This is a genomic window from Microcystis sp. LE19-8.1F, assembly GCF_027531715.1.
In the GTDB taxonomy this organism is placed as follows: domain Bacteria; phylum Cyanobacteriota; class Cyanobacteriia; order Cyanobacteriales; family Microcystaceae; genus Microcystis; species Microcystis wesenbergii_A.
In genome coordinates this window covers 1-46,852 of the sequence record NZ_JAPZSO010000164.1, presented here as the reverse complement: position 1 = coordinate 46,852, position 46,852 = coordinate 1, and the positions used below count along the sequence as shown (strand labels likewise).

Annotated in this window: 43 protein-coding genes and 1 tRNA gene; 23 read left to right on the top strand and 21 right to left on the bottom strand. The window is 44.3% G+C overall.

Annotation, left to right across the window (positions count from 1 at the left end; all coding sequences use genetic code 11):
* Positions 1–204 precede the first annotated feature (204 nt).
* Both O9334_RS16250 and asnS read right to left on the bottom strand, forming a co-directional pair.
* Entirely contained in the window at positions 205–789 is a 585-nt protein-coding gene (locus O9334_RS16250; protein ID WP_288001204.1) for a hypothetical protein, read from the bottom strand.
* 341 nt (positions 790–1,130) lie between these two features.
* On the bottom strand, positions 1,131–2,495 hold the full coding sequence (gene asnS / locus O9334_RS16245) for an asparagine--tRNA ligase (protein WP_288001201.1): 1,365 nt from the start codon (positions 2,493–2,495) through the stop codon (positions 1,131–1,133).
* Between the two features lie 142 nt (positions 2,496–2,637).
* Between asnS and O9334_RS16240 the strand changes: the two genes are divergently transcribed.
* From O9334_RS16240 to O9334_RS16230, 3 genes are all read left to right on the top strand, one after another.
* A complete protein-coding gene (locus O9334_RS16240) occupies positions 2,638–3,897 on the top strand; it encodes an RNA-guided endonuclease InsQ/TnpB family protein (RefSeq protein WP_288001198.1) in 1,260 nt (419 codons plus the stop codon).
* Between the two features lie 76 nt (positions 3,898–3,973).
* Positions 3,974–4,372: an NINE protein gene (locus O9334_RS16235; RefSeq protein ID WP_045360152.1), complete on the top strand. Its 399-nt coding sequence runs from the start codon at positions 3,974–3,976 to the stop codon at positions 4,370–4,372.
* Complete coding sequence (locus O9334_RS16230) at positions 4,369–4,899, top strand: ComEA family DNA-binding protein (protein WP_045360154.1); 531 nt, start codon at positions 4,369–4,371, stop codon at positions 4,897–4,899. Before O9334_RS16235 ends, O9334_RS16230 begins: the two co-directional genes overlap by 4 nt.
* 166 nt (positions 4,900–5,065) lie before the next feature.
* On the opposite strand, the gene gyrA is transcribed toward O9334_RS16230, so the two are convergent.
* On the bottom strand, positions 5,066–7,618 hold the full coding sequence (gene gyrA, locus O9334_RS16225; protein WP_288001194.1) for a DNA gyrase subunit A: 2,553 nt from the start codon (positions 7,616–7,618) through the stop codon (positions 5,066–5,068).
* A 366-nt stretch (positions 7,619–7,984) separates the two neighbouring features.
* Here gyrA and O9334_RS16220 point away from each other — a divergent pair, with 366 nt between their 5' ends.
* Together O9334_RS16220 and O9334_RS16215 are read left to right on the top strand one after the other, a co-directional pair.
* Positions 7,985–8,509 carry a hypothetical protein gene (locus tag O9334_RS16220; RefSeq protein ID WP_190380706.1) on the top strand — a complete coding sequence of 175 codons (525 nt, stop codon included), beginning with the start codon at positions 7,985–7,987 and terminating at the stop codon, positions 8,507–8,509.
* Positions 8,509–9,321, top strand: coding sequence for an urease accessory protein UreD (locus tag O9334_RS16215; protein ID WP_288001193.1), 813 nt, complete (start codon positions 8,509–8,511; stop codon positions 9,319–9,321). Before O9334_RS16220 ends, O9334_RS16215 begins: the two co-directional genes overlap by 1 nt.
* Positions 9,322–9,525: 204 nt before the next feature.
* On the opposite strand, the gene ispE is transcribed toward O9334_RS16215, so the two are convergent.
* On the bottom strand, positions 9,526–10,467 hold the full coding sequence (ispE, locus tag O9334_RS16210) for a 4-(cytidine 5'-diphospho)-2-C-methyl-D-erythritol kinase (RefSeq protein ID WP_190380708.1): 942 nt from the start codon (positions 10,465–10,467) through the stop codon (positions 9,526–9,528).
* A gap of 17 nt (positions 10,468–10,484) precedes the next feature.
* Entirely contained in the window at positions 10,485–11,291 is an 807-nt protein-coding gene (gene rsmA / locus O9334_RS16205) for a 16S rRNA (adenine(1518)-N(6)/adenine(1519)-N(6))-dimethyltransferase RsmA (protein WP_190380709.1), read from the bottom strand.
* Between the two features lie 124 nt (positions 11,292–11,415).
* Here rsmA and crcB (O9334_RS16200) point away from each other — a divergent pair, with 124 nt between their 5' ends.
* From crcB (O9334_RS16200) to O9334_RS16190, 3 genes are all read left to right on the top strand, one after another.
* The gene (gene crcB / locus O9334_RS16200) at positions 11,416–11,805 is read left to right on the top strand and encodes a fluoride efflux transporter CrcB (protein ID WP_045360165.1); all 390 of its coding nucleotides are present in this window, start codon (positions 11,416–11,418) and stop codon (positions 11,803–11,805) included.
* 158 nt (positions 11,806–11,963) lie between these two features.
* Entirely contained in the window at positions 11,964–12,368 is a 405-nt protein-coding gene (gene crcB / locus O9334_RS16195) for a fluoride efflux transporter CrcB (RefSeq protein ID WP_288001190.1), read from the top strand.
* A 506-nt stretch (positions 12,369–12,874) separates the two neighbouring features.
* Complete coding sequence (locus O9334_RS16190) at positions 12,875–15,409, top strand: glycogen/starch/alpha-glucan phosphorylase (RefSeq protein WP_288001189.1); 2,535 nt, start codon at positions 12,875–12,877, stop codon at positions 15,407–15,409.
* 85 nt (positions 15,410–15,494) lie between these two features.
* Here the strand turns inward: O9334_RS16190 and O9334_RS16185 are convergent.
* Positions 15,495–15,568 (bottom strand) — tRNA-Asp (locus tag O9334_RS16185).
* 218 nt (positions 15,569–15,786) lie between these two features.
* Here O9334_RS16185 and O9334_RS16180 point away from each other — a divergent pair.
* Positions 15,787–16,002, top strand: a complete 216-nt coding sequence (locus O9334_RS16180; RefSeq protein WP_002797803.1) for a hypothetical protein — start codon at positions 15,787–15,789, stop codon at positions 16,000–16,002.
* Between the two features lie 23 nt (positions 16,003–16,025).
* A complete protein-coding gene (locus O9334_RS16175) occupies positions 16,026–16,538 on the top strand; it encodes a TolB family protein (protein ID WP_002761577.1) in 513 nt (170 codons plus the stop codon).
* A gap of 7 nt (positions 16,539–16,545) precedes the next feature.
* On the opposite strand, the gene O9334_RS16170 is transcribed toward O9334_RS16175, so the two are convergent.
* Positions 16,546–17,889, bottom strand: a complete 1,344-nt coding sequence (locus O9334_RS16170) for a DUF3370 domain-containing protein (protein WP_288001185.1) — start codon at positions 17,887–17,889, stop codon at positions 16,546–16,548.
* A gap of 435 nt (positions 17,890–18,324) precedes the next feature.
* Between O9334_RS16170 and moaA the strand changes: the two genes are divergently transcribed.
* The gene (gene moaA, locus O9334_RS16165; RefSeq protein ID WP_045360174.1) at positions 18,325–19,314 is read left to right on the top strand and encodes a GTP 3',8-cyclase MoaA; all 990 of its coding nucleotides are present in this window, start codon (positions 18,325–18,327) and stop codon (positions 19,312–19,314) included.
* 4 nt (positions 19,315–19,318) lie between these two features.
* Here moaA and O9334_RS16160 read toward each other — a convergent pair whose 3' ends face one another.
* Both O9334_RS16160 and O9334_RS16155 read right to left on the bottom strand, forming a co-directional pair.
* On the bottom strand, positions 19,319–19,504 hold the full coding sequence (locus O9334_RS16160) for a PCP reductase family protein (RefSeq protein WP_046663139.1): 186 nt from the start codon (positions 19,502–19,504) through the stop codon (positions 19,319–19,321).
* Between the two features lie 241 nt (positions 19,505–19,745).
* Positions 19,746–20,333, bottom strand: coding sequence for a Uma2 family endonuclease (locus O9334_RS16155; protein WP_190381323.1), 588 nt, complete (start codon positions 20,331–20,333; stop codon positions 19,746–19,748).
* Between the two features lie 225 nt (positions 20,334–20,558).
* On the opposite strand from O9334_RS16155, the gene ftsY reads away from it, so the two are divergent.
* The 4 genes from ftsY to O9334_RS16135 all read left to right on the top strand — a co-directional run bounded on the left by ftsY (position 20,559) and on the right by O9334_RS16135 (position 24,750).
* Positions 20,559–21,914, top strand: a complete 1,356-nt coding sequence (gene ftsY / locus O9334_RS16150; protein WP_288001181.1) for a signal recognition particle-docking protein FtsY — start codon at positions 20,559–20,561, stop codon at positions 21,912–21,914.
* A gap of 94 nt (positions 21,915–22,008) precedes the next feature.
* Positions 22,009–22,809 (top strand): metal ABC transporter ATP-binding protein, encoded by an 801-nt coding sequence (locus tag O9334_RS16145; RefSeq protein ID WP_045360179.1) that lies wholly within the window; start codon positions 22,009–22,011, stop codon positions 22,807–22,809.
* Positions 22,810–22,848: 39 nt separating this feature from the next.
* Complete coding sequence (locus O9334_RS16140) at positions 22,849–23,265, top strand: DUF3119 family protein (protein ID WP_002751775.1); 417 nt, start codon at positions 22,849–22,851, stop codon at positions 23,263–23,265.
* 201 nt (positions 23,266–23,466) lie between these two features.
* Positions 23,467–24,750 carry a DUF3086 domain-containing protein gene (locus tag O9334_RS16135; protein ID WP_288001178.1) on the top strand — a complete coding sequence of 428 codons (1,284 nt, stop codon included), beginning with the start codon at positions 23,467–23,469 and terminating at the stop codon, positions 24,748–24,750.
* A gap of 4 nt (positions 24,751–24,754) precedes the next feature.
* Here the strand turns inward: O9334_RS16135 and O9334_RS16130 are convergent, their stop codons facing one another.
* Complete coding sequence (locus O9334_RS16130) at positions 24,755–25,840, bottom strand: class I SAM-dependent methyltransferase (protein ID WP_190380955.1); 1,086 nt, start codon at positions 25,838–25,840, stop codon at positions 24,755–24,757.
* A gap of 269 nt (positions 25,841–26,109) precedes the next feature.
* On the opposite strand from O9334_RS16130, the gene aqpZ reads away from it, so the two are divergent.
* Positions 26,110–26,871, top strand: a complete 762-nt coding sequence (gene aqpZ / locus O9334_RS16125) for an aquaporin Z (protein ID WP_242017325.1) — start codon at positions 26,110–26,112, stop codon at positions 26,869–26,871.
* 37 nt (positions 26,872–26,908) lie between these two features.
* Here aqpZ and tsaE read toward each other — a convergent pair whose 3' ends face one another.
* Positions 26,909–27,379: a tRNA (adenosine(37)-N6)-threonylcarbamoyltransferase complex ATPase subunit type 1 TsaE gene (tsaE, locus tag O9334_RS16120; RefSeq protein WP_045360183.1), complete on the bottom strand. Its 471-nt coding sequence runs from the start codon at positions 27,377–27,379 to the stop codon at positions 26,909–26,911.
* A 477-nt stretch (positions 27,380–27,856) separates the two neighbouring features.
* On the opposite strand from tsaE, the gene O9334_RS16115 reads away from it, so the two are divergent.
* Positions 27,857–29,056 carry a lipid-A-disaccharide synthase-related protein gene (locus O9334_RS16115; RefSeq protein ID WP_288001172.1) on the top strand — a complete coding sequence of 400 codons (1,200 nt, stop codon included), beginning with the start codon at positions 27,857–27,859 and terminating at the stop codon, positions 29,054–29,056.
* On the opposite strand, the gene O9334_RS16110 is transcribed toward O9334_RS16115, so the two are convergent.
* From O9334_RS16110 to O9334_RS16090, 5 genes are all read right to left on the bottom strand, one after another.
* On the bottom strand, positions 29,053–30,633 hold the full coding sequence (locus O9334_RS16110) for a glycoside hydrolase family 3 N-terminal domain-containing protein (RefSeq protein WP_190380951.1): 1,581 nt from the start codon (positions 30,631–30,633) through the stop codon (positions 29,053–29,055). The two genes, O9334_RS16115 and O9334_RS16110, sit on opposite strands and share 4 nt — an antisense overlap.
* Before the next feature lie 232 nt (positions 30,634–30,865).
* On the bottom strand, positions 30,866–31,258 hold the full coding sequence (rbfA, locus tag O9334_RS16105) for a 30S ribosome-binding factor RbfA (RefSeq protein ID WP_002751761.1): 393 nt from the start codon (positions 31,256–31,258) through the stop codon (positions 30,866–30,868).
* Between the two features lie 41 nt (positions 31,259–31,299).
* Entirely contained in the window at positions 31,300–31,497 is a 198-nt protein-coding gene (locus tag O9334_RS16100) for a DUF751 family protein (RefSeq protein ID WP_002737592.1), read from the bottom strand.
* Positions 31,498–31,639: 142 nt separating this feature from the next.
* Complete coding sequence (locus O9334_RS16095; RefSeq protein ID WP_045360186.1) at positions 31,640–32,845, bottom strand: FtsW/RodA/SpoVE family cell cycle protein; 1,206 nt, start codon at positions 32,843–32,845, stop codon at positions 31,640–31,642.
* Positions 32,846–32,916: 71 nt separating this feature from the next.
* A complete protein-coding gene (locus O9334_RS16090) occupies positions 32,917–33,861 on the bottom strand; it encodes an isoaspartyl peptidase/L-asparaginase (RefSeq protein ID WP_002783758.1) in 945 nt (314 codons plus the stop codon).
* 1,203 nt (positions 33,862–35,064) lie between these two features.
* Between O9334_RS16090 and O9334_RS16085 the strand changes: the two genes are divergently transcribed.
* Positions 35,065–35,445 (top strand): DUF1830 domain-containing protein, encoded by a 381-nt coding sequence (locus tag O9334_RS16085; protein ID WP_045360191.1) that lies wholly within the window; start codon positions 35,065–35,067, stop codon positions 35,443–35,445.
* Between the two features lie 8 nt (positions 35,446–35,453).
* Here O9334_RS16085 and O9334_RS16080 read toward each other — a convergent pair whose 3' ends face one another.
* Positions 35,454–38,081, bottom strand: coding sequence for a chloride channel protein (locus tag O9334_RS16080; RefSeq protein WP_045360192.1), 2,628 nt, complete (start codon positions 38,079–38,081; stop codon positions 35,454–35,456).
* Between the two features lie 824 nt (positions 38,082–38,905).
* Between O9334_RS16080 and O9334_RS16075 the strand changes: the two genes are divergently transcribed.
* The 3 genes from O9334_RS16075 to O9334_RS16065 all read left to right on the top strand — a co-directional run bounded on the left by O9334_RS16075 (position 38,906) and on the right by O9334_RS16065 (position 41,756).
* Positions 38,906–39,676: a sirohydrochlorin chelatase gene (locus O9334_RS16075; protein WP_045360194.1), complete on the top strand. Its 771-nt coding sequence runs from the start codon at positions 38,906–38,908 to the stop codon at positions 39,674–39,676.
* Entirely contained in the window at positions 39,673–40,137 is a 465-nt protein-coding gene (folK, locus tag O9334_RS16070; protein WP_052426726.1) for a 2-amino-4-hydroxy-6-hydroxymethyldihydropteridine diphosphokinase, read from the top strand. The genes O9334_RS16075 and folK overlap by 4 nt, the downstream gene beginning before the upstream one ends.
* Before the next feature lie 305 nt (positions 40,138–40,442).
* Positions 40,443–41,756 (top strand): cytosine deaminase, encoded by a 1,314-nt coding sequence (locus O9334_RS16065; RefSeq protein ID WP_288001167.1) that lies wholly within the window; start codon positions 40,443–40,445, stop codon positions 41,754–41,756.
* Here the strand turns inward: O9334_RS16065 and O9334_RS16060 are convergent.
* Positions 41,733–42,074: a DUF952 domain-containing protein gene (locus O9334_RS16060; protein ID WP_190380975.1), complete on the bottom strand. Its 342-nt coding sequence runs from the start codon at positions 42,072–42,074 to the stop codon at positions 41,733–41,735. The genes O9334_RS16065 and O9334_RS16060 overlap by 24 nt on opposite strands.
* A gap of 235 nt (positions 42,075–42,309) precedes the next feature.
* On the opposite strand from O9334_RS16060, the gene O9334_RS16055 reads away from it, so the two are divergent.
* Complete coding sequence (locus O9334_RS16055) at positions 42,310–43,305, top strand: L-lactate dehydrogenase (RefSeq protein ID WP_288001165.1); 996 nt, start codon at positions 42,310–42,312, stop codon at positions 43,303–43,305.
* A gap of 436 nt (positions 43,306–43,741) precedes the next feature.
* Complete coding sequence (locus O9334_RS16050) at positions 43,742–45,337, top strand: DUF262 domain-containing protein (protein ID WP_288001162.1); 1,596 nt, start codon at positions 43,742–43,744, stop codon at positions 45,335–45,337.
* A gap of 127 nt (positions 45,338–45,464) precedes the next feature.
* Here the strand turns inward: O9334_RS16050 and O9334_RS16045 are convergent, their stop codons facing one another.
* The 3 genes from O9334_RS16045 to O9334_RS16035 form a co-directional block, all read right to left on the bottom strand.
* The gene (locus tag O9334_RS16045) at positions 45,465–45,719 is read right to left on the bottom strand and encodes a hypothetical protein (RefSeq protein WP_002755102.1); all 255 of its coding nucleotides are present in this window, start codon (positions 45,717–45,719) and stop codon (positions 45,465–45,467) included.
* A 157-nt stretch (positions 45,720–45,876) separates the two neighbouring features.
* Complete coding sequence (locus tag O9334_RS16040) at positions 45,877–46,227, bottom strand: pepsin/retropepsin-like aspartic protease family protein (protein WP_288001160.1); 351 nt, start codon at positions 46,225–46,227, stop codon at positions 45,877–45,879.
* A 42-nt stretch (positions 46,228–46,269) separates the two neighbouring features.
* A partial coding sequence (locus O9334_RS16035; protein ID WP_288001158.1) for an RNA-guided endonuclease InsQ/TnpB family protein occupies positions 46,270–46,852 on the bottom strand: 583 nt, incomplete at its 5' end.

Below are 46,852 nucleotides of genomic sequence, written 5' to 3'. Positions count from 1 at the left end.
GTCGATAGCCTTGAATAGAGGTTCCTTCTAGGTTCAAAAATTTGTCAAGTATCATAAGTAAAATACTCTGGTTTTTGGCTATTATATCAAATCTTAACTCGATTGTCTATCTTTTGGTATTAACCTGTTTGTGTCTAAAATCTCTCCCTGTATAAATTTCAGCTATTTTTGAGCGTAGGCACTATCATCGAATTTTATTTGAAGTTAATTATTTGCATAACAATTACCGAAGAGCCTCGGATCTTGTAGATGAGGTTTAGGGGCCAAAGCGCGAATTTGATGCGTTGTGGAGCCTTGTTTAATTGTGCAATCCATGACAATACCAAAAAGATTACCAGTTACAGAATAATCATAGTCGGTATTTTTTATTTCACCCTTGTAGGAAAAGTCATTCGTTTCCATGGCAATTTTCATCATCTTCTGAATGATAACACCCTGGTTTTCAGGGCTAAGCTCCCACTTTTCCATATTGCGTTTGGTGTCGCTGTATGAAGCTTTAACACCACCCGAAAGAAAATCAAAAAAACTCAGACCACCACTAACGTCTGTTTTGGCTAAATCACTATATAAATGCTGTTTTGATGCATCCAGAAGTGACTTCACCAAATTATCGAGATTTATGATATCGGCTGGCGTAACGCATAGCAGGTGAAGCTCAAAATCCACGTTGATATCACCATGTGCGGGAACAGTGTAGGTAACACCGGTAAGTTGTCCTTGGCCGTAGGAATCCACACTAACGCCGTCTTCACTAGAATCTAAAGCAATTAAAGGGAGTCGAATGTACATTTGATGACCTCACTATCTTTGAAAAAAGGGCTGTGGCGAAAGCGAAAGTCCGCCCCATAAAGGCCTAACTGTGTGATCGCCCTCTAGCACCCAGGTCAAGCAACAGCCCAACCCAACGCCAAAGGCGGATAGCAAAACAATACACATTCACCCCCACAACTGTATTAAAAGATACAATTTTATAAATCTTTACATTCTCCTCCCTTCAGATTTTGGGGTTTTTGGGGAGTTCAAGAGCTTGGACTTGTACAATAAAGTTGTACAAGTCTCCAAAGACCAAGCAAATTAGCGCTGAAAGCTTAAGGATTACAACCTTTCTCCCGTCGATCCTAGACATCATTCTAAAAGTCGGCACTTAAAGGGGTACGGGGGAAAGGAATCACATCGCGAATATTGGTCATTCCCGTCATGAATTGTACCAGACGCTCGAATCCTAAACCAAAACCGGCGTGGGGAACGGAACCGTAGCGACGCAGATCCAAATACCACCACAAATCATCGGGATTCATTCCCTGTTCCTGCATTCTTTGGATTAATACATCTAATCGTTCTTCCCGTTGGGAACCGCCGATAATTTCGCCGATCTTGGGCGCTAAAATATCCATAGCGGAAACAGTTTTATTATTGTCATCTAGACGCATATAAAAAGCTTTGATTGTCTTGGGATAATTGGTGACAATCACGGGGTTTTTAAATAGTTCTTCCGCTAGATAACGTTCGTGTTCTGACTGTAAATCTACGCCCCATTCTACGGGAAACTCGAACTGACGATCGGCTTTTTCTAATAACTCGATCGCTTCGCTATAGGTAATCCGGCCAAACTCACTATTAACGATATTTTCGGCCGTACTTAACACCGTTTTATCGATACGTTCGTTAAAAAACTGCAAATCTTCGGGACAATTTTCTAGGACGAATTTAAAGATATATTTCAGAAAAGCTTCCGCTAAATCCTGATCTCCTTCCAAGTCACAAAAAGCCATTTCCGGTTCCACCATCCAAAACTCGGCCAGATGACGGGAAGTATTAGAATTTTCGGCGCGAAAAGTCGGGCCAAAAGTGTAAACATTAGATAAAGCCATGGCCATTACTTCCGCTTGTAATTGTCCACTGACGGTTAAATAGGCCCGTTTACCAAAGAAATCCTCGGCAAAATTGGCGGGTTTTTTTAAATCTAAACTGGTGACAGTAAATAATTCTCCCGCACCTTCGCAGTCGTTAGCGGTAATAATGGGAGTATGTACCCAAATAAAGCCCTTTTCTTGGAAAAAAGTGTGGATAGCGGTAGCGCAAGCGTTTCTAACCCGCATTACTGCTCCTAGGGTGTTGGTTCTTGCTCGCAGATGGGCAATAGTTCTCAGAAATTCAAAGGAATGACGTTTCTTTTGTAGGGGATAATCCGGGGGACAGTCACCATAAAGGGTGATTTCGGCCGCTTTTAACTCGATATTTTGCCCTTTACCCGGGGAAGGAACCAAATTTCCCGAAACAGCGATCGCCGCTCCTGTACCAATTGTCTTTAGTACACTTTCATAGTCGGGTAAAGTCGGTTCGAGGATAACTTGTAAGTTGGCCAGGGATGAGCCATCATTAACTTCCAGGAAAGTAAATTCTTTTAATTCTCGTTTTGTTCTCACCCAACCCTGCACGGTGACGGATTGATCCGGTTGTCCTGTTTGAAAGATTTCCTTGATTCTGGTAGTCATCGCGTATCCCTATGTTAGAACCAAAGAGTATTTTAACTGAATGTCAGCAAAAGTCCCTCGCTTTTATGGACTTCTGCTGACTTTGTATATAGACAATTCTCGAAAACCATGTTATCATAGTTATAGTTTCTTGATAACTCTTATGTACAAAGCGTACAAATTCAGACTTAAGCCTAATACCGAGCAAGAAATAGCCTTAGCAAAAAGCTTTGGTTGTTGTCGTTGGTTTTGGAATTATTCCCTGAATTTATGCCAAGAAACCTATAAAACCACAGGAAAAGGACTGACACGAAACTATATTCAGGGACTATTGCCTAGTCTCAAAAAAGAATATGAGTGGTTGACAGATGCTTATTCCCAGTGCTTACAGGTTGTCGCTTTGAACTTATCCCAAGCTTATCAAAATTTCTTTGAGAAACGGGCGAGATTACCAAGATTCAAATCTAAACATGGTAAACAATCAATTAGCTATCCAGCTAATGTCAAATTTGAAGGTGACTACCTCAAATTACCGGGTAAAGTTGGATTAGTTTATTGTGTTCGTCATCGGGAATTTGCAGGAACAATTAAAACCGTTACTATCTCAAAAAACCCAGACGGTAAATACTACGCTTCTATTTTAGTTGATGACGGGCAATCCCCCCTGCCCCCCTTGATAAGGGGGGTGCCGAAGGCGAGGGGATCTACCCTTAATCAGGGGGGTGACGAAGGCGGGGGGATAGATGGAAAAGCCATAGGAATTGATTTAGGATTAACTCATTTTTGTATTACCAGTAATGGTAGTAAATATGATAATCCTAGACATTTAGCCAAACATCAACGTAATCTAAAAAGGAAACAACAAAAGTTATCGCGTAAAAAGAAAGGCAGTAACAACCGTCAAAAAGCTAGAGGTAAAGTAGCTAAAGTTCACTCTAAAATCTCAAGATGTCGTGAGGATTTTCTCCACAAGCTATCCCGTAAGATAGTTAACGAAAACCAAGTTATTGCGGTAGAAAATCTCAATGTCAAAGGCATCGTACGCAATCATAATTTAGCTAAGGCTATTAGTGATTGTAGTTGGGGAGTGTTTTGTACAATGCTTAAATACAAGGCAGAATGGGAAGGAAAAACTTATATCGAAGTTGATAGGTTTTTCCCTAGTTCTAAAACTTGTCATGTCTGTCTGAATCAAGTGGGTAGTTTATCCCTTGATGTTAGAATATGGACTTGTGAGCATTGCAAAACAATCCATGACCGGGACATAAATGCGGCGATAAATATTCGAGATGAAAGCTTACGGATACTTGTACTGAGCAAAGCCGAAGTATTGTCGTTAGGAACTAGCGATACTGCCTATAGAGGGGATATAAGACCAAAAGCTGGGCGTAAGTCCGTCTTGAGGCAATCCCCTGTGAAATAGGAAGCTCTCAAAGACCTTGAGAGTAGTTCACGATAGAAAGTTCAGATCAGGCTAAAATCAATCTCGAACAGGTCTCATGCTTCTGGTGGAAAAATTATTAAGTAAGCCCAAAAGCCGTAAATTAGCGATTTTTTTGGCTTTTATCGGCAGCATTCTCGCTTTACCCTTTCCTATCGCCGGTATTCATAAATTCTATCTCGGTCAACCTCTCTGGGGAATTATTTATCTTCTCCTCTGGCAAACTCCGATTCCCCGGGTGGCTTGCGCGATCGATGCAGTGTGGTATTTAATCCAAGATAACCAATTTTTCGCTAACTATTTTCCCACTGCCACCGCTGCTGCCACTGTCCCCAGTTTAGAGCCTAAACAAGTAGAGGCGATCGGGGCAGCTTTAAGGGAATTAGAGCGCCTCCGGCAAGAAGGATTAATTTCTGAGTACGAATTTGAAGAAAAACGGCGACAATTACTACAATGACACCGCAAAACTGGTTAGGGCGCACTTTTAACCCTTTAAAAGCCAAAATTAGCAATGATCCCTATTATCGCTTTCGTTCCCTCGATGAGATCGCTATGGCGGCGCAATTGGGCATTAAAATTAATGTCAGTCAAGCGGGTGTGGATGATTGGCTGCGATTGCCAGGGATATCCATCCATCAAGCGCGAATGTTGGTGGAATTGCTGGGGATGGGGGTAGAATTGCTTTGTCTTGAAGATCTAGCGGCTGCTTTGAGTGTTCCTGTGGCTAGATTGAAAGCTTGGGAACCGATTCTAGAATTTGCCTATTATAGCCCCGAAAGTCACCTCGCACCCCCTAAAATCAATCCTAACACCGCCTCGATCGAGCAGTTAACCACCCTGCCCCTGATCGGCGATAATTTGGCAGCTGCCATTATTAAAAGCAGAGAAGAACAGGGATTATTTAAGAATATTGTGGATTTTAAAGGGCGTTTATGCCTAGGCGCTCAGGAAATCTCCCAATTAATGCACTTTTTCCAGTTTTAATCCCAAATCCTCAGGAAAGGAGACAGGAGATAGGAGTCAGGAGATAGGAGATAGTAATCAGGAGACAGTAATCAGGAGATTATTTTTATTTATTCTCCCCATTTCCCCACTTCCCCACTTCCCCACACCCCACACCCCACACCCCACACCCCACTTCCCAGTAAATCTAAATGTCTTCAGATTCCTCCGCATCACTAGGGGGAACTAGGGCTACCGCAGCGATCGCATCGTCCTCATCGAGTTTTTGTACCCGGATGCCTCCGGCCGATCGCGATTGGGGAGTAATAGCATCGACGGATTGACGGATGATAATACCCCGTGCGGTGATAATCATAAATTCCTCGTTGGGGTTAACAACGTGCAGAGCCGCTAATTTATCGTTCTTTTTGCGGAATTTAATCACTCTGACTCCTAATCCCGCCCGATTTTGCAGACGTAGGAGGGTAACGGGAACCCGTTTTCCTAGTCCTGCCATGGTAATTGCTAACACCCAGGGGCCATTATTAGCCACTTCGGGGTTAATTTCTTCGCTTTCGTCCTCGGTTTCTTCTTGGTTAGATTCAGCGATTTGGGCGACAATTTGACTAGGCAGGATGTCCATACTAATTAATTCGTCACCTGAGCGCAATTTCATCGATTTTACGCCTTTAGTTGCCCTTCCCAGGGAGCGCAATTGTTGACTATCGGCCTTAAAATGAATTGCCATCCCCTGACGAGAACCGATAATGACGCTATCTTCCTCTTTGGCCAAGCGAACCCAACGTAGTTGATCACCGTCTTCGAGAGAAATGGCGATTAAACCGTTCGATCGAATATTACTAAAGGCAGCGAGGGCGGTTTTCTTGATAAATCCCTTTTGTGTGAGCATAATCAGGTAATTATCCTCGCTGAACTCGCTGACTGCCACCACCGAGGTAATTTTCTCCCCTTTGGGAATCTCTAACAGTTGCACGATGGGAACCCCGCGAGCGGTACGGGAACCGGTGGGGATATGATAGGCATTGAGACTATAGACAACCCCGCGATCGGTGAAAAAGAGAACGCTATCGTGATCGCGGCAGGTGATAAAGTGATCGATGCCGTCGTCTTCTTTCATTTTCGCGCCAGCTTTGCCCCTTGTTGCCCGATTTTGGGACTCAAAGGTATTAACGGGCATTCTTTTGATGTAACCCTGTTCGGTGACGAGAATTAAGGCCTGTTCGTTGGCAATCAGGTCAGTTTCGGCGATTTCTCCTTCCCGTTGTTCAATATGACTGCGACGGGGGGTAGCGTGAATCGTTTTGATCTGTTGCAGTTCTTCCTCGATAATGCTGTCGATCCGTTCTTTTTTGGCTAGAATATCCTGAAGATCGCCGATTTTTGTCAGTAATTCCCCGTGTTCTTGCTGAATTTTCTCCGATTCTAGGGCGGTTAACCGTCGCAGCTGCATTTGTAGGATTGCGTCCGCTTGCACCTCTGAAAGACCAAAATTCTGCACTAATCCCTCTTTTGCACTAGCTGTGTCGGCAGCACTGCGAATCAGGGCAATGACTGCATCGAGACTAGCGAGGGCAATTAGTAAACCCTGAAGGAGATGATCTCTTTCCTCGGCCTTGCGGAGTTCATAACGGGTACGACGGGTGATAACTTCTAGGCGAAAATCGAGGAAAACCCGGAGAAACTCCCTTAAAGTCAGTAATCTCGGTTCGTTATCGACTAATGCCAACATATTCGCCCCAAAATTCGACTGGAGGGGCGTTTGTTTATAAAGATTGTTGAGGACGACGCGGGGATAGGCATCCCGTTTCAGTTCGATCACTACCCGGATGCCGTCGCGATCGCTTTCGTCCCGCACATCAGAAATACCGTCTATTTTGCGATCATTGACCAAATCGGCGATTTTTTCGATTAATGCCGCTTTATTGGTTTGATAGGGTAGTTCGGTGATAATAATCGCATCTCGATCAGGTCTTCCCCTTTGTTCGATGGTTTCAATGGTGGCGACTCCCCGCAGGGTAATGGAACCCCGGCCGGTGGTGTAAGCTTCCTGAATACCGTCTCTGCCAAGGATATGCCCCCCGGTGGGAAAGTCCGGCCCTGGGATATAACGCTGTAATTCCGTATCGGTGAGATCTGGGTTATGGATGAGGGCAACGGTTCCATCGATAATCTCGGCCAGGTTGTGGGGGGGGATATTGGTGGCCATACCGACGGCGATACCCGATGAGCCATTAATTAGCAGTTGTGGGACTCTAGAGGGTAAAACCACGGGTTCCTGTTGGGAACCATCGAAGTTATCGGCAAAATCGACCGTTTCTGACTCGATATCCTGTAGTAGGGCGTTGGTGGCCAGGGTGTGCAGACGACACTCGGTATAACGCATGGCTGCCGGGGGATCGTTATCGATCGATCCGAAGTTACCATGACCGTTAATTAGGGGATCGCGCATGGAGAAATCCTGGGCCATGCGGACGAGGGCATCGTAAACAGCAGTATCCCCGTGGGGGTGGTATTTTCCTAATACTTCCCCGACGACTCTAGCGCATTTCCGGAAGGGGCGATCGGGGGTTAATCCTAGTTCGTACATCGCATAAAGAATGCGCCGGTGTACGGGTTTCAGTCCGTCCCTAGCGTCGGGCAAGGCGCGCCCAACGATGACGCTCATGGCGTATTCTAGGTAGGAACGGGACATTTCATTGCTTAAGTCTGTGGGGACGACATGATCCTGGGCGGCGGTCATAGGGGGGTTAACTCCAATAACAAGGCAAAAAAAGCGTTTTTGTGATTAAATTCGCTAAAAGTCGGGTTTTTACCCTTTTGATGTGCAGAATATGCCCATTTGTACGACTATTTTACCATAAAATCTCTCTTTTTTGGGGTTTAGAATAGTGTCAAGTTAGTAGTGATCACAACAGGAAAAAGCAAATGGTGAAGACCACTTTTAGCAGTTTTTCCCTCGATAATTAGGATAAAATAAAAATGCGATCGAGAGTTAATACCATGGCCCGATCAGCAGCTCAAGAATCGATGATGATTGAGCTTAATGATCCCTTAACTCCAGCGAAGACTATTAACCTGATTTTCCCAGCGCAAAAATTCCCCCAAAATGCTTACTCCTCTCCTCTGGCAAAGTGCCAATCCCCACCCCGATAATCTGGAGAATTTCCAAATTATTAGCCAATGGTGGCAAGATTTAAATCTTAAGGAAGTCTTCTGGCAACAGCGTTTAATTCCCGCTCCTGGCTCTCTGGAAGATATTAATTGGGAGCAGCAAGGTTTTGATGAAAAATTTATCATTCAACTGCCCCAAATTCGGGGGATTACCCTCTATTGGCATAAATCTACTTTTGCTGACGAAAGAAGCATGACACCTAAACAATTAATTTTAGATCGGGAACGGGAGCAATTAGACATTTATCCCCAATCCCAAGCTAGTTTAGTTATTCGGGTGACGAAACCCCATCTGGTTTATCAAAAATTCGAGCTAAAAAATCCTCTCCTGGTCGGCAAAAAAGCAGAAAGTGAATATATTTTACTGTTCAGGGATAAAGAACAGCAAATAGAAGTTAAAATTAATCTCAGTCCTGAAAATTATCGGCAATTTCTAGAAACCATGACCGAGGATCAATAATGTGGCAGGGAAACCTAGAACTAATTTACACGCAAAAAAATCTCGCAACCGAGATTAATCACGTCTATGCTACCGCCCCTTTAAAAGTACAAAGACCTTTTTATCCCGAGGGAAAAAATCTTTGTCATACGGTGATTTTACACACGGCGGGGGGAATAGTTGGGGGTGATGTTCTGCAACAAAAAATTCATCTCCAAGCCGCTACTAATGCCCTGATTACCACTGCTTCTGCCGGAAAAGTTTACCAGAGTAATGGTCAGATGGCACAGCAATTAATCGAGATTAAAATTGATGACAATGCCGGTTTAGAATGGCTACCCCAAGAAACAATTATCTTTAATGGTGCGGTATTTCGCCAACATTTACGAGTGGATTTAGGGGAAAATAGCAGTTGGCTGGGATGGGAAATTACCCGTTTTGGCCGCAGTGCGCGAGGGGAGAAATTTTTAGCGGGAGAATGGCATTCTAATTGGGAAATTTGGCGATCTGGACAACCTTTATGGCTCGATCGATCCTGCCTGTTAGGTGGTAAAATGATCGAGGGATTTTCTGGTTTAAATGATAGCGCCCTGATCGGTACTTTAGTTTATATCGGTCAACCGGTGGACAGAAATTTAATTGAGAAAGTGAGAGATTTTTCCCTAGAAGGAGAGATGGGAGTTACTAGCACTTTAGGAGATGGTCTTTTATGTCGTTATCGGGGTAATTCTAGCGGTGAAGTGCGACAATGGTTTCAGCAGGTTTGGCAAATTTTAAGGCGAGAAATGAGCGATCGAGAGGCAATTATTCCGCGAGTTTGGTTATCTTGGTAAAGGCGGTCAATTAAACCTCTTGCATAATTAATTTTTGAGGGTTCAAAAACGTCAAAAATAGGGATTAAATCGCATAAAATCTGTAAATAGACCATTTAACTGATTATCATTCATTCTTAATTCTCCTGACTACTGACTACTGGCTACTGACTCCTAACCCTAACAACAATTTTTGATTTTTACAAGAGGTTAATTGTCATTTTTTCAAGTCACTTGAATGCCTGTATCGGTGATTGGGGCTATCCAAAATTGTAGATCGGGAGCGACGAGAATTTCCCGGGCCTCTTTAACGATAGTTTCCGCCACTTCCTGAGATGAACAGAGAGTAAAAACCGTCGGGCCAGAGCCTGACATCATCGTTCCCAAGCCGCCTAAATCGCCCATAACCTGTCTTAACTCGGCTACGAGGGGAAATTCGGGTAAAACCACCTTTTCGAGGTCATTATGGATAAATTTGCCGATAGCGGCTGGTTTTTTCTGGGCAATCGCTTGTACCAAAGCCCCGGAACTCACCTGCTGACGACGGTGATGAAATTCCTCTGGAGAAGACAGATAGGTATCTTGAAATTTTTGCCGATAGCTTTGGTAGGCCCAGGGTGTAGAAACGGATAAATGATCGTATTTAGCTAAAATCACCCATAATCCGGTCAGAGGAGCGATCGGATCGAGAATTTCTCCTCTTCCCGTACAGATAACCGTTCCTCCTGTCACACAAAAGGAAGTATCGGATCCCAATCTTGCCGCTAAAGTTTCTAATTCCGGACGGGTTAACCCTAATTCCCAGATTAAATCGATGCCGACTAACACCGCCGCCGCATTGGTGGACCCCCCCGCTAAACCGGCAGCCACGGGAATATATTTCTCGATGCTGATATCGATGCCGCCGTAATTGGCAAAGATGCGGGGGAATTCCCTCGCCATCAAAGTGGCGGCGCGATGGGCGAGATTACTGCTATCTTGGGGGACGAGGGGATGATGGCAAAAGAGGCGGAATTCCTGCAATCCGTTGGGCCGGAGAGTGATGCGATCGCATAATGCCACCGTCTGCATCACCATCACTAACTCGTGGAAACCATCAGGACGATCGCCAACGATTTCTAGATATAAATTAATTTTAGCGGGGGCTAGAAGGGTATAACTGTGCATTTGTCAAGAAAAAAAATCTAAAATTTTGGCAATTGATCTAATTTTTCCGCCAAGTCAATCCATTGCGATAAACTGAGATCTTCGGCGCGAGCGAGGGGATTAATCTCTAATTGTGTCAGGATTTGGCTTAATCGATCGCTATCCAGACAATTTTTTAGATTATTGCGTAACATTTTGCGCCGGTTGGCAAAACCCCAGCTAATTAAAGTGGATAAAAAGGCTGGATTGCTGACATTATTCGGCAAAACACGGGGTAAAAGCTGAATTACCGCCGAATCCACCCGGGGAGAGGGAGAAAAGGCCCGCCGGGGTACGTCACAAATCCATTGACAATCGGCAAGGTATTGAATGCGGACGCTGAGAGCGCTGTAAGCTTTGGTGGAGGGGACAGCGACTAATCTTTCGGCGACTTCTTTCTGGACTAAGAGGGTAATACTCTGGTAAGGGGGGGTGAAGGGATGGGCGATCGAACCGAGCAGCTTTTCGAGAATCGGACCGGTGATATTATAGGGAATATTAGCCACTACTTTATTAACCGGCGGCAGTTGCTCCGGTTTAAGGGTAAGAAAGTCCCCCGGGATGAGATGAAAGTTATCTTGTTGGCCAAATTTTTTGTTTAAAATTGTCCATAGATCTCGATCGATTTCTACAGCGACAACCAATCGAGCGCCATCGAGAAGATGACGGGTTAAAATGCCTGTACCCGGGCCGATTTCTAATACCCGATCCTCTGATTGTAAATTAGCAGCGCCGATGATGCGATCGAGTATCGATTCATCTTTTAACCAATGTTGTCCAAAACGTTTACGCGGTTGAATTTTCATCCCTTTATTTTAAAGTCAGAGGGTTGTCCTCAACAATAACACCCCTGAAAATATGGGCCATGCGATCGATAACCGCATCAATTATCATAGAGCCTAGACAAAGATAGCAAAAAAATTAGAGACAATGTCAGATTTGAACGATGTTTTCGCAATTGTAGCCGGAGCGGTTCCGGGGGCGTTATCTCGTTATCATATTACCGAATGGACAAAAGCGAAATTCGGCTTACGCTTTCCATCTGGAACTTTTATTATTAACTTAACTGGCTGTCTAGCTATCGGCTTTTTTTGGGCTATTTTACCCAGTTTTCCCTTTTATTCCCACGAACTAGATTTAATGGTGAGAACGGGATTTTTAGGAGCTTATACGACCTTTTCTACCTATAGTTTAGATATCCTGATCCTCTGGCGCAATCAACAAAATTTTCTCAGTCTTTTTTTTGCCGTTGCTAGTATCATTTTCGGATTGATTGCCGTGAGAATTGGGGCAGCTATTGCCCAAGTTTTTCTAGGTTAAGTAGGTAGGCGTTAAAAACTATCAGATCCCCCCGCCTATCGGCACCCCCCTTATTAAGGGGGGCAGGGGGGATCGAACCTAAAATCCATTTTTAATTTAATTATAACCAGCTACTTAATTCTCCAATTTATTGACTATTTAAGGGCAGGAGAGACAGCATGAATTTTTTCAGAGGACGTTATGGTCTATCCGTGGCGATTGGGGCTATTTTTGGGGCTTTGAGTCGTTTTTATATTGCGAAATTAGTTGAAAGTCTTTTCGGTCAAGAATGGCAATTTTTGGGGACATTTTTTGTTAATGTTTCTGGCTGTTTAATTATGGCCTATATCTTTACTATGATTAGGGAAAATATTCGCATAATTGCCCCAGAATTAGGATTGATGATTGCCACGGGTTTTTGTGGTTCCTATACAACTTTTTCCGCCTATAGTTTGGAGTCTAACAAGTTTTTAGAGCAGGGAAACGTGACTTTCGGTTTAATTTACTGGTTGGGCAGTGTTCTTGGGGGGATGATGGCGCTTAAAATTGGAGTTATTTTAGCAAGAACAGGTTTTCCTAGATGAGTTATTAAATAGATTTTGCGTCTGATCCCCCCTGCCCCTAGGGTTGATTCATAGTAGGGTTGATTCATGAATCAACCCTACTACCTTGATCAGGGGGGTGTCTGACAACTTTTAACACCTAACTACTTAAGCATCTCAGCACAATTGAGACTATCTTTTTCCTTTCCTACTCAGTCTTAACAAGTGATGTCTCGATTGGTTTGAAACCAACTGCCTTCGAGTAATCTTAGTATATGGACTGTTTTGACATTTTCACGCCATCAAGGGGTATAGAGGGCGATTTTCCCAAGATTATCGCCCCGATAAAACCCGCTCCACCCGTCACAAAAGCACGCACTGCTCAGACTTTCCCCTATTTTCACTTCCTATCGGTAACTGAAATTTAATCACCTTAACTTTATTATTACTATACCTTAATCTTAGTCAAGATTTAAGCTTTTCTTGATATAATTTTGGGTCTGGTTATCTTAAACTAAGAGCAGCCAATCTTCAGTAAAAACACTCCTATGGATACATCTCCAGACACGAGTTTTGTTTGTCCGATTATTATCGAAGACGACAGAACAGGATTAGACACAGAAACTATCCGACGGGCTTTAAGGGATAATTTACTCTATATTCAAGGTAAATTACCGGAATTAGCCAGCAAAAACGATCTTTATATGGCCCTAGCCTATACAATCCGCGATCGTTTATTGCAGCGTTGGTTAACCACCCAACAAACCTATCTAAAAAAAGATGTCAGAACCGTTTGTTATCTCTCGGCAGAATTTTTAGTCGGTCCCCATTTGGCCAATAATTTAATTAATCTCGGTATCTACGAACAGGTCCAGAAAGCTGTCAGCGAATCGGGATTAAAACTAGAAGAATTAATTGCCCAAGAAGAAGAACCGGGGTTAGGAAATGGTGGTTTAGGTCGTTTAGCTGCCTGTTATCTCGATTCCCTTTCTACCCTAGAAATTCCAGCTATTGGTTACGGTATTCGCTACGAATTTGGTATCTTTGATCAAGAAATCCACGACGGTTGGCAGGTAGAAATAACCGATAAGTGGTTACAGTATGGAAATCCCTGGGAAATTGCCCGACCGGAATCATCGGTAGAGGTAAAATTTGGCGGTTATACCGAATCCTATACCGACGAAAATGGTAATTATCGCAGTCGTTGGATTCCCGATTATGTAGTCAAAGGAATTCCCTACGATACCCCAATTCTCGGCTATCGAGTTAACACCGCTAATACCATGCGTCTCTGGAAATCAGAAGCTTGTGAATCTTTTGATTTTGGTCGCTTTAATCGCGGCGATTATTATGGTGCGGTGGATAATAAAGTTCACTCGGAAAATATCAGTAAAGTTCTCTATCCTAACGATGAACCAATTCAAGGCAAAGAACTGCGTTTAGAACAGCAATATTTCTTTGTTTCCTGTTCCCTACAGGATCTGATTCGTATTCACTTATATGAGAACCCTAGTCTCGATAATTTTCATCAAAAATGGTCAGTACAATTGAATGATACTCACCCTTCCGTCGGGGTAGCTGAGTTAATGCGCTTGTTAATTGATGTGCATCATTTCGATTGGGATAAAGCTTGGTTTATTACTCAAAATACCTTCGCCTATACTAATCATACTCTTTTGCCAGAAGCTTTAGAAAAATGGCCTTTGAGTATTTTTGGTCGTCTTTTCCCCCGATTAATGGAAATTATCTATGAAATTAACTATCGTTTCTTGGATAAAATTCGCATTATTTATCCCCAGGATGACGGCAAAATGTCCCGTTTGTCTATAATCGATGAAAGCGGCGAAAAATACGTCCGTATGGCTCATCTCGCCTGTGTGGGTTCCCAGGCAATTAATGGGGTGGCAGCCCTCCATACAGAATTACTGAAAAAAGATGTTCTGCGCGATTTCTATGAACTCTTTCCCGAAAAGTTTAGCAACAAAACCAATGGAGTTACTCCCCGGCGCTGGATGGTTTCTAGTAATCCCCGCTTGACTTTTGCGATTACCGAAAAAATCGGCGAAAATTGGATTAAGCATCTGGAGGATTTACGCGGTTTAGAAAACTATGTGGATGATGGGGGATTTCGGGACTCTTGGCGACGAATTAAATACGATATTAAGGCAGATTTAGCCAATTATATCGATAAAAAAGTTGGTATTAAAGTTGATCCTAGTACCCTCTTTGATGTCCAGGTAAAACGCATTCACGAATATAAACGGCAACATCTCAACGTTTTACATATCGTCACTCTCTATCATCGTCTCAAAAATAACCCCAATCTCGATATTACCCCCCGTACCTTTATTTTTGGTGGGAAGGCAGCCCCGGGTTATTTTATGGCAAAATTAATCATTAAATTGATTAATTCTGTGGCAGAAGTGATCGATAATGATCCGACGATTGGAGGACGTTTAAAAGTGGTTTTCCTACCTGATTATAATGTCACCTTCGGTCAACGGGTTTATCCAGCTGCCGACTTGTCTGAACAAATTTCCACCGCCGGGAAAGAAGCTTCGGGAACTGGTAATATGAAATTCTCTATGAATGGGTCCTTAACTATCGGCACTCTCGATGGGGCAAATATCGAAATTCGTGAAGAGGTGGGGGCGGAAAATTTCTTTCTTTTTGGCTTGACAACCGAGGAGGTTTATGCTAAGAAAGCCGCCGGTTATAATCCCCAAGAATACTATTACCATAACGAAGAATTGCGGGCAGTATTAGACCTCATTGGTTCGGGATTTTTTAGCCGGGGTGATAGTAGTTTATTCCGCCCGCTTGTGGATAATCTTATCTACAATGATCCCTATATGTTACTGGCCGATTATCAATCCTATATCGACTGTCAGGAAGGAGTCGGTTGGGCCTATAAAGATCAAGAACATTGGAGTCGTTTAGCAATTCTTAATGTGGCCCGCATGGGAAAATTCTCTAGCGATCGCTCGATTCGGGAATACTGCGAGGAAATCTGGCGGATACAACCGGTAAAAATTGAATTACCCGATTATATTCAAGCTAATGCTGGTTTATCGGTAAATTAGAACAAATCTAGGCAGTAGGATCCTGTTTATTTGTCCTACTGCCCACAGGATAACGAGTCATGGGCGACTCTAATCTAGATTTTTACGGGATTGACGGGGCTCGAACCCGCAACTTCCGCCGTGACAGGGCGGTGCTCTAACCAATTGAACTACAATCCCATTTTTGCCACATTTCTGATTGTAACTTCATCATTAGGGTTATGTCAAGCACCTCTGGGAAAATTTTTTTGAGGGAAGTGGGGAAGTGGGAAACAATTCATAACTGGGTTTTTAAAGTTGGATTGGTATCAATACTGAATTAAAGCCAAAAAATCCCCAATTAGGGATAGACCCTCTTTACAATGGGATTGTAATTAAGCTTGTTGGGAGCCTGAGCTATGACTAACCCGAATTCGATCGAACAGCTATCGCAGGAATTACTCGATCTAGACCAAGTAGATGCCGATACTGGGGCAGATTTGCGCCAAAAAGCCCAAGAAATCCTCGCTGAAACCACTATTGACCTGCCGATTCGAGAAGCGATCGCCGATAGTCTCAGTCAAGGCAATCAACTACTTACCCTCAAAACCGTCGGCAGGGAGGAAAGTTATTAGCACATTTTGGGTCAAAAGTCAAGATGAAAGAAAAAAATTTTTTTGTCTGGCTGGGGCGGTTTTTGGCCTCTTTTGGGCTGTTATCGGGGATAAGTGGCTGTAATTCCCCTCTTTTGATCACTCCTCAAGTTCCCGCCGGTGGTTTAAATAGTTTTGCTCCCGATCAATTTCCCAGTTATAGTGCTGATGGTCGCTATTTAGCCTTCGCTTCCGATCGCTCCGGTCGTCGTAGTATATATTTATTCGATCTGCAAGAAAAGCGCTTAGTTAATCTCCCTAACCTAAATCGTGGCGATTCTAGCCAAGATCAGCCATCTCTAAATGCTGACGGTCGTTTAATTGCCTATATCTCCAGCGAACGCGGTAAAAGTGATGTCATGGTTTATGATCGTTCCCGGTCCCGTGCAACCCTGTTAACCGCTAACCTGCGGGGAAGCGTCCGTAATCCCACCATTAGCGGTGATGGTCGCCAAATTGCCTTTGAAACCAACCAAGACGGTCAATGGAATATTGCGATCGTTAACGGCCAATTTTAAACTTGTTCTACTCGGTCTTAATCGTTAAAACTTGCGGAGGAGTTGCATCTGGTGGATATAAAAAATTTACCTGTACTATATGCCAATCCCCGGGAGGAATAGTCAGAGTCACTAAAGATTGCCCCTCTTGTCCGCGTCTTTGGACGAGATGGAAAAATCTGCTTTGTGCCTGTCCCTGGTCATCGCTATAATTGACGGCTACTGTTCCCCGAAAAAACACTTGTGGGGCAGCCGGATCGAGAAAACGCAAACCCTGCCCAATAACATCCTCTTTAATCGGTGTTTCTAGCGAAATAGTCACTGTTTTCGCCTCATCACTTCCATTAAATAGAGGTAAACTTAACCTATATTCCACACCGTAATTACCATGAGCTTGATAGGCCGTATCGGGATAGCGAACTAACATACTAGCACTTTGATTTTGTTCCGTTCCCAGTTTGCCCCCGGGTAGGGTGCTAATCCCATAGGCTATAGATTGACCAGAATCAGGAATATTTAACCATAAAGAAGCTCGATCGACTAATCGGGCGGGCCAAGCTGAACCTTGGGACACCCCCGCTACCCGTCCATAAATTATCTGTCCTTGACTATTGGGAGGAGTGGGCGATTGATCGCGCGGAGTCGATAAATCGCCTTTTTCTAGCAAATTTTGCCACTCTGTCAGATTTGGTGGTCTTTCCTGTCCATTTTCATCTAGGGGTGCATAAAGAGCTAAACTAGCAGCGTAGAGAAGACCGTCACTTTCCAGACGAAGATAAGTGGATCTCCCGTTTAAAGGGGGAGTCAAATCGCGCACGGGAATCGCCGCATTTAAGACCATAAAACTCTCCCCCGCCGGAATAATAATCCTATCGGGAAAAATATCCTGACGCTGCCCCATTAAAATATCCCCCATTACCCGACTTCCCGGCCCGGCAAAAACCGTCCCCTGATTATTTTCCACTTGTGCAGGTAAATCGATAAAAGCTGCATCCGGTTGACTCAAATAACTGGCCCCTTGCAGAATTTTAACGGTCACGGGATTAGGACTGGGATTGTGGAGTAATATACCCAGATAAAGGGTGCGTAAATTATCGGGAAAATTCCCCCTGGCTATATGGTGGGCAAAAATATCAAAGCGTCCCTGAAAAGCATAATTTAAATGGGCCGAGGGGAAACTTTTCTCTTGGGGGGGAAAAGTCGAAAGTAAAATCCCTTCTCCTAGCAATAATTCGGGACTATTGCTATTAAAAACGGGAACTTGATCTAGTTGATTCGGTAAAGGACGCACCTGCACCGGTCGAATTATTTCTACACTAGGGGGAGTTTGGGCAATGGGTAGCAAAACAGGCAAGATCACACAAATTACCATCTCAAGATAATTAATTTTTGATCATAGCATTACTGGCTCGCTCAATTTAGATAGTATCCTGTTTGTCCATATCTAGAGGATTGGTTAATATTTCTTTTGGGTGTTAGCTGACCTTTTTAGTTAAGTAGTTGGTTATAATTAAATTAAAAATCGATTTTAGGTTCGATCCCCCCTGCCCCCCTTGATAAGGTAGGGTTGATTCATGAATCAACCCTACCCTTGATAAGGGGGGTGTCTGATAATTTTTAACGCCTACCTACTTAAGTACAATCAAGAAAAATTATCAAATTTCCCAATCGTTATTGGCTCTTGCCATTGAGCAAATCTATTGTCATCATAGACTAAAATCTAGATGTAGCCGATGTCTAGATATCGATCGAGCCGGAATTGTTATGATAAATTCATGAAGTTTTATAACAGTATTTCCCCGTGAACATGAACCAAATTGACTATCTCAGGATTAGTTTAATCGATCGCTGTAACTTTCGCTGTCAGTATTGTCTGCCTGAAGATGCAGAATTGGCATCTGTTCGACCGCAAGACTTACTCACCCGGGAGGAAATTCTTACTTTAGTCAAAAATGTCTTTATTCCCCTCGGTTTCCGCAAATTTCGCCTTACTGGTGGGGAACCTCTCTTACATCCCGAAGTAGTGGAGATTGTGCGCGATATCGCCTCTTTATCTGCTACTAGCGATTTAGCCTTGACCACTAACGGCTATTTACTTGACAATTTAGCCGAAATGTTGTATGAAGCCGGACTAAGACGGATTAATATCAGTTTAGACTCCCTCGACCCCGACACTTTCGATAAAATTATCGGTAATCGCGGCCGGAGTCGTTGGCAAAAAACTTGGGCAGGTATTCAAGCAGCCCAGAGGGTGGGTTTTGACCCCTTAAAATTGAATGTGGTGGTGATTCCGGGGATAAATGAGGCAGAAGTGGAAGATTTAGCGGCTTTGACCATCGATAAGCGTTGGCACGTCCGTTTTATCGAGTTTATGCCCATCGGTAACGGTGATTTATTTCAAGAAAAAGCTTGGATTGCGAACGAGGAATTAAGGGGGCGAATTCGGGCAAAATGGGGCTTAAATGAGGGTCAAGTGCGGGGAAATGGTCCGGCCGATGTTTTTCAAATTCCGGGGGCTAAGGGTACAATCGGCTTTATCAGTCAGATGTCGGAGTGTTTTTGCGATCGCTGTAACCGCCTACGTCTCTCGGCCGATGGTTGGTTGCGTCCCTGTCTCCTCAACGAAACCGGACAAATTGACCTAAAAACTGCCCTCCGTCAGGGAATTTCGCCGGCAGAAATCAGGGAAAGAGTGCGGGAATTAATAGAACTGAAGGCAGAAATAAACTTTAAACTGCGTGATTCCGGCACATCAAGTGGCATTTATACCCGTACTATGTCCCAAATTGGCGGCTAAAAATCTACTGTCCGAATTCTATTCTAGCCTGTTCTACCATTTCCACGGTAACTCGATCGGAACCGGCATGACGAGCTAATTCTTCTATTCTTTGACGCGCTTGGGAACGAACAAAATAGGGAATATTTTTCAGCTTTGCCTTGGCTTCTGCGGTCCATTGTAGTTGATCGGAAAAATCTAGATCTTCCATAGATTTAACATATAGTAGTCCGTCTATTATACCAAAAAAGATTAGCTATTTATTAAAAAGCTGATTAAATGATGAGTTTCTTGACAGCGATCTTTTCCTGTCTGCTCAATTAGTTAGGGGCGATGATAGGCAATAAGCTAGGACTTATTTTACTCTTGCCTCTTGCCTTATCTTAACAAGTAATTTAAATGCACGGGCAGCTTATTTTTAGCAATCTTTCTTTTTCACCTTTCTTTTAATTTTAGGTTTCTGCTAGGTCGAAATTTACTCTTTGATATAAATCTTGAAAAGAAATCTGCCAATCTACCGACACCAATTGTAAAACCGCATTTTCCCCCGTGACGAAATCAATTAACCATTGATCATCCTTTTGTTTAGAGTAACGTTCCACACTATAACTAGATTGTTCAATCAGAATATATTCCTGAAAAGTTGGCAAGGAACGATAGAATTTAAACTTATCCCCTCGATCATAAGCTTGGGTGGAATTAGAGAGAACTTCGACAATAATTAAAGGATTGATCACGTTAGATTGACTATTACCTTGATAGAGAGGTTGACCTTGAATCACCATCACATCAGGATAGGTGTAAATACTATAATCTGACAGCCATAAACGCACCGTTTCCATGTATGTATAATAATCTTGATTATTGATAGTCAGAGGAAATCTTCGATAGAAGTTTCCAGCAATCTGATTGTGATTAGTTGTTGCTCCTACCATTGGGATAATTTCTCCTTGACGATATTCATGTTTATCTTCGGACGTTTCCTCTAGGGCGAGATATTCTTCGGGAGTATAATATTTAGTTTCAGTAGCGCTTAACATTTTTGAATCTCCTTCCTATTCTATTTTCTAGGATACAGCATTTCTCTAAAAAGAGATAAAGTTATGCTTGAGCAAGGCTATCAATTGAGTTACTCGCATCATATTTTTCCCGTAATCTCTGGCAAAAAATGCTGAGAAATCCATAATTAAAAATCTAACTATCAAAATTGCTCACGCCAAGGGTTAAAATAAACTAGATAAATAGTTTTATGTTTAGTTTCTCCTATGTTTAACTGGTTCCGTCGTCAGAAACTCCAACCCGAACAAGAACAAGCACCCCCCGCACCCGTAGAGGAGACCCCCAGCGAGGCAACCCCGACGACTAGCGAGGCAACCAGTCAGGAAGAGTATTTAGATTGGGCCAAAAAAGCCTTTAAAAATATTCAAGAGAAAAAAGCCACGGCCGAGGCCGTCGTGAGCGAAACCCCTGAAACATCTATTGCTGAAACAGAACCTCCGCAAGAGGAAGAACCAGTTAAAGAAGAAGAAACCGAGTATAATACCCCCGCATGGCTGAAAAAATCCGATCGCCTCGAAATTCTCAAAGAAACCGCCATCGAAACCCCCACAGAACCAGATGAGGATTTTATCTGGTCGGCCAAAGTTTTAGCCAATCAGGGACGACAAGCAGAGGACGTTTCGGAAGAAGAAATCACCTGGTTAAAAAAATTGCGTCAGGGTTTAGGCAAAACGCGCCGCAGCTTGGTCAATCAGCTTAAGGCCGTGGTCGGTCAGGGACCCCTCAATCAAGATGCGGTGGAGGAAATCGAAGCTTTATTGCTTCAGGCTGATGTGGGGGTAGGTGCCACCGATTATATTATCACTACCCTCCAAAATAAGCTAAAACAGGAATCTTTACCCCCCGAAAAAGCGATCGAATATCTCAAAGAAATTATCCGCGAGATTTTAGATGCACCTTTAGCAAATTATAGCAACCCCGGTTTTGAGCCAGAAAAAGGTAAATTAAATATCTGGATGCTCACAGGAGTTAACGGAGTCGGTAAAACGACGACTATCGGCAAATTAGCCCATTTATCTAAACAATCTGGCTATAGCTGTATGATCGCCGCTGCCGACACCTTTCGCGCTGCTGCCGTGGAACAGGTGAAAGTTTGGGGAGAGCGATCGCAAGTCGAAGTAATTGCCAACCCGGGCAAAAATACCGACCCGGCCGCCGTGGTGTACGATGGCATCGAAGCCGCTAAATCCAGGGAGGTAGAATTACTCTTAGTGGATACGGCGGGAAGATTGCAGAATAAAAAGAACTTAATGGCAGAATTAAGCAAAATTCGCCGCATTATCGACAAAAAAGCCGAGAGTGCCGTGGTGGAATCCCTTCTAGTTCTCGATGCCACTTTAGGACAAAACGGGCTGCGACAAGCAGAGGTTTTCTCGGAAGCTGCCCAATTAAGCGGCGTGATCCTGACTAAAATCGATGGTACAGCTAAAGGGGGTGTTGCCCTTGCCGTGGCGCGTCAGCTTAACCTACCGATTCGCTTTGTTGGCGCTGGGGAAGGAATCGAGGATCTGCGGCCTTTTTCCAGTTACGAATTCGTGGAAGCTTTACTGAGTGGCGATTAATCTCACCCTAGCTATCTTTCATAATCTTTTCATGGTTGCTTCATAATTGTCTCATTTTTAGCTATGCTAGAAATGGAGACTCGGGATAACAACTATGCAAAGGACAATTACAGTTAGTCATCTAGGAGTATATTATCGCGGCGTGGAAGCCCTACGGGATATCACCCTGAAAATTTATCCAGGACGATTAACCGGTATTATCGGTCCCAACGGTGCGGGCAAAAGTACCCTGATCAAAGCCATGCTAGGATTAATTCCCGTACAACAGGGAAGCGTTAACTATCAAGGGCAATCTCTACAGCAACAACTGGATAAAGTCGCTTATGTTCCCCAAAGATCTCAAATCGACTGGACCTATCCCGTCACCGCTTGGGATGTGGTGATGATGGGGAGAGTCAGAAAAACGGGTTGGTTTCGTCCTTTTTCCCATATTAGTCGTCAACAGGCTTTAAATGCCCTAGAAAGGGTGGAAATGGCTGATTTACGCCATCGTCCCCTCGGTCAGTTGTCGGGGGGACAACAGCAAAGAGTCTTTTTAGCCAGATCTTTGGCCCAAGAAGCGGAGATTTTCTGTTTTGATGAACCTTTCGTTGGGGTAGATCAAAAAACCGAGGGGATTCTTTTTAATATCTTTGGTGAGTTAGCCCAAGAAAATAAAATTGTCATGGTGGTTAACCATGATTTAGGCGAATCTATCACCCATTTTGCTGATTTAATCCTCTTAAATAAAGAATTGATCCTCGCCGATCAACGATCTAAGGTCTTAACTGATTTTAATCTCCGGCGTGCATACGGGGGTAAAGTCTCCTTCTACGATGCCATGACACCACCAGATCATCGCCGATCGAGTCTCGATTATCTCGATCGCCTATCGAAAAACAATGCGATAAACTAGAAGCGAAGATATTTTGGCTGACCGCCGATAGGGACACCAATGACAACTATTTCCCCGCAAGAAGTAACAGGAACGATCGAACTGGCTCCTAACTATCGAATTCCCCTGTTTTTGGTAATTTTATCGCTGCCATTGCTCTTTTTACAGGTCTGGCTCGGAATAATTTTCTCCCTGTTAGGCCTATTCTTGATGTTCCAGACTACCCGCATTCGTCTCCAGTTTACCCCTACCTCCTTAGATGTCTATCTGTCCGGGCAACAAATTCGCTCCTTTCCCTACCAAGAATGGCAAAATTGGCGGATTTTCTGGAATAAAGTCCCGATCCTATTTTATTTCAAAGAAATTAACAGCATTCATTTTTTGCCCATTATCTTTGACAGCGCAACCCTGAGACTGTGCCTGGAAAAATACTATCCTTTAGCAGCATCGCAAGCGATCGACTCAGAAGCGAACTAAGATTGAGATAAAATAAAATCTGGCAATTAATAGCGTCTTAAGTAGGTAGGTGTTAAAAATTGTCAGATCCCCCCGCCTATCGGCACCCCCCTTAATAAGGGGGTAAGGGGGGATCAAAGGCAAAATCTATCTTCTATTAATCAGAACCACTTACTTAATTGCCTGCCTTGGCCCTCTGTTCGCTCTGCATTTCTAAAGCCGATGAATTCAGAAGATTTTAATGTTTTACCCCTTGACAAAATGACAGACTTACCCAATGAATCTGTCGAAGAATTTAGTTTTGATGATCTCTGGAACGATCGCCCAGTAGAGAATCCCCTGCCATCGGCAATCGCCCCCGAAGGCGAATTAGTTCCCCCAGCGCAGGCGGAACCCCTGCGAGCAGAAATCGAGGCTCTAGAACGGCAAAAACAGAGCCTAGCGGCAGAAATCTCGGCATTAAAAGCGGAAAAAGAACGCTTGATCGCCGAGGAACTCGGGGATATCAAAGCTCAAATCGAAAGAATGCTCAAGGAAGGCGTAAAAGACCTAGAACAACGCAAACAGGCTTTAGAATTGGCGATCGAACAGTTAGAACGCCGTCGTGAGCGCATTCGGCAGGAAATGCGGAGTAATTTCGCCGGAGTCTCCCAGGATCTAGCCGTGCGGGTTCAGGGATTTAAAGACTATCTGGTGGGCAGTTTACAGGATTTGGCCGCGGCTGCCGAACAGTTGGAATTACCCCGTTTTGAAACCCCCGAAAAATCCCCCCGACCCGTGGAACCTCCCCTGCGGACCGAACGGGAGGAAAACCCGCGCCGATCCCGTGGCAGTCAAGGCCGGGATGATCGCGAAGAAAGTCCCCGTCCCCCCCGTACCAGTAACCAGGGCCGGGATAATTGGCAAGAACCCCGTCGTTCTAACCGTTCGGGTTATGAATCGGAACCGGTGGGACAATCCCCCCCCAGACAGGGCTTTTCTGACCAAAATCAGCGCATCCAAGCTCTTTTAGACCGTTATCGCAGTCGTCCTGATTATTACGGTCCCCCTTGGCAACTACGGCGCACTTTTGAACCAATTCACGCCGAACGGGTGCAACAGTGGTTCTTTAAACAGGGGGGACGGGGTACTGTTCGCGGTATGGGCAGCCGTCTCCAGAATATTCTGGTGGCTTCGGCAATTATCTCGATTATGGCGGAATTACAGGGCGATCGCTTCCGTTCTCTCGTTCTGGCGAATAGTCCCGAACGTTTAGGCGAATGGCGGCGCGGTCTCCAAGATTGTCTCGGCATTTCCCGCGCCGATTTTGGACCAGACCGCGGCATCGTTCTCTTTGAGTCTCCCGAAGCTTTAATCCAAAAAGCGGAACGTTTAATCGACGATAAGTATTCACCGCTCATTATCATCGATGATACCGAAGAACGACTGAATTTCGCTCTTTTACAATTCCCCTACTGGTTAGCTTTTGCCCCTGAACCTCAACAAAGTTCTAGTTATTGGTATTAACTAATTAGCCCTTGAGTATTGCGATACATTGGGCTAAAGAAGCGTTAGTTTTCACCGCTTGCGGGTTAATATGGGTGGCAGCGGCTCGATAACCTTGTTTTAAGAGAGCTGCAATTAAATCTTCCCTTTTGGGTAGATCTAATTTGCCCCTTCTCCCAATTTCCCGAAAGCTATAAAAGTAGGGAGGAAAATCGTTTTCTTCCCTCATTATTTCTAGCAATTTAACTACCTTTTTCCACTGCCATTGCTCGGCTAAATCTGCCATTTTTTCTAGATAAAAGCGATCGTGTAAACTGCCTAACCACAAGGGTCCAGTTAAGGTTAAAGGTTGCCCGTCCCCAGAACAAACTATCTTGCCTAACTTCGGCCAAGGCACTGATTGATATTCCCCGCAGCTATGACAATAACCGAGAAAACCGTAGTTATGACTATTTAATTGTCTATTAGCCGTTAACCGCACCATCACCCGATAACTTTGACCGAAAAAAAAGGAAAAAATCGGCGTAATTCCTAAACCTAACCGGGCCGATTCTAATTGCAAACCGGCGATAATTAATCTTAATCCCTGTTCGTGGGCAGCCGGATGATTGCGAGCAGATGCTCCATAATCAGCTAAACTATTTTCTAGATTATGACCCGTCAGCGTCCGTCCATCGGTATTAGTTAGATAAATTAAACCACCGATTTTAGTGGCTAAAGGAATGGCACTAAACAGAGATGCAGGAGAACCAAAAGCATCAATATCAACTAGATCGTAATGGTCTTTTTCAAGATAACATTCTAGGAGAACTTCTTGAGCAGATTTATAGGTTATTTTGCCTTTTTTCTGTTGTAATAAATTCTCTAAATTAGCTGCTAAAGTTGGCTTAATTTCTGGATTACCATCATTAACCCACAGCCAATCCGCACCACTTTCTAACCAATACCTGAGCGCTCGCACACCAGAGCCGCTCATTACTTCTAAAACGCGCAAACTGCCCCGCTCTTTTTGGGCAATTGCCGCCGCTAAAACTCCTAAATCTCGGACGATTTTACTCTCCAGTCTATAGAAAGTATTGTTGATATTAAATATCGCTTTTTCTTCCTGCATCGCTCATCTCATAATTAGCCCTCGGCGGAAAGGGTCAACCACTGCCAAAATCCATCAGACATCAAGATAGAAGATAAATCTAAAGAAAGTGTGAAATTATCAAAAATTCCCGATTTTTTTACTATTATATCCCTAAAAAGCTGATAGTTTCCCCATAAGAACGGCAAATTGAAGATAAAAAAATAACTATTTTTTAATATCCTATAACAGTTTAATCCGGTTTGATGGGAGATAACCTAAAAGCAAAATCATTCAACCTTGATATAGAGATGAAAAAGTATCTAGCAGAGTTCATCGGGACGTTTTGGCTCGTTCTCGGTGGTTGCGGTAGTGCCGTTTTAGCGGCAGTATTTGTGGGTAAAGCCAAGAGTGTCGTAGATGGTGCTGATTTTAATATCCATCTGGGGATTTCTTTTGTGGGTGTGTCCCTTGCCTTCGGTTTAACCGTCCTCACTCTTGCCTACGCTTTAGGGCATATTTCGGGGGGACATTTTAATCCCGCCGTTTCCTTCGGTCTCTGGGCAGGTAAACGCTTCCCCGGTTCGGAACTACTTCCCTACATCATCGCTCAAGTTTTAGGGGCGATTTTAGCGGCAGTAATTATCTACATTATTGCCAGTGGTCAACCCAGTTTCGCTCTGGGAGGCAGTAACCCTCTGGCCACCAATGGTTTCGGAGAACATTCTCCCGGTGGTTACAGTTTATTCGCCGCTTTGGTCACGGAAGTGGTCTTGACCTTCATGTTCTTAATCATCATTTTAGGCTCTACCGATCGACGCGCTCCGGCCGGTTTTGCTCCCATCGCTATTGGTTTAGGATTGACCTTAATTCACTTAATTAGTATTCCCGTGACCAATACCTCCGTTAACCCCGCTCGTAGTACTGGTGTTGCTCTTTTATGCGGTAATATGGCTCTCGTTGGTCAATTATGGTTATTCTGGATTGCTCCCATTGTTGGGGCCGTGGCGGCGGGTTTCCTCTACAATAGTTTCTTTGAAGAAACTTTAGAAGAAAGACGAGTTAGAGAATAAGTGGAAAGTTACCGCTAAAGTTTGATTGCTTCAAAAGTCAAGTGCTGATAGCGATTCCTGCGGGGTCGCTATTTTTTTCGTCCCCACCGACAAAATTGAGCAGCGCTCGTCGTCCCTGCTCACCTCGATCGAGTAAAGTAATCTCTAGATAATTTTCCGGTAAAAAAGTTAAACGTTCCGACCATTCGATCGCCACTATCCCTAAATCTACCTCGATTCCCTGCCAATAATTTTCTAGGTACAGGGCCTCGATATCTTGACCCTGCAAACGATACAAATCCAAATGATACAAAGGAAGGCGGCCTTCGTTATATTCGTTAACGAGGGTGAAGGTAGGACTAGCTATAGGCTCTTGAATGCCCAATCCTAAGCCAATTCCCTGTACTAAGGTGGTTTTTCCCGCTCCCAAATCGCCTTTTAATAAAATTACACTGCCAGAGGCCAAGGTTTGCCCCAGTTTTTCCCCTAAATTGACAGTAGCTTCTCGATCGGGTAAGTCGATAATCATTTTTTCCGCTAGGATGCCAATTAATCACTGATTTTAATATGAGTAGGTAGGCGTTAAAAGTTATCAGATGCCCCCCTTATCAAGGGGGGACTAAGGGGGGATCGGCACCCCCCTTATCAAGGGGGGCAGGGGGGATCGAACCTAAAATCCATTTTTAATTTAATTATAACCAGCTACTTAGCGATCAGAGCAGCTTTCTGACATCCTTGGCTCTGGGGGTCCAAATTTGGTCTTTATGATCGATAAAAATAAAAGCAGTTAAACTAATCTCTTATCTTTTAGTCTTGCCTTTGGTCAAATGGTCGCTATCAGGACAGAAATAAGCGATCGGCGAAACCTTCCGGTAGATTAGACTAAATGGGAGTTGGTTAACTGCTTTTATAAAATTGATTGTTCCCTAACCATCAGCATTGTCTAGGGTCGAAGGGAATAAAACAACCGAAGTTTAGGACTTTAAGCCAGAAGTTAAGAAAAACAGTGAAATTATTATTTTTGAGTAATGGCCACGGTGAAGATGAGATCGCGATCCGGATTATCAAAAGACTGCAATCATCTCCCCACTGTCCGGATATTACTGCTTTACCCCTAGTGGGTAACGGTTATGCTTATACTCGTCTGGGGATTCCCCTTCTCGATCGAGGTCAAAAAATGCCCTCTGGGGGTTTTATCACTAGCGATCCCAAACAATTATGGCGAGATCTGCGGGAGGGATTATTGGGATTAACCTCCCGTCAATACCGTCTGGTCAGAAATTGGGGCCAAGAAAGGGGAAAAATTGTCGCGGTGGGAGATATCTTACCCCTTGCCCTTGCTTGGTTGAGCGGGACAGATTATGCTTTTGTGGGAACGGCTAAATCAGAATACTATCTCCGGGATGAGCAGGGATGGTTAGATAGTAGCTCGATGATCGATCGCCTCTGGGGTTCCTATTATTATCCCTGGGAACGCTGGTTAATGGCTCATCCTCGCTGTCGGGGGGTTTTTCCCCGGGATAGTTTAACTAGCAAAATTTTACAACAGTGGTCAATTGCTGTTGTCGATGGGGGTAATCCGATGATGGATGACCTTTTACCCTCGATAACGGGCGATTTTCCCCAAGATTGCCTAAATATTCTGCTACTACCCGGTTCGCGCTTTCCCGAATCTCTCCACAATTGGCAGCAAATTCTCGCAGCTGTGGCGGCCATGATCGGCCGTTTTCCCGATTACAAGCTGGAATTTTTGGCAGCGATCGCTCCTTCTCTCCCCCCGGAATCTTTTACGGCTGCTTTAACTTCCCAGGGTTGGCGAGAACAAAGCATAAATAAGTTTATTTGTCAAGAAGTATTTATAACTATTTCTCAAAGGGATTACGCCGAATATTTAGGCCGTTGCCATTTAGCGATCGCCATGGCGGGAACTGCCACGGAACAGTTCGTCGGTTTGGGTAAACCGGCGATCACAATTGCGGGATCTGGACCACAGTTTACTCGCCATTTTGCCAAACTGCAACAGCGTTTATTAGGCTGTTCAATTCTCTTGGGCGATAGTGCCGAGTCAGTGCCAGACAAGTTAGAATATTTATTACAAAATCCCCCAAAGTGGCAAGAAATCGCCGTTAATGGTCGTCAGAGAATGGGATCGGCCGGTGCATCCGATCGCATTGCCCAATGGTTACTAGGCAATTTTTGCCCTTAAACGAAAGTATCGGTCTGATTTTCGCCGCTAGTGGGCCCCTCAAAAATAGTTTCTAGGGCGATTTTTTGGGCGCTTGGTTGTTGTCCGTAGCTGAAAAGATAGGGAATTTCTCCGCTTTGTTGACGAAACCACTGGAAAACGTAGGGACTACCATAAATAATCAATGCTTGAATTTGTCCAGTTTTCAGCAAAGCTTGATAGATAGCTTTTGTTTCCTCCCCTAATCCGGCACTACCCCGAAAAGGATTACCACGGATAAATACTTGTAGGAGAGTCGTTTCTGGGGAGACGAGGGACTGATTAAAGGTGCTACGGTCGATTATTTGCGTTTGATAACCCCATTGTCGGGGAATTGTCACCGCCGGACAAGAGCGATCAAGAAAGTCACAGTTGAGTAAATCATCGATAATGATTAAATTGCGGCCTTGAGTGGCTTTAATCGGTAAATTAGCGCTAACTGTTTGGGAATCTTTTAAAATATCCCTGACAATCTCTAGAGCTTGCGGTGCCGCTAAACTGCTTAAGGATTCTAAGGATGGCTGTCTTTGCCCTAATTTCTCTTTTGCTCGTTGAATACGCTGCCAAGAATCATTAATTCTGGCTTCGCTAATTGTACCCGCTTGCACGGCACTATACACCGCTTCGATCGCTTCGATCGGATCGGGAGGCATTAACAGTATATCGGCCCCCGCCTGTACCGCCCTCACTGCTAGGGCGGCAGCGCTGGCAATTTTGGTCACTCCTCCCATAATCAGGGCATCGGTGACGATTAAACCCTGAAAACCGAGATTTTGGCGCAGTTTTTCCCCGAGAATTTTCGAGGAAAGAGTGGCGGGAAACTCGGCATCCCAAGCGGGAATTAACAGATGGCCTGACATAATACTATCAACCCCCGACTCGATCGCCGCTTGAAAGGGCGGCAATTCGATCGCTTCTAGGCGATGATGATCGTGGTTGATGATAGGAAGATCAAGATGGGAGTCATTGCTGGTGTCACCGTGGCCGGGAAAATGTTTGGCCGTGGTCAAAACTGGATAGGAATCGGCCCCTAAAATAAAAGCTTGAGCTAGATTAGCGACGATTTCGGGAGTTTCAGCGAAGGAACGAATATTGATAACGGGATTGTCGGGATTATTGTTCACATCGACAATTGGGGCTAAAATCCAGTTAATCCCGATCGCTAGGGCCTCCTTAGCGGTAATTGCTCCCATTTCCCTAGCATATTCTGTGGCTTTTGTCAAGCTTTTTTCGGCTATTTTTCCTAAAGCCATTGGGGGGGGAAACCAAGTGGCGCCGGAAAACCTTTGGCCGACCCCCTCCTCGATATCGGCGGCGATGAGGAGAGGATTATCGCTGGACCAACTTTGTAATTGTTGGCTGCGGAAAGCGATTTCGGCGGCGCTGCCTCCTAATAGAATCACCCCACCGAGGTGGAGGGTTTCTAACCAATGTTTCAGGGTGGCGTTGACGGGTTCCCAAGCAGGATAGCGGATTTGTTGGTCAAAGAGATAGCCGGAAGCGCGGACTACTATCATCTGACCAATACGTTCTTTTAGGGATAAAATGCGATCGCTCACTATTCAGTTATCAGTTATCAGTTATCAGTTATCAGTTATCAGTTTCTGAAGGCAAGAGGCAACAGACAAGAGGCAAAAGGCAGAATCTGGCAATTCTCCTAGCTAAAAAGAAAGTTAGAAACTAAGCACATCAGAGATTTTAGCCTAACCAATTAGGTTTTAGTTTCTGGAAATTTATCAGGTTTAAGTTTTAAGTTGCCAGTTTTGCCTAAATTTAGTTATCCTCTACTGTTCACTGGTCACTGATAGCGGAATCGTCATCTTCTGGGGGTCGATCGCTTTTAATATGATCAAGAAGGTGTAACATTCGATCGCCGCGTTCGAGGGAAGAATCTTCTAGGAAGACCACTTCGGGGGTACGTCTGAGACGGATGCGTTGACCCAGTTCACGCCGGACGAATCCCGCGGCCGCTTTTAACCCGGCCATAGTTTCGGCCTTTGCATCTTTGTTGCCGTAGATAGACACAAAAATTCTAGCGTGTTGCAGGTCGTGGGAGAGATCCACATCGGTAACGCTAACCATACCAGCACCGACGCGATCATCTTTAATTTCCATTAATAACATTTGGCTGACCTCGCGCTTAATTAGCGAGGACACGCGAGATACTCGACGGTCGTTAGCCATAATTTTTGTCCCCTAAAAACAGCGAAACCCTTACCATTGTATCAAGCTAATCCGAGCATGGCTTTGAGGGTGAAATAAAGAAAGGCGAAAGTTCCCCCCAGAAAGCCCACAAGTGCGATCGCTGTGAGGGGATTTTTTAATAAAGGGGCTAACCAGCCGAAAAAGGCGAAGAAAATCCCTAAACTAAAGCTAATCAGATAGCGGGGGTAACGGCTCACGTTATCAAAAAAGTCGCCCATAAATTTTGTTTATTATCTTTGTCCGTAAGCAATTATAGCAGTAAGCTCCGATGCTGCCACGCCCCCCGATTAACGGGACTTATCCCATTTTTCTTTAATTACCTAAGCAAAAGCGTCAATTCATTGTGCAGAGATTCAACGATTAGAATCCATCTTTTGAAAAAGATGGAGACTTCAAAGAGACAGTTTTCTGAGGACTTTTTCTGCTAGTGGGAACTAGATCGGGGTCATTTTCTTCCCTAGCCACCCGGATTAAGAGGGCTGCTAAAAAGAGACTAGCTAAACTGGAACTGCCGCCATAACTAAAGAGAGGGAAAGGTAAGCCGGTAGTGGGTAAAGAACCAGTGGCCACACCGATATTTAACAGGGATTGACCGATTAAAATTACCATCGCCCCGATCGCCACTAATTTTTTGATGCGATGACGACATTTAACCGCCACAATCAGAGCGAGAGTAGCGTAGATAAATAGCATGATTAACAGTAAAATACCGCCAATAAAACCAAATTCCTCGCCAAAGACAGCGAAAATAAAATCCGTATCCGGGAAGGGTAGATAAAATAATTTTTGTTGGGATAAACCGTAACCGCTGCCGGTGGTTCCGCCAGAACCGATCGCCAGTAAACTCTGCACTAATTGATAACCATCACCCCGGGGATCCTGCCAGGGGTCTAAGAAAGATAAAATCCGTTTTCTCTGGTATTCGCGGAAAGTAACACTAACCACGGCCATAGTTACACCCAGTAAAGCGCTGCTGGTCATGTAGGATAAAGGCAGACCAGAGGCAAGAGCGATCAGCCAGAGAGTTATACCACACAGAGCAGTGGTACTCAAGTTAGGTTGTAAGAGGATGCCCGCTAGAATTAGCCCGAAAATAGCGATCCAAGTTAACCGTTGATTGACATTTAAACGCGGCCAACCACCGAAAACCGCCGCCCCTTGCAGGACGAGAAACGGTTTCATAAATTCCGACGGTTGCAAGAGAATCGGCCCGATTTTAATCCAACGGGTGGCTCCGTTGATATTCGCTCCCAAACCAGGGATGAGAGTGATCAAAATTAATCCTAAAACTAATAAAATCATCCAGGGTGCGATTTTGAGCAGATTCTCGATCGGCAATCGCACCAGGAAATTAAAGCCAATTAAGCCAATCCAAAGCCAGATTAATTGGCGGATAAAATAGTATAGTCCGTTATCAAAGCGACTGTCAGCCAGAGCGTAGGAAGCCGAAAAAAGCACGACTAACCCGACTGACAGCCACAAAAAAGTCATCCAGCGCAATAATCGCGCTTCGGCTGACCAGTTTTTCACATCGGGGTCAAAAATAGGAATAATATATTGCCACACGGAGATTTTTCGAGAAGAAGTATCTTGTACAGATTAACCGAAAAGACTAGGCTCGATCGCGGTTTGTTCCACTATCCGACGGCTACATGACCGATTAAACCGACATTTTCACCGTGCCATTCTAGGGTATCACCGATCGCCTGACCGTCGTGATAGGCAGCCAAGAGAATTTCCGCCGTTTTCCCCCAAACAATATTCCCCTGACGATCAAGGGAAATCATGCCCAGATCCCGACCATTAGTTTGGGATTCGCGCATGGATTTCTCCACGGCAGCGGCGAGGGAAAAACCATCGGTGACGCGAATGACCACCTTAGCGGCTAAACACTCATCGATAATATCTTCCCCGACCCCCGTACAGCTTACTCCCGCCCATGGATTCGCATAATTGCCGGCCGGCATGGCACTGTCACTAACGCGACCGATTCTTTCTAATCCCTTCCCTCCGGTAGAAGTTCCGGCGGCGATGTCTCCTTGTTGATCAAGGGCCACTACCCCGATAGTTCCCCGTTGTGCTGACGAATCGGCGAATAAACGGGCCATTTTGCGATTAAAATTCGTCTTTCTTTCCTCCATCCATTCTTGAATCCGATAATCGGTGAGGGGATCATAGAGGGGAATTTGTAATTCTCTGGCCAGATCCGCGGCCCCAATTTCCGAGAGAATGCGATCCTCTTGACTTTGGAGAAATTGGGCGAGGCTAATGGGATTCTGTACCCGCGAGACGTTAATGACACCGCTTAAACGCTGGTGACGACCATCCATCAAGGCTGCACTCATTCGCACCTGACCGTCCGATTGCACCACTGAACCGGTCCCGGCATTAAATCGCGGTTCATCCTCCAGTAACATACATCCTTTTGTCACCGCTTCCACAGCACTAGCACCATTGTCAAGGAGATTGTAAATATTCTTAACAATCCCCCGGAGAGAATCGCGGACTGATTCTAAACCACCTTTGTCCTCTAGGGAACTCGCTCCCCCATGAATAATTAACTTCGGATTTACTCTGGTCATTATTGTCCCAACGTCACATTACCGATCGGATCTAAACTATCACGTTTAAGCTGTCCGCACATCTAAATTGGTCTATGGGAAGTGGGGTGTGGGGTGTGGGGAGAGGGGAGAGGGGTGTGGGGTGTAGGGTGTAGGGTGTAGGGTGTGGGGTGTAGGGTGTGGGGTGTAGGGTGTGGGGTGTAGGGTGTGGGGTGTAGGGTGTGGGAAGAATAAATAAAAATAATCTCCTGAATCCTGAATCCTGACTCCTGACTCCTGACTCCTAACTCCTGAATCCTGACTCCTAACTCCTGACTCCTAACTCCTGAATCCTGACTTCTAACCCCATGGTAGATGTTGGATTTTTGCAGGAGTCCTATTTTCCGACAAAGATAAGCAAAAATTATTGATTGACTCCACAAACTTGAGAATATTTAAATTAACATTTCGCAATATTTATAAATTCTTAAGAATTAATTGAGAAAGATTTTTATTTAACAACGATGTTACAATGGTTACAGCGATTTTACTGAATTTCATAATGGGTTTTTCTGTGCTTTTTTGGGCAGCAACGGTTGAAACCCTTGCCACACCTAGAAGGTGATCCTAATTAAGACGGGTAAATCAGTCAATTTCACCCACAACGATGATCTTTTTTTTGTGTAGTTTTATTGCAAAAAAAAAGTTTTTTTGACAAAAAGCACAAGGTATGATAGGGGATAAGGGATTTCTGGCTGCGAGTAGTTATTGCAGAGTGGGGAGAAGGGAGCAGCGAGCAGGGGAGAAAAAAGCGTTCGACAAAAGCTCACGCGGCGGTTCGACGGATTCGACAAGCTCACCGTCCACAGGCTCACCGTCCGCTCGACAAAAGCTCGCCGAACGTCCGAAGTCTGACGGCTGATGGCTAAAAAGCTGATGGCTAACTTGACAAAAATTACCTCGGTTTCTATAATCCTGAAACCGTCAATAAAATTCAGCGATAAATAGCTGGGCAGAAAATCAAGAAAAACAGCAAAAAAACGCAGTTACCCCCTTGACAAATAGATAAAACTAGGCATTAGTTAAATTTAATGATTTTTTAATAAAAACCGCTTTCTATCACCAGAAAAAGCGATCGGTAGATTTTTATCAGAGTATTGTAATCATCTTTACAACTATCGGGGATCAAAGGATGTTAGGGTGAAGGAGCGATGACAAACCCACTTTAAGATCACCCCAATTGCTATGGCACAGATTCTCGATCCCCTCCCCAACGGCAAGAAAAATAGTATTCTTTGTTGCTATGTCAATGCGACCAGTCATATTCAAATTGTTCGCATCACCAATATTGCTAACTGGTATTTTGAAAGGGTGGTTTTCCCTGGGCAGCGTTTAGTATTTGAGACCCTAGGGGAAGCTTTCTTAGAGATTCATACGGGTATGATGGCCAGTGCCATCCTTTCCGATAACATCCCCTGTGAGCGCCTTTATATCAGCGATGGGGATGAGGATGACTCCGACGGTCAACTAGACGGGGAAACATTTTATCCCCATTCCCTAGAGGAAAGTCAAGGGGCGAAAATTGACAATACCGTACCCTTCGGTTTAACTTTAGCTTCCGCCTAGCTAATAACCTAATCTGATAATTCCCCTCGCACGAGAATCACAGTGCAATTAACGGCACGGGCAATCGTCGAGGGGATATTGCCATTTAAGAACTGATTGAGCAAACTTTCCCTAGATGCACCCAAAAGCACCAAAGAACAATCCTCCGATCCTACCAGATGAGTGACCGCCTCGGCAGCAGAAGCCGAACGAATCGGTAAAGGTACAATCGGCTGTGCGATCGCTTTCTGTAAAGATGCTTGTAAAACTTCCAAAGTGGACAGATCTGGGAGTAACTCCGTCGGGGAATAGATTTTACATAACCAAATTTCGGGATAATCCGAAGACTCGGACAAAGACAGCAAACTAGGCAATAATGCTAAAGCGCGTTGGGCATTGGGACCGCCGGCGGTGGGAATCAGCCAAATCCTTTCCCGATTAAGATCGTTGGGAAAACAATCCTTTGTCCCCAATTTTACCAAGATGGTTTCACAGGGAGCTTGAGCAATCAGAGTATCGACTAAAAACCCAAAAATCGCCCCAGTGGTGGATTTTTCCCCCGTCCAACCCATAATTAATAAATTGCTGTGTCGTTCGCCAATCGTGGCCAAAATCCCGTCGGCGATATCCTGAACAACGGAAATTTGTGTATGAACAGAGATATTCTGCTGTCGGGCTAATCTTTCCAGACGATGAAGTAATTTGCGTCCTTCCCGCGTATCTACCCTGACTTCCGCCGGAGAACTAAGACGAGGCACAGTAATCATATAGAGACAATCTATCTCATAATTGCGTTGACGGGCGACAGCGGCGGCAATTTTAAACAAAGCGGTAGCGGTGTCGGGATTGGCAATGGGTAACAAAATCCGGCCCGTTCCCACGGCTGGGGAACGAGTTTGATAAACCACATAGGAAGGGGTACTGCGTTGGGGCAGTTGACAAACTCCCCCCAATTGATCGGCTTCCACCCGGATAATATCGGTACGGGTGATAATCCCCACCAGTTTTTGACCATCGGTAACGGGTAAACGGGAAAGCTGATAGCGATTTAAGAGAAATAAAACATCGCTTAAAGCTGCCTGGGGGGCCACAGTAATCGGATTGGGAGTCATCATCTCTCGTAGGACTGTTTGATTGTTTTTCGATCGCCATTTATCCAGATCACTTTGGGTAAAAATCCCCAATAGTCGCCCCTGATCCACCACGGGAAAACCGCGATGATGGGAACGGGACATAATTTTCACCACTTCCCCCAGGGGTAAATCTGCCGCCAGAATTTCCACCTGCGATTGCATCACATCTATAGCCGACAGATGGGCCAACACATCATTAGAAGGGGTTTCTTCGTTGAGAATAATACCACTAGCGGAAAGTAAATGCTGATAGAGGGAACCGGGGTGAATGCTTTCGGCAGTGATATAAGAAACGGCACAGGTCAACATCAGGGGCAGCACAATATTAAAATTGCGATGCAGTTCAAAGACAATCACGATCGCCGTTACCGGAACCCTGACTACTCCCGTAAAAAAAGCCCCCATACCGGCTAAAGTATAACTAGGTTCGCTGCCGAAACCCATCATTTTCGTCTCGATTCCCCCCACCAGAAACCCCAAACAGGATCCCAACACCAAAGCGGGGGCGAGGAGTCCTCCAGGGGCGCCGGAACTATAGGAGATCATCGTCAGGAAAAAATAGACCACAAAAGCGAGGGCGGTATTCTGCCAACTTAATTCCCCTGCCAGCAAAAATTCGCGTAAACCGGTATTATCTCGAAAAAAGTCGGGTAAAAAAGCCACCACCGTTCCCGATAAGCAACTGACCAGACCGATGCGCCAAGCTAAAGATAACCGCCAACGCCGCTGCAGCTGACTACAAAAAAGGATGCCTTGATTGAATAAAGCCCCCAATAAGCCCGCTAAAACCCCCAAAAGGCAATAAATGGGTATTTCTTGGGCAGAGAAGCTAATATTGGCATATTCAGTGATGATCGAGGGGGTATTCTGCAGCATCATCGAAACCACGGCCCCGGTAAAGGAAGCCACGATCGCCGTTTCTAGGGTCATACTGGAGACATCGCGCATTAATTCCTCGATCACAAAGAGGACCCCGGCGATGGGAGTAGTAAAACCGGCCGCTAACCCCGCAGCCGCCCCGGCTGCGATCATCTGACGACGGTGATCGGGACTGGTGGGCAGCCAGACGCTTAATTGGGCCGCTAGGGCTGCCCCGATGTGTACCGTGGGGGCCCGACGACCAAGGGTTAAACCACCGCCAAGGATCAGGATCGCCCCGATCATTTTTACGAGGGCGACGCGCCAAGACAGGGGCAAAGGGTATTTAGCTAGGGCTGCTTTTACTTGGGGAATACCCCCCCCGGCGGCTGCGGGGGAGAAGTGTTCGACAATCCAGCCGGCGCTGTAACCAAGCAGAAAACCGCCGAGGGGCAAAACTAGGAAAGGAGAGGAATTGGCTACTAGATGCACCCGCCAACCACCTAACCAACCGATGCCCAATTTCAGGATAATAGCGGCAAGGGCGGAGAGAATTCCGATTAAACAGGCGACCAGTAAAGCATAGCGACTATCGGTCGCGCTACGTCCGAAGTGTTGGGATTTGAACCACTGACGGAGGTTTTGGTAACGGGCAAAAAGTCCCATAATAATGAGGGAGAATCAAGGCAATGGCGGGGCGAGGATTTTTTTAGGGTTCTGATTCCTCGTCTCTTTAATCATAGGCCGTTAAGTTCTGTAACCGTTCACCTTGTTGTTACCAGTGGACCGAATAGTAGTTTTTCGATCGATGGGTTAGGATCAAAGGTTGTCGCTGTCTTTTTAAAAAAGAAGCGTAAAATAGTCGGCGGACAGCTGCCGCTAACCTGACTTGATTTTAAGGTTCTAATGACAATTTCTTGATCAGTAAATAAAGATAAATATTAGCAGATGAATTACGTTAGTTAAACTTGACTAACTTCAACTTTATTTACTTTTTATGATGATGAGAACAAAACTATTAATTAGATAGGATTTGCTGAATAAATCTAAAAACCTTGTTGGATAAGATGTGGGTTGATTTGCTCACACTTCACATCGCGTAAAATGGTAGTGCTTGGGGCTAGTGGGTAGGGTCGTTTCATTCTCTGAAATGTCATTCTCTCAAATCCTTATCTGGCAACGTTTTTAGTCGATTTCTCGGAAATACATATCTGAAAATTTTTCAAAACGTCGTGCTTTGTAGGTTGATTCATGAATCAACCTACTATGAGAGCAAAAACCTGTACTTCCCTGCTCCCTAGCTTACCTCATAAGCGATTAAGGGTAGCAAAAAAAAGAATTAGATTCGGAGAATGAATCAGCCCTAGGCTAGTGGGGGCCTTTCTGCTTGCCAATCCAGATAGGCTAAATGGAGAATATCAAGGGCATTTATGCCTAAAGGGAGACAAAATATATTAGGCTAAAAGCTAAACTATTTTGGCAAGATTTCTTTGAAGACCTCCTCAGCCTACTTATTGGTTTTCCACGGTAGTCGCGATCCGCGTCCAGCCCTGGCGGTGACACGATTAGCAGCCTTAGTTCAAGAAAAAATTAGTCAACCCGCCGAAAGATTGGCGAGTAAATCGGAGTTTAGCCGATCTATAGCGGTTCTAGAAGCAGATAATCGGGTATTAGTAGGGACTGCCGCCCTAGAATTAGCGATAACACCTCTCCATCAACAAATAGAAGCTTTTGCCCAACAAGCGCAAAGCCAAGGATGTAACCGGTTGCAGATTATCCCCCTGTTTCTCCTGTCGGGGGTTCACGTTAAAGAAGATATTCCCGCAGCCGTGGCCAAAGTGCGATCGCCGATTGAGCTAGAGTTAAAGCCCCATTTAGGCAGTTATCAGGGCATAAAATCGCTGTTATCCCGACAATTGGCTGATTTAAGCCCGCAAAAACCCATTTTACTGTCCCACGGTAGTCGTCGCCCTGGCGGTAATCGGGAGGTGGAAAACCTAGCGGCGTTTTTTGGGGCAATTACAGCTTATTGGTCGATAGAACCGAGTTTATCCCGACAAATCGAGATTTTAATCGCTCAAGGTAGCCAAACAATCCCTATACTGCCCTATTTCCTCTTTGCCGGTGGAATTACGGCCGCGATCGAAGCCCAAGTTTTTGAACTATCACAAAAGCATCCAAATGTCAATATATTTTTAGGTAAATCTTTGGGGGCGACGGGGGAATTAGCCGAGATTATTGTTGAGGAAGGATGTGGATGAAGCGGGCAGCGATCGCTCTGGGCAGTAATTTAGGAGATTCAGCGACAATTTTAGGGCAAGCTTTAGGGGAATTAGAGCGAGTCAAAGGAATTAAACTAGAAGCTTATTCCCAATGGTATCAAACCGCGGCCGTCGGGCCGCCTCAGCCCGATTATCTCAACGGTTGCGCCATTGTGCAAGTGGATTTATCGCCCCTAGATTTACTGGATAAATTATTAGAAATCGAGCAGTTATTCGGGAGAGTTCGACGGGAAAGATGGGGACCGCGTACCCTCGATTTAGACTTAATATTTTATGATGACCTGATCTTAGAAACGCCCGAATTACAGATACCCCATCCCCGCTGCCGAGAACGGGCCTTTGTACTGCTTCCCCTGGCAGAAATTGCCCCCGATTGGCGAGATCCTGTAACTGGAAAAACTGTCCTTCAGTTATTGGGGGAATTGGGATTGGGAGAGTAGGGTGTCAATGAACCTGCGGGAGTCCCGACCCGAGCGGGTAGCGGCATAGGCACGATTTGGGTTTCTGTTTCATGAGACCTGCGGCAAAAGTAAGTTCTCGAGCCGCTATCAGGTCAAAATATCCAAAACCTCAGATAAATTTGATATAATCTTAGGTTTTATGGATAGTATGCTTGTCTCTTGTCTTTTTTCTCCTCCTGTCTCCTATCTCCTGTTTCCTCACCTAAGGTCAGATTTTTGATTTTTGCAGAAAATCTATTGTCAAGCCGTCGTTTTACGACGGGGTTTCAGACCCAAAAATTGCAATGATTCCCTCAAGCGAGCGCTACTGGCTCAAAAATGCCCATATTCCCGTTTCCCTCCTAGAAAATGAGAGTTTCTCTCCCCAAACCGCCGAGGGATTAACCTTAGTTAATCTGGAAATTAATGACGGTAACATTAATCGCATCACCTCAACCATCCCCCCCGAAGATAATATTCCCGTTATCGACCTCAAAAAAAAGATTGTTTTTCCTTGCTTTATCGATATGCACACCCATCTCGATAAAGGTCATAGTTGGCATCGTTGTCCTAACCGTGATGGCACTTTTGACAACGCCTTAAAAATGGCCCTAGAGGATTCCCGACGGGAGTGGCGCTTAGAGGATGTGTATCGTCGCATGGAATTTGGCGTTAAATGCAGTTATGCCCACGGAACCGCCGCTATTCGCACCCATATCGACTCTTTTGGTCAACAGGCACAGATTAGCTTAACCGCTTTGGCAGAATTGCAACGACAATGGGCCGGTAAAATCACCCTGCAAGCGGTTTCTCTAGTTTCCCTTGACTATTATCAAACCTCCGAGGGAGCGGCCTTAGCCGATAAAATAGCCGAATTTGGGGGCATATTAGGGGGAGTAGCCTACACAAATCCCGATTTACAGGCACAAATTGATATTACCTTCAAATTAGCCCAAGAAAGGGGTTTAAATCTCGATTTTCATCTGGATGAAAACGGCGACCCCGATTCTACCTGTTTAGCAGCGATCGCGCGTACTGCTATTAAAGAGCAATTTGACGGACAAATCATCTGTGGTCACTGTTGCAGTTTAGCGGTACAATCCCCTGAAATAATCCAAGAAACCCTAAATTTAGTCAAAAATGCGGGCATTGCTATCGTTAGCTTGCCGATGTGCAATCTCTACCTACAGGATCGTCAAGAGGAAAAAACCCCTTTTTGGCGCGGGACAACTAAGGTAAAAGAGATGAAAAAAGCGGGAATTCCGGTGGCTTTTGCCAGTGATAACTGTCGCGATCCCTTTTATGGTTTTGGGGATCACGATGGTTTAGAAGTCTTTACCCAAGCGGTGCGGATTGCCCATCTCGACACACCCTACGCTGACTGGGTAAATAGTGTCACCCTCACCCCAGCAAATCTGCTCGGATTGCCCCATTTAGGGCGCATTAAGACGGGTCTAGAGGCAAATTTGTTAATTTTCAAGGCGCGATACTTTAGCGAGCTATTATCGCGGCCACAGTGGGATCGCCTCGTGATTCGGCGCGGGTTGAGCATCGATACTACTCTCCCCGATTACCAAGAGTTAGATGATTTAGTTCTAGGAATTGATCAAATCCTGTAAGGGTTTGACAAAAACCACCGATTCTAGGTTGATAGCACCGTAAATATGGGGAAAGGTCTCTTTTTCTAGCTCTGAAGTGGCATTTTCTGGGTTAGGATGCTGGGGCTGCTCCCATTTGACCGGGGACTGCAATTGTTCGAGAGAAATGGCTAAAACCAGCAAATCTGGCTGATTTTGATAAAAAGCGGCCACAACTTTCGGAATTTGTTCTAAGGTGGAGCAATGGATAAATCCCTCATTTTTTAGGGAATACGCCCGATATTCCCCCATTTCACGAGCTATTTGCCAACCTCTTTCTGTGGTGATGTGATAGATCATCGGTTCGCCTCCTACTGTCACTTTATCCCTAATTTTAGGATATAGCCTGAAGCTGTCAGCAGCCCTCAATTCTCTTAAACTAGGGGTCAGGGAATAAAGACAAGAAATTTGTCCGACCAATTACCAGAAAAAAATTGCCGATAATGGCCTCAAAATCTCTTGATAGTCTCCTTTTACCTGATATTAACCTTTTCCCCTTAAAATGAGCTTACCGAGCCAGTAACTGCAAAAATCTATGCTAGATAAAATATTTACTCCCAATCCCTACGCTGAAAAACCCGCGCCGCTGCGTCCTCGCAAGGGGGTAATTATCGGTGTTGGTCAGGTGGGGATGGCCTGCGCTTACTCGATGTTAATTCAAGACTGTTTTGATGAATTAATTCTGCAAGATATCGCCACGGATAAAGTCGAAGGGGAAGTGATGGATTTAAGGCACGGAATGCCTTTTATTGAACCCACAGACTTGAAAATGGGAACCGTGGCCGATGTGGGACAAAATGCCGATGTGGTGATTATTACTGCCGGGGCCGCCCAAAAAGAGGGAGAAACCAGATTACATCTCCTTGAGCGAAATGTGGCGATTTTTCGCCGTATTCTGGAGGATGTGGCTGTTTACTGCCCCAGTGCTTTGATTTTGGTGGTGAGTAATCCCGTCGATATCATGACCTATGTTACCTTGAAAATCACCAATTTTCCGCCTTCTAGGGTGATTGGTTCGGGTACGGTGCTAGATTCTGGCCGTTTACGCTCTCTTTTATCCACCCAACTCCATGTAGATGCGCGTAACGTCCACGCATATATTATCGGTGAACACGGGGATAGTGAGCTTGCTGTCTGGAGTTCGGCTAATATCGGAGGAGCAAGGTTACTAGAAGGGGATTGGCAGGATTTAAGCGCAACCGACCAAGAAAGCTTAACAGAAATTTTTCTTCAGGTTAAAAACGCCGCCTATGAAATTATCAAACGCAAGGGTTATACTAGCTATGCGATCGGTTTAGCTACCACAGATATCGTTAAAGCGATTTTACGTTCCCAAGAAAGAATTCTCACTATTAGCACTCTCCTCGATGGTCAATACGGTCTCAAAGATGTGTGTTTAAGTATTCCCTCGGTGGTTAACGAGAAAGGAGTAATTAAAACTCTGAATCTTGCTCTCAGTCCCAGAGAAACCCAACAGTTACATAATTCGGCCAAAATTATGCGCGATTTAATCGATCAACTCAAAATTTAACTTAGGGTTGGCTGAATAAATCTAAAAACATTGTTGGGTAAGATTTTTAGATTTTTTTGCCCTGAAAAAGTGCCAGACATAAGAGCGATCAAAGGCAAAATTTTGGCACTTTTTCCCCGAAAATTAGGTAATTGTGGGGTGGACTGAAGAATTAGTGCTAGACTTCCCGAAAAGTCTATTTTATTGCAGCTTGTTGTTAGGGATATGCTCTGGCTAATACGCTTTTAGTTATGATATGGGGAAAAGTTCCGGCGATGGTGCTAAAATGGTGTGATATGCCGAAAGTTAACCCACATCGTTACTCTCAGGAGTGTTATAGAGAAAATTTCTGTATAATTAATGGTTAGGCGGCGTACATTGATTGATTTTGACCAGCCCAGAATCTATAATGGTTATCCAGAGAAAATAAGGGGAGCCTGATTTTATGCCACTGAATATGGAGTATCAATCCTATTCGATCAGAAAACTACTAGACTCCGTAAGTAGCGGTAGTGTGAGAATCCCAGCTTTCCAAAGAGGTTTTGTCTGGGGTATGGATAGGGTTGCATACCTGATGGACAGTATTTATAAAAATTATCCTTTCGGATCACTATTACTTTGGCGAACTAAATACAAGCTTGCAGTAGAACGCAAACTAGGGCAATTTGAGCTTCCAAAGCCAACGGAGGATTATCCAATAGATTATGTGCTGGATGGTCAGCAAAGACTCACATCCATATTCTCTGTTTTCCAAACCGAGTTAGAACCAACCTCAGAAGGTGGATGGCTGCAAATATATTTCGATTTTGAAGCAGATGACGATGTACAAGAAAGTAAATTTTTAGCCCTTCAAGAGGGTGATGTTGATCCAAATCGCCATTTTCCTTTAAGCGTCTTATTTGATTCCGTGAAATATAGAGAAGCAGCTTCGAAATTTTCAAACGATCAAATTAGACGATTGGATAGAATGCAAGAAAAATTTAAGGAAGTGTCAATTCCTGCCCAAATTCTCAAGACGGATGATAGGGCAATCGTTGCCATTGTATTTGAACGTGTCAATAGATTGGGAATGGAACTTGATACTCTTCAACTTCTTGCCGCATGGACTTGGAATGATGATTTCGATCTACTAGAGAACTTCAAAGAATTGAAAGAAGATCTTGAAGAGTTTGGATTCTCTGAAGTTGGTGAAGATTCTGATCTGATCCTAAGATGTGCTGCTGCTATTTTGATGAAAGACCCTACTCCAGATACCCTTTTAAAATTGAATGGTCAACGGGTTAGAACTGCTTTTCCTAAAGTAAGAAATGGAATTTTTGGTGCTATTGATTTCTTGAGGACACAATTGAAGGTTATGTCTCTTAAGAATTTACCCTATTCGGCGTTAATTATTCCTCTGTGCGTGTTTTTCGCAGAACCTGAGGGCAAACAAATATCGTATGATGCAAAAGTTTATGCAAGATTGAAAAAGTGGTTTTGGAGATCGTGCTTCACTAACCGATATGGTAGCCAAATCAAGAGAACTGCAACAACTGACATCAATGAAGTAGAGAAACTTAAAAGTGGCGAAGCGAGCGTTTTGGGTGATATCCCATATAATATAGATGAATGCTTCTTCAAAGACAGTTACTTTCGACTAACTAGCGCCAATACAAAAACTTTTATATTAATGTTGGCTAACAATGATCCAAAAACTTTTCTGTCTGGCTCATCAATTGATCTAGATAAAGTTTTACAGAAATACAACAGGGCTGAATTTCATCACATTTATCCCAAAGCTTACTTAAGAGATGCAGGGCATTCTGACAAAGAAATTAATTGTCTTGCAAATTTCTGTTTCATAAATGCTTCAGAGAACAAAAAAATAGGGCGCAAGAGACCGTCTGAGTATATCACACTAATGCCCAAAGATGATGATTTAAAAAGCATCCTAACAAGTGCTTTTTGCTCGGATGAGACTTTTAATGATGATTTTTCGCTTTTCGTCACTAATAGGTCATCTCTTTTATTCAACTTTGCTAAAAACTTAATGCAAGATGCCACGTCAAGCTAAAGCTTTGGTAGAGTGTGTTAATGAAATCTAACACACCTCTTTTTTCTCTAGCCGTAGTACCATGCTCATTCATTGAAGCAAGTGATTGTAAGCTAACGGGGTTTTTTGATTTTTGAAAAGGCGATCGTTAGTTACCGTCCTGACTTAAAAAATAGCCAACTGCACGCTGAAGCTGTTCCATCCCTTGTTGCAGTTGGTCAATACGAGCCTTAGATTCCTCCATTTGTTGAGCAGTAGCTTCCACAAACCGATCAATACGCCGATTCGTTGCCTCACTGATTGCTGCTAATCTGTCAATATTGCTTTCTATTCGCTCTATTCGCTGCTGACTTGCCTCTAGACTGGCTTCAATACGGTCTAACCGAGAACTTTGCCACCACATTTAGTTAACACCTTGAAAATAAGCGATTATTGTCCTCAGTTTAGCAAATCTTTAGACAAATTAATCTCTTTTCATAGGGCGATCGCTTGAGGTGAAACTGCGATCGCTGGTTGCTTAGTTAATGAAATGTAACGCACATATTTTTTCTCCAGTCAAACTATTTTTGACTAATCTCGAATGCTAAGTCGTATCTGTAAAAACAGACATCAAAGGCAAGAAAGAAGTTCATCTGTCCTAGTATTAGCGGCGCATATTTATCTTGTGTCCAAGCAAAGGCTAAATCTACGGTGGGGAATTGCTCAACAGTAGCTTTAACAACCAATGCACGAGCTTCAAATCTAGCTAGATTACCTCCTAATGGCAGAGATAGCCTTTGATTTTCCCAGACTGCACCTAAAGCTAAACCCATTTCATAGGGCAACACATTAACACTAGAGCCAGTATCCAAGAGCCCCGAAACATTCAAGGATTGACTTTGATAAGTTAATGTCAATGTTGACACTCCCATCGCTAAAAGCGAGGGATTCTTGGTTCACTGACTCAAGTTGTCTTAGCAGGTATTTCTACCAACCAAAATAGAGCTTAAATCTCCCCAAGCGTTTAGGTCTAACGACCAGCTTCCGATATGCCCTATCGTAGCTTTTTTGAGTATATTCAAGGCCGCCATTTTGTCTCTATCTTCCACATATCCGCAGGAACAAACATGAGTTCTAACTGATAGAGACTTTTGGATTAACCGACCACAATTAAAGCATTCTTGACTTGTATAGGCTGGATTAACTGCTATGGTTAATCGGCCGTATTTAATGCCAAAATACTCTATCCATTTTCTCAATTGTGACCAACCAGCATCATTGATACTCTTAGCTAGTTTTCGATTACGCACAAGGTTCTTGACTTTTAAATCCTCGTAGGCTATCAAGTCGTTTGACTGAATTAAACGGAGTGCCAATTTTTTAGCAAACTCTTCTCGTTGCCTACTTACTTTTAAATGTCCCTTGGCGTATTTTTGACTAGCTTTTTTGTAGTTATTAGACTGCTTTTGTCCTCTCTTAAACTTTTTCGACTTTCTTCTATTCAGTTTATTAAGACGTTTCTCGGCTTTTCGATAATACTTAGGAGGCTCTACTGTA

Bases quoted from the DNA above. Each gene is read 5' to 3' on its own strand.
- O9334_RS16250 (WP_288001204.1), bottom strand. From the start codon at position 789: ATGTACATTCGACTCCCTTTAATTGCTTTAGATTCTAGTGAAGACGGC.
- asnS (WP_288001201.1), bottom strand. From the start codon at position 2,495: ATGACTACCAGAATCAAGGAAATCTTTCAAACAGGACAACCGGATCAA.
- O9334_RS16240 (WP_288001198.1), top strand. From the start codon at position 2,638: ATGTACAAAGCGTACAAATTCAGACTTAAGCCTAATACCGAGCAAGAA.
- O9334_RS16235 (WP_045360152.1), top strand. From the start codon at position 3,974: ATGCTTCTGGTGGAAAAATTATTAAGTAAGCCCAAAAGCCGTAAATTA.
- O9334_RS16230 (WP_045360154.1), top strand. From the start codon at position 4,369: ATGACACCGCAAAACTGGTTAGGGCGCACTTTTAACCCTTTAAAAGCC.
- gyrA (WP_288001194.1), bottom strand. From the start codon at position 7,618: ATGACCGCCGCCCAGGATCATGTCGTCCCCACAGACTTAAGCAATGAA.
- O9334_RS16220 (WP_190380706.1), top strand. From the start codon at position 7,985: ATGCTTACTCCTCTCCTCTGGCAAAGTGCCAATCCCCACCCCGATAAT.
- O9334_RS16215 (WP_288001193.1), top strand. From the start codon at position 8,509: ATGTGGCAGGGAAACCTAGAACTAATTTACACGCAAAAAAATCTCGCA.
- ispE (WP_190380708.1), bottom strand. From the start codon at position 10,467: ATGCACAGTTATACCCTTCTAGCCCCCGCTAAAATTAATTTATATCTA.
- rsmA (WP_190380709.1), bottom strand. From the start codon at position 11,291: ATGAAAATTCAACCGCGTAAACGTTTTGGACAACATTGGTTAAAAGAT.
- crcB (WP_045360165.1), top strand. From the start codon at position 11,416: ATGTCAGATTTGAACGATGTTTTCGCAATTGTAGCCGGAGCGGTTCCG.
- crcB (WP_288001190.1), top strand. From the start codon at position 11,964: ATGAATTTTTTCAGAGGACGTTATGGTCTATCCGTGGCGATTGGGGCT.
- O9334_RS16190 (WP_288001189.1), top strand. From the start codon at position 12,875: ATGGATACATCTCCAGACACGAGTTTTGTTTGTCCGATTATTATCGAA.
- O9334_RS16180 (WP_002797803.1), top strand. From the start codon at position 15,787: ATGACTAACCCGAATTCGATCGAACAGCTATCGCAGGAATTACTCGAT.
- O9334_RS16175 (WP_002761577.1), top strand. From the start codon at position 16,026: ATGAAAGAAAAAAATTTTTTTGTCTGGCTGGGGCGGTTTTTGGCCTCT.
- O9334_RS16170 (WP_288001185.1), bottom strand. From the start codon at position 17,889: ATGGTAATTTGTGTGATCTTGCCTGTTTTGCTACCCATTGCCCAAACT.
- moaA (WP_045360174.1), top strand. From the start codon at position 18,325: ATGAACCAAATTGACTATCTCAGGATTAGTTTAATCGATCGCTGTAAC.
- O9334_RS16160 (WP_046663139.1), bottom strand. From the start codon at position 19,504: ATGGAAGATCTAGATTTTTCCGATCAACTACAATGGACCGCAGAAGCC.
- O9334_RS16155 (WP_190381323.1), bottom strand. From the start codon at position 20,333: ATGTTAAGCGCTACTGAAACTAAATATTATACTCCCGAAGAATATCTC.
- ftsY (WP_288001181.1), top strand. From the start codon at position 20,559: ATGTTTAACTGGTTCCGTCGTCAGAAACTCCAACCCGAACAAGAACAA.
- O9334_RS16145 (WP_045360179.1), top strand. From the start codon at position 22,009: ATGCAAAGGACAATTACAGTTAGTCATCTAGGAGTATATTATCGCGGC.
- O9334_RS16140 (WP_002751775.1), top strand. From the start codon at position 22,849: ATGACAACTATTTCCCCGCAAGAAGTAACAGGAACGATCGAACTGGCT.
- O9334_RS16135 (WP_288001178.1), top strand. From the start codon at position 23,467: ATGAATTCAGAAGATTTTAATGTTTTACCCCTTGACAAAATGACAGAC.
- O9334_RS16130 (WP_190380955.1), bottom strand. From the start codon at position 25,840: ATGCAGGAAGAAAAAGCGATATTTAATATCAACAATACTTTCTATAGA.
- aqpZ (WP_242017325.1), top strand. From the start codon at position 26,110: ATGAAAAAGTATCTAGCAGAGTTCATCGGGACGTTTTGGCTCGTTCTC.
- tsaE (WP_045360183.1), bottom strand. From the start codon at position 27,379: ATGATTATCGACTTACCCGATCGAGAAGCTACTGTCAATTTAGGGGAA.
- rbfA (WP_002751761.1), bottom strand. From the start codon at position 31,258: ATGGCTAACGACCGTCGAGTATCTCGCGTGTCCTCGCTAATTAAGCGC.
- O9334_RS16100 (WP_002737592.1), bottom strand. From the start codon at position 31,497: ATGGGCGACTTTTTTGATAACGTGAGCCGTTACCCCCGCTATCTGATT.
- O9334_RS16090 (WP_002783758.1), bottom strand. From the start codon at position 33,861: ATGACCAGAGTAAATCCGAAGTTAATTATTCATGGGGGAGCGAGTTCC.
- O9334_RS16085 (WP_045360191.1), top strand. From the start codon at position 35,065: ATGGCACAGATTCTCGATCCCCTCCCCAACGGCAAGAAAAATAGTATT.
- O9334_RS16080 (WP_045360192.1), bottom strand. From the start codon at position 38,081: ATGGGACTTTTTGCCCGTTACCAAAACCTCCGTCAGTGGTTCAAATCC.
- folK (WP_052426726.1), top strand. From the start codon at position 39,673: ATGAAGCGGGCAGCGATCGCTCTGGGCAGTAATTTAGGAGATTCAGCG.
- O9334_RS16065 (WP_288001167.1), top strand. From the start codon at position 40,443: ATGATTCCCTCAAGCGAGCGCTACTGGCTCAAAAATGCCCATATTCCC.
- O9334_RS16060 (WP_190380975.1), bottom strand. From the start codon at position 42,074: ATGATCTATCACATCACCACAGAAAGAGGTTGGCAAATAGCTCGTGAA.
- O9334_RS16055 (WP_288001165.1), top strand. From the start codon at position 42,310: ATGCTAGATAAAATATTTACTCCCAATCCCTACGCTGAAAAACCCGCG.
- O9334_RS16050 (WP_288001162.1), top strand. From the start codon at position 43,742: ATGGAGTATCAATCCTATTCGATCAGAAAACTACTAGACTCCGTAAGT.
- O9334_RS16045 (WP_002755102.1), bottom strand. From the start codon at position 45,719: ATGTGGTGGCAAAGTTCTCGGTTAGACCGTATTGAAGCCAGTCTAGAG.
- O9334_RS16040 (WP_288001160.1), bottom strand. From the start codon at position 46,227: ATGGGAGTGTCAACATTGACATTAACTTATCAAAGTCAATCCTTGAAT.